Raw genomic sequence first — 56,831 nt, 5'->3', positions numbered from 1 at the left:
TGGGACAGGTGAACGGCCCGGGGTGGTGAACCCCGGGCCGTTCGTGTGCGCCGTCCTCCTGATCCTGGTCGTCAGCCCTTCACGGCGCCGGAGGTCAGTCCCGAGACGATCGAGCGGCGGAACACCAGCACGAGGATCACGATCGGCACGGTGGCCGCCACGCTCGCCGCGAAGATCTGGGCGAACGGCACCGTGAACTGCGTCCCGAACAGGGCGATGCCCACCGGGATCGTCCGGAACGAGTTCTCGCTGTTGAACGTCAGCGCCATCAGGAACTCGCTCCACGACGCCGTGAAGGTGAACACGCCCACCGTGAAGAGCCCCGGTTTCGCCATCGGCAGGATCACGGACAGCACCGTCCGCCAGGCGCCGGCGCCGTCGATCTCGGAGGCCTCCTCGATCGTCGAGGGGATGCCCTGCAGGTAGTTCCGCATGATCCAGATGGCGAACGGCAGGTTGAACGCCACGTACGGCACGATCAGGCCCGGGTACGAGTTGAGCAGCCCGAGGTTCCGCTCGAGCAGGTACAGCGGCGTCAGCACCGCGATCGCCGGGAACACCGACAGCATCAGCAGCGAGGTCATGATGGCCGTGCGGCCCCGGATGTACCGTCCGGCGAGCGCGTACCCCGCCAGGAAGGCCAGCGCGAGGACGATCACCGTCGTCGACACCGACACGATGACGCTGTTCACCATGTACTGGCCGAGCGCGTTGTCGCGGAAGGCCACCACGAAGTTGTCGAAGGTGATCGACCGTGGGAACGCCGTGGGTGGCGACTGGCCGATCTCGGAGGACGGCTTGAGCGACGTCGACACGAGCCAGTACAGCGGCAGTGCGGTGAGCACCGCGATGACGACGCCGCTGACGTTGACGGTGTTGACCCACTTCCGCCAGCCTTTGCGGACACGGTGACGGGGCATCAGTCGTCCCCTCCCTTCGCCTGGTTCCGGAACGCCCGGAGGAACAGCAGACACCCGGCCGCGACGATGACCGCGGTCGAGGTCGCGATCGCCGCGCCCGGTCCGATGTTGATGTCCTGGAAGAGCACCTTGTAGCCCATGATCGCGAGCGACTGGGTCGCGGTGCCGGGTCCGCCGTTCGTCAGCACGAACGGCAGGTCGAACACGCCGAACGCCTGCAGGATGCGGAACAGCACCGCGATCGTCAGGGTCGGGGTGAGCTGCGGCAGGACCACGCGCCAGAACGTCTGCCACGAGCTCGCACCGTCGAGCTCGGCGGCCTCGTAGTGGTCCTCCGAGATCTGCACGAGTCCGGCGAGCAGGATGATCGCGACGAACGGCGTCGTCTTCCAGATGTCCGCGACCATCAGCCCGGTGATCGCCGGGACGGGCTCGCCGAGGATCACCGGGGCGTCCCCGAACAACCCGAAGAACCAGGTCGCGACGCCGTACGTCGAGTCGTAGATGTACTTCCACAGCTGCGCGTTCACGATCGTGACGAGCGACCACGGGATGAGCATGAGCGCCAGCATCCAGCCCCGGGTAGCCCCGAGCCGCTCGAGCACGAGGGCGACGAGCATGCCGAGGACGAGCTCGACGCTCACCGTCACCAGCGTGTAGAGCACCGTGAACCCGAGCGCCCGGTACCAGTCGGCGCTCTGCACCAGTGCCGCGTAGTTGTCCAGCCCGAACGACTGGATCGTGAAGCCCTCGTACCCGACCTCGACGTCCGCGAAGCTCAGGACGATCGAGTAGACCACCGGGAAGATCGTGACCGCCGCGACCACCAGGAGCGCCGGGGCTGCGAAGCCCCACGCACCCCGCGCGCGGATGCGGTCGAGCCGCGACCGCCCGGTCAGGCGAGGCGGCGGATCCGCGCGCCCCGCGCCTCCAGGCCTGGTGCCCGGCCGCGTCGCGGTGCCCGCGCTCACAGCGCCTCCCCCTGCAGAGCGAGCGCGATGGCAGAGGACATCGCGCTCGTGCCGCCGTCGACGGACGCCTGTCCGCCGAGGATGCTGTTGCCGTTCTGGTAGACGCCCTGCGAGACCTTCGGGTAGTAGGCGGTCGAGGTCGGGCGGGGCACGAGCGTGATGCCCGCCGCCGTGTCGTAGGTCGGGCGCTTCTGGCGCTTCGCGTCCTCGCTGACCAGGGACTCGCTGCGCGCCGGCAGGACCCCGCCCTCGCGGGTGAGGAACTGCTGCGCGGTCTCGCTCGACATCCAGCTGGCGAACGTCAGCGCCGCCGCCGGCTGCTGCGTGTGCGGGTTGATGTAGTTCCCCCACCCGCCGATCGTCGAGTGGTGCTCGTCCATGCCGTCGAATGTCGGCCGCGGTGCGAGCCCGACCTTGCCGGCGACCCGGCTGTCCGGGCCGTTCGCGATCCCCCACGCGTACGACCAGTTGCGGAGGAACGCGGCCCGACCGCCCGAGAAGGCGTCGTTGGTGTCCTGCTCCTGGTAGGTCAGCGTTGCCCGCGGCGACGCACCCGACGTCACGAGCGAGCGCATGAACTCGAACGCACGCTTCGTCTCGGAACTCGTGGTCTCGGGCTTCGTCAGGTCGTCGTTGAGGAGCGAGCCGCCCGCGTCCGCGACGAACTCGGTGACGTTGCAGGTCAGCCCTTCGTAGACGTCGCCCTGGAACGCGAACCCGTAGCTGACGTCGCCCGTGTCGACGAGCTTCGCGGCGGTCTCGCGCACCTCCTCCCATGACCCCGGCACCTGCAGCGAGTGCTTCGCGAGCAGGTCCTTCCGGTACAGGAAGAACGACTCGTCGATGTAGAGCGGGAACATGTAGTACGTCCCGTCGACGCTCGCCGCCTGCCGGAGGCCCTCCGGGAACTGGTCGAAGAAGTCCTCGCCGACGAGCTGGTCCACGGGGGTCGCGAGCTTGTTCTTCGCGAACTGCCCGGGCCACGCGACGTCGCCGAGGTACACGTCCGGAGTGCTGCTGCCGGCCGCGATCTGGGTCGTCAGGCTGGTGCGGTTCGTGTCCGTGTCGCTCGGTGCGCTGACGATCCGGACGCGGATGTTCGGGTGCTCCTTCTGGAACTCCGCGATGAGTCGCCGCCGGAGGTCGCCGCCGTCCTTCGAGGCCACCTGCCCCGCCCACCAGCTGATCGTGACGTCACCCTCGGGAGGGTCCGTCGGCCAGTCCTCGACCCTGGTGCGTTCGGGCCGGGTGGAGCAGCCGGCGAGCAGCAGCACCCCCGCGCCTCCGAGCAGGAAGAGCCTGCGGTCGATTGCCATCCGTCCTCCTCGACGTGGCGGGTGCGCTGCGGTGCGTCCGATCCTGTACGTCCACACAACCAATGCTCCCTGGGATGTCCCGCAGTGCGGGCGCGCGGGCGCGCGTGGACGCGAGACTCGGGGTCAGCGACAGTTCTCGGCGTCCAGCGCGCGAAATCTGTCGCTGCAGCCGAGTCTCGGGGCAGCTCGACCGAGTCTCGGACGGGCGGCCTGGAGGCGCGTGGCGGGGCCGACACGCGCCTCCAGGCCGACAGGTGATCGCGCTGCGGACGCGCAGCAGAGCGTCGGTCAGGCGGGAGCGGGGGCCGTTGACTCGGCGATCCGCAGCGTGCAGGGCAGCAGGAAGTGGGGAAGGTCCTCGGAGGTGCCGTCGAGCTGCTCGATGAGGGCGTCGGCGGCCCGCATCCCGAGCTCCGGGCCGGGGGCGACCATCGTCGAGAGGCGCGGGTAGTGCTGGTCGGCGTTCGCCTCGGACGACGCGATGCTGAGCACCGAGACGTCCTCCGGGACACGGCGCCCGGCCGAGTACAAGCCCACCAGGACCCCGGCGGCCGAGTCGTCCTTCATGACGAGCACCGCGGTCACGTCCGGCGAGGCCTCGAGCAGGTCGCTCGCCGCCTTCCGCCCGCCGTCGCTCCCCGGCCCCGCGTAGACGACCTGCCCGGTGAGCTGCCGCTCGTCGAGCACGCGCGCGAAGGTCGACTCGGCGCGGAGGTGCGGCGCGTAGCCGGCCATCGGGGTGCCCTCGAGGTCCTCGAGGACGAGCCCGAACCGCCGGTGTCCGAGTCCCTGGAGGTGGTCGATGCTGTCCTCGATGGTGGTCTCGAAGTCGATGTCGACGTAGGGCAGCCCGCTGCTGTCACGTGTGCGCCCGATCAGGGTGAACGGGACGTCGAGGTCGGTGAGGATGGCGACGCGGGGGTCGTCCATGCGCACCTCCATCAGGATGACGCCGTCGACGAGCCCGCCGGAGACGAGGTCGTCGAGGTCGTCACCCGCGGGGTCGACGGGCCAGAGCACCAGGTGGTACCCGCGCTCCGAAGCGCGCTCGGCGGCGCTCATGAAGAACTGCGACGTCGTCGGGCTGAAGCGGTTGCCGGTGGTCGGGAAGAGCAGCGCGATGATCCGGGTCCGCCGACTGGCGAGCGCTCGGGCGACGACGTTGCCGCGGAACTTGAGCTCGCGCATCGCGGCGGTGACCCGTGCAGTGGTCGCCGGTGTGACGTACTTCGTGCCGTTGACCACGAAGGAGACCGTGGCGATGGACACGCCAGCGCGATCCGCGACCTGCTGCATCGTGGCCATGACGTCTCCTCAACCGATGGGGCCTCCATCATGGCCCCTCGGCGTCGGCTGCCACGGCCACAGCATAGCTTCCAGCGTGATCAAAAAAGCGCTTTACAGGTGAAGCGCTTTTCTGTTAGCTTCTCGCCCCAGGAGCACAGCGACGATGACGTCAGCGGCCTCGTCGATGCGTGCCTGCCCCAGCATCCGTCAAGAGAAGAGCTCTGCAATGAAGCACAAGTTCACTTCCCCGTCGCGCCGGATCCGCGCACTCGTCGGCGCCGTCGCCGTCGTCGCCACGATCCCGTTGGTCCTCACCGGGTGCTCCGGTTCCGGTTCCGCCTCCACCGGCTCGAAGACCCTCACGATCGAGGACTACTACGCGGCCAACTACAACCCGATCTACAAGCAGTGCGCGACGGACGTCGGCGCGAAGCTGACCATCAACCACGTCGCCGGCGCCGGCCTCATCGCGAAGGTGCTGCAGCAGGCATCGTCGAAGACGCTCCCCGACGTGCTCATGCTCGACAACCCGGACGTCCAGCAGATCGCCTCGTCCGGCGCACTCTCCGACCTGTCGTCCTACGGCCTGAGCGCCTCCGGCGACGTGCCCGGCGTCAAGGCGGCGAACACCTACAAGGGCAAGCTCTACGGGCTCCAGCCAGCCACCAACTCGATCGCCCTGTACTACAACAAGAAGCTGCTCTCGGCCGCGGGCGTCCAGCCGCCCAAGACCTGGGACGAGTTGCAGGCCGCCGCGAAGAAGCTCACCAGCGGGTCGACCTACGGGTTCGCGATGAGCAACATCAACACCTACGAGGGCACCTGGCAGTTCCTGCCCATGTTCTGGTCGAACGGCGGCGACGAGAAGGACATCGCCACCCCGGAGGCGACCCAGGCCCTGCAGTTCGTCGAGTCCCTGCAGAACGACGGCTCGATGTCGAAGAGCTCGATCAACTGGGCCCAGGCTGACGTCAACAACCAGTTCCTCGCCGGCAAGGCCGCGATGATGATCAACGGCCCGTGGCAGCTGCCAGCGCTCAACGCCAAGAAGAGCCTCGAGTTCGACAGCGTTCCGATCCCGACCCGCACCGGGTCCGAGACCGTCGCCCCGCTCGGTGGCGAGGCCTTCACCGTCCCGCAGACCGGCGACAAGGCGAAGATGCAGCTCGCCGGCAAGTTCGTCGGATGCCTCAACAGCGTCAAGATGCAGAAGGTCATCGCCGGCGTCACCGGTAACGTCCCGACCAACATCGAGGCCGGCGCCGCGTGGGCGAAGGACCACCCCCAGGTCGCGTCCTTCGTGACCACAGTGCAGACCGCTCGCGCGCGCACGGGTGAGCTCGGCCCCGACTGGCCCAAGGCCGCCACGAAGATCTACACCGCCGTCCAGCTCGCCCTCACCGGCAAGGCCAGCCCCGAAGCCGCGCTCAAGCAGGCGCAGTCGCAAGAGCAGTAGCAGTCCGGGAGCCGGCCGCCCGGCCGGCTCCCTCCGGCGTGGAGGAAAGGACCCCCGGCGTGAGCGCCTCGACACAGACACGACCACGGGCGACGTTGCCCGCGGTGACCCCCCGACCCGGGCAGCGACGTGCCCGGTTCCGATCCGGCCTGACACGATGGCTCTTCGTGGTGCCGGCAGCGGTCTTCGTGGCCGTCTTCTTCGGCTACCCCGTCGTGAAGAACATCATCATGTCCTTCCAGGACTACACGACCGCGACGTTCTTCACGGGCGAGGCCCCCTGGGTGGGCCTCGGCAACTACATCCAGGTGTTCCAGAGCGCGGTGTTCACGACGAGCCTCGTGAACACGGCACTGTTCACCGCCGGCTCGATCGTCCTGCAGTTCGTGATCGGGCTGAGCCTCGCGCTGTTCTTCCGGCGGCACTTCCCGCTGTCGGGCTTCCTGCGCGGACTGCTGCTCCTGCCGTGGCTGCTGCCCCTCATCGCCTCGAGCGCGGTGTGGAAGTGGCTGCTCGACCAGGACAGCGGCGCACTGAACCAGCTGCTCGGCCTGGTCGGGATCGCCCCCGTGCCGTGGCTCGTCAGCCCGAGCCTGGCGCTCATCGCGGTCATCGGCGTGAACGTCTGGCTCGGCATCCCCTTCAACACGACGATCCTCTACAGCGGGCTGCAGTCGGTGCCGCCGGAACTCTACGAAGCCGGGGCGCTCGACGGTGCCACGGGCTTCAAGGCGTTCTGGTACATCACGTGGCCGAGCATCCGGTCGGTGGTCAGCGTCGTGGTCGTGCTCGGGGTGGTCTACACGCTGAAGGTCGTGGACATCATCCTCGGCCTCACCGGTGGCGGACCCGCGAACTCCACCCAGACCCTCGCGACGAACGCCTACCACCAGTCGTTCATCAACTTCCAGTTCGGCATCGGTGCCGCGGTGAGTAACGTCCTCATCGTCGTCTCGTTCGTCTTCGCGATGGTCTACATCGCCATCTCCCGGAAGGCGGTCGACGAATGAGCGTCGGACTCGCGAACCAGACCGTGACCGCCACTCGAGCGATCACGACCAAGCGGACGTCACAGCCGCGGCGTCCTCGCGGGGTGAAGGGCATCCCGTTCACGATCCTCGGCATCGTCTTCCTGGCGATCATGGTGTTCCCCGTCTACTGGATGGTGAACACGAGCCTGCAAGCCACGTCCGGAGCGGCCACGGCGACGTGGTTCCCCTGGAACCCGACCTTCGCCGGCTACCAGGCGGCGTTCGCGCAGCAGGGACAGAACTTCGTCTCCAGCATGATCATCGGACTCGGCACGGTCGTGCTGACGCTCGTCGTCGCCACGCCGGCTGCCTACGGCCTGGCCCGCTTCCGGATGCGCGGCACACGGGTGTTCCTGCTCGTGCTGCTCATCACCCAGATGATCCCGGCGATCGTTATCGCGAACGCGCTCTACACGCTGTTCAACAACGTCGGGCTGCTGAACAGCTACGTCGGCCTGATCCTGGCGGACAGCGCCGTCCAGGTCCCCTTCGCGATCCTGCTCATGCGGGCGTTCATGGAGTCGATCCCGCCGAGCCTGGTGGAAGCCGCACTCGTCGACGGCGCCAGCGACTTCCGCGCCTTCGTGTCGATCGTCGTCCCGATCAGCCGGAACGCCATCGTCACCGCGGCGCTGTTCACGTTCCTCGGTGCCTGGGGCGACTTCCTCATCGCGCTGACCCTGACGTCGACGACCGCCGTCCGACCGATCACGCTCGGCATCTACAACTACATCGGCTCGAACGTCACCGACTGGGGACCCGTCATGGCCACCTCGGTCCTGGCATCCCTGCCTGCGGCCGTCCTGCTGGTCTTCGCCCAGAAGTACATCTCCGCCGGCGCGCTCGGCGGCGCGGTCAAGTGACCGCCGTCCCCGAGCCGCACGGGCCGCCGAGGCGCCCCGCGCGGGTACGCCATCCACGAACCACCCTCGTCAGGGAAGAAGAACGAACGACATGACCGACACCACCTCCACCACCCCGCTCCGCATCACCGTCTGGGGCGAGAACGTCCACGAGCAGGTCGAGCAGCACGTGGCGGACCGCTACCCCGACGGCATGCACGGTGCCATCGCCGACGGCATCCGCGAGAACCTCCCGGACGCCGTCGTCCGCACCGCGACGATGCAGGAACCCGAGCACGGCCTCACCGACGAGGTCCTCAGCCAGACCGACGTGCTCACCTGGTGGGGCCACGCGGCACACCAGGACGTCGACGACGCGGTCGTCGACCGGGTGCACAAGCACGTCCTCTCGGGGATGGGGCTCCTGGTGCTGCACTCGGGCCACTGGTCGAAGATCTTCGGGAAGCTGATGGGCACCACCTGCACCCTCCGCTGGCGCAGCGAGCACGACCAGGAGCTCGTCTGGACCGTGAACCCGCAGCACCCCATCACGCGCGGCGTCCCGAACCCGATCGTCATCCCCGAGCAGGAGATGTACGGCGAGTACTTCGACGTCCCCACCCCCGACGAGCTCGTCTTCATCTCGGGCTTCACCGGCGGCGAGGTCTTCCGGAGCGGCATGACGTACCGCCGCGGCCTCGGGAAGATCTTCTACTTCTCCCCGGGCGACCAGGACTTCCCCGTGTACCACCACAAGGACGTCCGGCGTGTGATCGCGAACGCCACCGAGTGGGCGCGACCGGAGCGCGAGCGGGAGATCCCGACGCTCCGCCGCTACGACCTCGGCGAGTACTTCGACGGGCAGCACTACCGCGGCCCGTTCGACGACGCCCCGGTCGAGGACGCGGAGGTGTCCGCTTGAGCGCGCTGCGCGTCCTCCAGGTCGGCGCGGGCGGGATGGGCCGCGCCTGGCTCAGCACGGTTGCCGCCGATCCGGACGTCGAACTGGTCGGCATCGTCGACCTGGACCTCGATGCTGCCCGGGCCGGAGCCGCCGTCGCGGGCGATCCCGGGATCCCGGTCGGCACCGACCTGACGATCCTCGCCGCCGAGACGGGCGCCGAGGCCGTGCTCGACATCACCGTGCCCGTCGCGCACCACCCGGTCACGCTCCAGGCCCTCCGTGCCGGGCTCCCGGTCCTCGGCGAGAAGCCGGCAGCGCAGACGGTCGCCGAGGCGCTCGCCCTGGCCGCCGCAGCCGAGGCCACCGGCAAGCTGTTCATGGTGTCGCAGTCCCGCCGGTACAACGACCAGCTCGTCGCGTTCCGGCAGCACGTCCGCTCCCTCGGTGCCGTGGGCGGCCTCAGCACGCGCTTCGCGAAGGCCCCGCACTTCGGTGGCTTCCGCGAGGAGATGGACGACGTCCTGCTGCTCGACATGGCGATCCACGCGTTCGACTCCGCGCGGTACGTGCTCGAGCGGGACCCGGTCTCGGTGTACTGCGAGTCGTGGAACCCGTCGTGGTCCTGGTACCGCGGCGACGCCGCCGCGGCCGCGGTCTTCGCGTTCGAGGACGACGTCCGGTACGTCTACGACGGCTCGTGGTGCGCCCCGGGCGCGGAGACGTCCTGGAACGGCGACTGGCGCGCCTCCGGAGCGGCGGGCACCGCGCTCTGGGACGGCGACCACGACCCGTGGAGCGACCTGGACGGCACCCCCGGCAGCCCGGAGACGGCTCCGAGCGTCGGCAACGAGATCGCCGGTTCGCTCGCGTCGTTCGTCCGCGCGGTCCGGTCCGGTGAGACCCCGGACGGCGAGGTGCACGGCAACGTGATGAGCCTCACGATGGTCGACGCCGCGATCGCGTCCGCCCGGTCGGGTCACCGGATCGTCATCGACGAGGTGCTCGAACAGGCACACGCGGCGGCACTCGAGGCCGAGCGGGACGACGCGATCCGCGAGCGGCTCGCGTCGTGGGAATCGGTCCGTGGTGCGCTCGCGACCGGTTCGCCGGATGCGGCCGCCCTCGGCTGACGCGACCAGGTGACGGACTGGAGGCGCGGTGCCAGCTGGCACCGCGCCTCCAGTCCGTTCCGGTCGGTCCACCGCACGTGGTGCGATCGCATCCCGTCGCGCGTCAGCGCGGGATGACCGCGAAGAGGAACTTCTTCCGCACCATGTACCAGGCGAGGAGGATCAGCAGGCTGTGGGTCGCGAAGCCGATCCAGGGGTTGCCCCAGTCGAGGCCGGGGATCGACGCGATCGCGAGCGCGAAGAACACCTGCCAGACGAACACGTAGAGACTGGCCTGCCCGATCGGGATCCAGAGCCAGCCGATCACCGTCGCGATCGGTTTCCAGAACACCGTCAGGATCGCGTACGACACGATCGCGAAGAACGCGATGTCGACCAGGCGGCCCCACTGCAGGTCGACGCGCTGGTACGCCGTGTTGTACAGCTGGTCGTACATCGACGCGGGGAACGGCGCCGGCACGAACCCGAACTGGTTGCCGGCCCACACGTACACGAGGAACAGCGCGTACCCGCCGATCCCGATGCCGATCAGCACCTTGCCGAGCCGCCCGGTGAGCGCGCCGATGATCTGCCGCCGGTAGTACCCGAGCACGAGCCCGTGCGTGAACACGACCTGCCAGGTGAGCAGCGGGAAGACCGACTCGAACTGCGAGTTCAGCGGCCGGAAGTCGGGGTTGACCGCCTGGAAGACGTACAGCGCCCAGCTGACGACGAGGAGCGCCCACCAGAAGCCGCGGCGGATCACCCACATGAACACCGGGATGAACAGGCTCAGCACCACGAAGAGGCCCATGATGTTGAACGGCCACGGTCCCATCTCGAGCAGCAGGAACTGCCGGATGGCGTACCAGGGCGGCGGGTAGGCCAGCAGCTGCATCGCGTTCGGGTAGAGGTCGTAGACACGACCCTCGGCACCGACGCCGCCGGTGCCGGTACCCCGGTCGGTGAAGGTCGTGATCGCGTCGGTGTTCAGGAACGGGACGAAGCTCAGCGCGAAGACGACGAGGATCACCCCGAGCGTGACGAGGTACTGCTTGCGCGCCCGCTTCCACGCCCCGACCGCAGCCGCCCACTCGCCGAACTTCTTGATGGCGAACGGGTACGTCATGCCGAGGACCATGCCGGACAGGAACACGAACATCTCGGCGCCGGTGATCGCCCCGACGGCGTGCAGCGTGATGTACGAGTACGGGCCGCCGATCTCGATGTGGGTGATCACCACCGCGAGGATGATGAAGCCGCGGAACAGGTCGAGCCGGAGGTCACGGCCGGGTTTGCCGTCGTCCGGGTACCGCCAGCTCGGCAGCAGTCGGCCGAACACCCCGCTCAGCAGGAACACGATCGCCAGGCCCACCGCGCACCAGACGATCCACGCCATCTGGTCGCCGCCGGTGTCGTACTGCTGGTCGGTCGCCGCGGCACCGGCCTGGGGCGTCACCCGGTCGGTCACCGGACCGAACACGAAGTGCCCCGCCTGCTCGAGGTCGGTGCGCAACGAGCCGGCGATGCCCGGCACCGCCGTGTCGCGCCAGTCGGCGACCCGTCCACCTGCTTCGGGTTCGCGCCGGTTCGTCTCGAGGAACGTGACACCCCGGATGAGCGGTCGGTCCTGCACGGCGCCGAGGACCTGCCGCCACCAGCCCTGCTTGACGGACAGTTCGGCGTCGCCCCGCAGCGAGTGGACGTACAGCGCGCCGGTGTCGAGGAGCATCGGGCGGTCGTCCGCGGCGGCGAACCGGTCGTAGAAGTTCCCCGGCTGCGGCTGCTCGTAGCCCCACCGTTCGTCGAAGCGTGCGTCGACCTCGCCGGCGTCGGGGACGTCGTTCCGGGTGAGCGGCACGTCGCGGCCCGCTGCCTCGGTCGCCTTGCCCTTGCCGAACGAGTACATCGACAGCCCGACCCAGTCGACCGCCGAGTCGCCCGGCCAGTACGGCTCGTAGGGGTCGTCCGCCGCGGTCAGCGCTCCGTCACCGTTCGTGTCGAGCTTCGCCACGTCGGTCGCGGACAGGTCCTGCAGGCGCCCCGCGGACTCACCGAACGGGTACCCGGCGCCGTACGAGGGCGACCAGACCATCAGGGCGCCGGAGCTGCCGCCGTGCACCGCCGTGGCGAGGGCTCGGAACGCCTTGACGTACTGCGTCGGCTGCTGACCCCACCGCACCCACGTGCCGTTCATCTGCGGGGCGAACCGCACGAGCACCTGGGTGTCGTACTGCTCGTGGACCTCCTCGAAGAGGGCGTTCGCGGACCGGGCGTCCGCGGAGTCGAGGGAGCGGAGGGACCGGGCCGGGTCGAGGCTCACGACCAGGACCGCCCCCTGGGCCGCCGCTGCCCGCGTCGCGCGGAGGAGTTCCTTCCGCGCACTGCCGGTGAGGGGGTAGTCGACGTCGACGCCGTACATCGACGGGGTGGCGCCGAGCCGGCCGGCGTACCCGTCGGGGGCGTCGTCACCCCAGTCGAGGTCCGGACCGAACCACGTCGTCCCCGAGGCCGGGGCCACGGCGGCTGCGGTCGACGCCTGCACGGCCGACGCGGGGAGCGCACCGCCGAGCAGGAGCGTGCCGATCACCACGAGGAAGGCGACCACGCGGGCCACCAGGGACCTCATCGAGTGCACGCCAGCGTCCAGATGTTGTGCCCACCCGCGTGCTGGTGCTCGAGCCGGTCCAGGGCGGCGATGGCGAGCGCCAACCCCCGCCCGGACTCCTCGTCGACGTCGGCCATGGTGACCGCGGCGAGGTCGACGTCGGCCGGCAGACCATTGTCGGTGAGGACCGCGACGAGCTCACGATCGGTGGCGTCGAGCTGCACGGTGTAGCGCCGACCCGCCTGCTGGTCGGTGCGACGGGTGTGCTCGACGATGTTCGCCGCGATCTCGGCGACCGCGGTCTCGAGGCCGAACCGGAGCCGCACGTCGTCGATCCCGAGGGTGTCCCACCACTGGCCGAAGCGGTCCTGCACGGTGTCGAGGGACGCAACGACCGCGGGGACGTCGAACTGGGTGCGGGCGCTGCTCACAGGGGTCCTCCGGCGGTGCTGGACTCGTGTTCGGACTGGACGGTTCCGGGCCCCCGGTAGCGGACGGCACGGATCACGATGCTGAAGATGCAGAGGTCGAAGACGACCCACGCGGTGTTGACGAGCGGGGCGATGCCGGAGGCCTGGCCGGTCAGGTAGCGGATCCCGATGAGCACGAGTGCGGCGACCAGTGCCCCCATCGCGATGAGCTGCGGCTTGACGAGGTCCCACCGTGGCTTCTGCTCGGACTCGTCACGGACTTTCGGGGTGACCCGGAAGCCGAGCGGCTTGCCCCGGAACACGTTCGCGAACGCGCTGGTGACCGACTCGATCCACACCGGGAAGAGCGCGAGCGAGTACTGCTGCCCGCGCCATGTCGGTCTGCCGGCGGCCACCACCCAGAACAGCAGCTGGTTGAGCACCAGGAACGGGATGAGCCGGGCGAAGAAGTCGACGCTGTACGCCTGGACGGGGACGACGCCGAACGACAGGCAGAGCACCGGGGCCGCGATGTAGACGATCGCGGCGAACCCGGACAGGTAGCTCCACATCGTCGAGAAGTACATGAGGCGCTGCCCCCACGACAGGCCCTTCTGCACGAGCGGGTTCTCGCGGAAGAACACCTGCATGGTGCCCTGCGCCCAGCGGAGCCGCTGCACGAGCATGGTCGGCAGGTCCTCGGGCGCGAGGCCCGTCGCGAGGATCTCGTCGTGGTAGGCGGACTTCCAGCCGAGTCCGTGCAGGCGCATCGCGGTCGCCATGTCCTCGGTGACCGAGATCGTCGCCAACGGCATGATCGGCTGGGCCTCGTCGTCACGGTTCACGTCGAGCGCGCGGGCCAGCACGGCGATGGACTCGATCGCGGCGACCGGCGAGGCGTCACGTTTCCCGAGCACGTCGAGCGCGGCGTCGTCGAGCCCGGCGAAGGTGTTGGCGTCGGTCGACATCGCCGCGAGTTCCTGCAGGTCGTTCCGGACGGCTTCGAGGTCGGACGCGGCGAACCGGAAGGCGATGGCGTCGATCCCGCGTTGGAAGTCGTACGTGACGTCACCGAGTGGTTCGCCCCGCTGCACCTGGTCGCGTGCGCGGTCGATGACGGCCTCGGCCTCGTCGAGCGCGCCGAGCACCCGCGGGTCGGTCTCGGTCTCGCGCGACCGAGCGAGGAGCTTCCGCGAGGTCTTCAGGGTCCGGGCGACGGAGGCCTCGACCTCGCGCACGTAGCGGGTCACGCCGAGCTGCATCAGCGCCTCGCGCCGGAGGATGGCGTTCGAGCCGCAGAAGAACGCGGCGTTCCAGCCGTCCTTCGACTGCTGGATGGGGCCGTAGAAGAGCGGGGCCTGGCTGCCGAGCGGGTCCGCCTCGGGCACGTTCTCGAACCACTGCGGCGTCTGCACGAGGGCCATCCGGGGGTCCTTGAAGTACCCGAGGGTGCGGTCGAGGATCGACGGATCCGGCACCTGGTCGGCGTCGAGGATGAGCAGGAACTCACCCTGCGTCGAGAGGAGGGCGTTGTTGAGGTTGCCGGCCTTGGCGTGCCGGGGACGGTCGACCCAGTCGGCGCCGCGGGTGATCACGCCGATGCCGAGCGACTCGGCCGCCGCCCGCATCTCCGGGCGGTTGCCGTCGTCGAGGATCCAGGTGCTGTGCGGGTGCGTGATCGCCTTCGCCGCGCGTGCGGTCCGGACGACGAGTTCGACGGGCTCGTTGTAGGTCGTGATGAAGACGTCGACGGTGACGTCGGACGAGGGCTTCGTCGGTGGCTCACCGCGTTCGCGGAGCCTCCACGCCCCGAACGCGAACAGCAGTGAGTCGATGACGCTGTACGTCTCGGCGAGGATGAGCGGCACCGCGATCCACCACGAGTGCCAGTTCACCGAGGCGGCCCAGCGCCAGACGATGTAGTTCACGCCGGCGACGGAGGCGAGCAGGGCGACGGTCCGCACGGCGACGAGACGGCGGCGTGCGGTGCCGGTGGTCAGCCGCCGGTGGTCCTGCCGACTGAGGTCGAGCGCGGTCACCGACGAGCCCCCTCGCCGGCAGTGCCGTCCGCGGCGTCGCCGAAGGTCCTGCCTCGCAAGCGTGCCTCCCTGATCCGCGCGGTCCCCCGGACACGGCGCGCCCGAGGTGGTGGTTCCGGTCCGTGCCGGTTCCAGGTGCCGGCGTTCGGATCGTCCGCTCCGGTCGTCGGGTGCGACCTGGGCGTAGGGACCTGTCTACCGGAGGAACCGGGCTCCTGTCAGCCGCCCGCCCCGATCTGGGGACGAGCGGGATCCGTCCACAGCGTGGCGCGGACGAGTCCCCACCGTCAGTCGAACGTCGCCGCGAACCCGAGGTCGTCGGCGAGTCGTGCGACGACCTGGTCGAAGTACGCCGCGCCGTCCGACACGGAGCCGACGAAGTGCCCGAACAGCTCGAACGAGACCGTCCCGAACACCGTCGTCCACGCCATCAGGGTGCGGACGAGGACCTCTTCCGGCAGGTCGAAGCCGAACTCCCGCAGGGACCGGACGCCGTCGGCGACCGACGGGCCGACCGCCCCGGGAGCCGCCGTCGGCGCGGTGGGTGATCCGTGCCTCCCGGACGAACCGGACGAACCGGACGAACCGACCGGGTCGGACGAACCGGTCGGACCGGCCGGACCGGCCGCGTCCGCACGAGCCGCTGTCGCGTCGGCGACCACGCGCACGAGCGTCAGCGTCGTGCGCGAGGCGGGCTCGACCGTCTCGCGCGGCGCGACGTACCCGGGAACGGGCGAGCCGAACAGCAGCGCGAAGTCCCCCGGGTGGTCGACCGACCACGTCCGGATCGCCCGGCAGACCGCGACCCAGCGCCTGCCGGCGTCCGGACCGGCTGCGGCGTCGGCCGCCTGCACGCGAGCGCCGAGCTCGTCGTAGTCGGCGATGAGCAGTGCGGTGAGCAGGTCGTCGCGACTCGGGAAGTAGCGGTACACGGCGGAGGAGACCAGGCCGACGTCGCGGGCGACCGCGCGGAGGCTCAGCTGGGACGGCCCCTCGGCGGTGAGCCGGGCGCGAGCCGCGGCGAGGATCCCGGCGCGGACCGTCTCTCGGGCGAGCTCGCGTGCGGTCGGTGGCATCCCCCAACCATGCCATGAGAGAGCACCGCACACAAATGAGAGCAGTGCTCTTGCAATCGATGGTCGATCGGTGCATGCTGCTCTCAGAGAGCGGTGCTCTCCAAAGCGGTCGACACTCCAGCACCACCGAGGAAAGCAGGAACCCATGTCCCGTCACCACGTCGTCATCGGCGCCGGCCCGGTGGGCCGCCACGTCGCCGCCCTCCTCGCCGAGCGCGGCGAACGCGTCACGGTCGCCACCCGCTCGGGTCGCGACACCGGCCTGGAGGCAGTGGGGCACGTCGCCCTCGACGCCTCCGACGTCGACGCGCTCACCCGGGCGACCGAGGGCGCCGCGGTCCTCTACAACTGCGCGAACCCGGGGAGCTACACGCAGTGGGACCAGGTCTGGCCGCCACTCGCCTCGTCCCTGCTCACCGCCGCCGAGCGCACCGGGGCGGTCTACGCGATCACCGGCAACCTCTACCCGTACGGCCCCGTCGACGGCCCGATGCACCCCGGACTCCCGGACGCCGCGACCGACCACAAGGGCGTCCTCCGTGCACGCCTCTGGGCCGATGCCCTCGCCGCGCACGAAGCCGGCCGGGTCAGCACGGTCGAGGTCCGCGCCGCGGACTACGTCGGCCCCGGCATCGGCGAGAACGGGCACATCACGCGCGTCCTCCCCGCCGCGCTGCAGGGGAAGGCCGTGTCGATGGTCGGCCGGACCGACCTGCCACACAGCTTCACGGACGTGCTCGACGTCGCACGGATGCTCGTCGCGTCCGCGGCGGACGAGCGTGCCCACGGGCGCACCTGGATGGTGCCGAGCAACGCGGCACGGTCGCAGCGGCAGGCGCTCACCGAGATGCTGGCCGCAGCGGGGAAGCCGCCCGTGACGGTGCGTCGGCTTCCGGCGGGGCTGTTCCGCACCGTCGGGTTCGTGGTGCCGATGATGCGCGAGATCGCCGAGATGAGCTACCAGTGGACGGCCCCGTACGTGATCGACGACCACGAGAGCCGCGCGTTCTTCGGCATGGAGCCGACGCCGTGGGACGAGGTCTGCCGCCGGACGGTGGCCGGGCTCGCCGTGTGACGGACGGGAGGCACGGTGCGAGCCCGCACCGTGCCTCCAGTCCGTGCGTGGGTCCTGTCAGACCACCAGCAGCGACGAGTACTGCGCCGACGAGAGCCGCTGCGCAGCCCCGCCAGCGGCGGGCACCCGCCAGAGTCCCGCGGACGGGCCACCGGCGATGTCCGCGAACACGTCACCGGCCCGGTCGGACGCACCGACGTTCGCACCGCGGTCGCCCGCGGTGAGCCCCGTCACGTGCTTCGTCACCGTCGTGCCGCCGGCGGAGCGGACGACCAGATCGACGATGCTCTTGTCGACCCCACAGCCCGGCGGACGGTACTCGGCGGGACTGGTGCACCACTCCTTGGACTGCAGGAGCGAGAACGTCTCCCCGTTGGTCGCGCCGTACTCGAACGCGAGCCGCGGCTCGGCCGAGACCGGGACGGTCGTGCCGGCACGCAGGACCCACCAGATGAAGGCTCCGGAAGCGCCCGGCGACTGCCAGCTGTAGTAGAGGTCGCCGTGGGCGTCGGCGATGACGGCGCGGACGTAGCCGATCACGCCGCTCGTCCCCGGCGTCACGACCCGGGTGGTCACGACTCCCGACGGCGAGGCGGTCTTCACCGAGGCGCCGCCCGGGTTGCTGGCCCACGTCGAGACCGTGCCGTCACGACCGACGGCCCAGTACGAGTCAGTGGCCCCGCTCGCCGGGGTCCCGAAGGACAGCCAGGGTTGCGCGACGCTCCCCTTGACCGGCAGTCGGTCGACGTTCCCGGTCACCGAGTCGATCCAGTACAGGTTGCCGGCGACGTCCGAGCGGAGGTCGGCGGTGAGGTGCAGGCCCGTCGCGAGGGTGCGAGCTGCGCCGCCACCCGCCGGGTACAGCAGGATCGAGGTCCGGTCGGCCGACGGGACGAAGACGTCACCGATGTCGTCGGCAGTGAACCCGGTGCCGGCTGCCGCGACGGTCTTCGCCGTGCCGGTGCCCGAGGTCGGGAACCGCACGACGGACCCGGAGGTGTCGAGCGCGTAGAGCGACTGCGCGACGGTCGTCGAGCGCGGGGCGGCGTAGCGGACGTGGACGGCTGGGCCCCAGCCCTTCGCACCCGACGCACGGACGGTCAGCGAGTACCGGGTGCCGGCGACGAGGTCACCGAACCGGTCGGAGCGGGCGACCGCGGGCAGGCGGTCGACGCCGTGGTCCGGCTGCCGGGAGGACGGCGAGATCTCGACCTTCCACCCCGTCACGGCTGCCCCGGCCCGGGGTGCGTTCCAGGTGAGGGTCGCGCCGTCTCCGGCTCCGCTGACCTGCACGGCGGTCGGGGCTCCCGGGAGCCTCGACGGGGGTGCGGCCACTGCTGGCGTCACTCCCCCGATGACGAGCGCCGCCGCCGCAGCGACGGTGAGTACGGCTTTGTACACGGTCGATCCCCTGTCGTCTCCGCGGATCCCTGCGCCACGGCTTCGGGTATCACATCACCGTGCGGGGAGGGTGCGGGGCGTCCGGGATCGATCGTGCGGTCCCGAGGAGTCCGACGTGCGCCATCCCGCAACGCCCGTGCGGGGTGCTGCGGGACGCGCAGGTCGGCTCAGTGGCGGGGCTTGCGCTCCGACCGGTCGTCGCGGTCCTCACGCGGGGCGCGCGGCCCGCGGTCGTCGCGCGGCGCACGGGGCCCACGGTCGTCACGGTCGAAGCGACGAGCACCGCCACCGCCACCACGGCGGTCCGGCTTGATCTCGATGAGCTTCCCGCTGATCCGGGTGTCCGTCAGGCGGTCGAGCACGCCGCGGTCCATGTCGGTCGGCAGCTCGACGATGGAGAAGTCCGGCTGGATGCGGATCGCGCCGAAGTCGTCGCGGCGGAGACCGCCCTCGTTCGCGAGCGCACCGACGATCTGACGCGGTTCGACCCGGTGGCGACGGCCGACCTCGATGCGGTAGGCGGTCATCGGCTGCGAGCGGCGCGGGCCGCGGTCCTCACGGCCGCCGCGGTCGTCGTCGCGGTCGCGGCGATCGCTGCCCCGGCCGTCACGGTCGACGCGGTTGCGCAGCTCGTCCGCCTTCGGGTCGAGCAGGAGCGGGTCCTCACCCTGGGCCACGACGGCCAGCGCAGCGGCGACGTCGTCGGCGGGGACGTCGTGGTGGTCGACGTAGTGCGCGATGATGTCGCGGAACGCCGAGATCCGGTCCTGCTGCTCGAGCGCCGCGGTGATGGCGTCGTCGAAGCGGGTGAGGCGGGTCTCGTTGACGTCCTCGATCGTCGGGAGCTGCATCTGCGTGAGCGGCTGCTTGGTGTGGCGCTCGATCGCCGAGAGCAGGCGGCGCTCACGCGGGGTGACGAAGCTGATCGAGTCGCCCTTGCGGCCGGCGCGACCGGTGCGACCGATGCGGTGCACGTAGGACTCGATGTCGACGGGGATGTCGAAGTTCACGACGTGCGTGATGCGGTCGACGTCGAGGCCGCGGGCGGCGACGTCGGTCGCGACGAGGATGTCGAGCTTGCCGGACTTCAGCTGGTTCACCGTGCGCTCGCGCTGGGCCTGTGCGACGTCACCGCTGATGGCTGCGGCGGCGTAGCCACGGGCACGGAGCTTCTCGGCGAGGGTCTCGGTCTCGCTCTTCGTGCGGACGAAGACGATCATGCCCTCGAAGTCCTCGACCTCGAGGATGCGGGTCAGGGCGTCGACCTTCTGCGGGTACGACACCATGAGGTAGCGCTGCGTGATGTTGGCCGCGGTCTTCGTCTTCGTCTTGACGGTGATCTCGGCGGGGTCGGACAGGTACTGCTGCGAGATGCGACGGATCTGCGCCGGCATCGTGGCCGAGAACAGCGCGACCTGCTTCTCGTCCGGGGTCTCCGCGAGGATCGTCTCGACGTCCTCGGCGAAGCCCATCTTGAGCATCTCGTCGGCCTCGTCGAGGACGAGGTACTTCAGCTCGGACAGGTCGAGGGTGCCCTTGGCGATGTGGTCCATGATGCGACCAGGGGTACCGACGACGACGTCGACACCGCGGCGCAGGGCGGACAGCTGCACGCCGTACGCCTGGCCGCCGTAGACGGGCAGCACGTGCACGTGCTTCATGTGCGACGCGAACTGCTCGAACGCCTCGCAGACCTGCAGGGCGAGCTCGCGGGTCGGGGACAGCACGAGCGCCTGCGGCACCTTGCTGCCCGCTTCCATGCGGGACAGGATCGGCAGCGCGAACGCCGCGGTCTTGCCGGTTCCGGTCTGCGCGAGGCCGACGACGTCGCGGCCGGCGAGAAGGGTGGGGATGGTGGCTTCCTGGATGGCGGAAGGGGTCTCGTAGCCTATGTCCTTGACGGCCTTGAGCACAGCATCGCTCAGGCCGAGGTCGGCGAAGGTCACCACTGGCCCGTCGTCGAGGGTCTCAGTGGTGGTGGCGGTGTCCGTGCTCATGCTCAAACGGTATCTCGATTCCGCCGTCAGCAGTGACGGACGTCAGGAACGGGGCGGGCCCGAACGGCGCCTCCAGGCCTGCCGGTGGGCACCTGTCGACCGTCGCCCGCGTGCTCAGGCCGGGTCGCTCGGCGCGGTCGCGCCGATGCCGAGCACGGCGTCGGCACGGTCGTTGAGGCGCGCGAGGAGCCCCGCGAGCGTGTGCAGCTCCCCGGTGGCGAACGCGTGCGTGAGGTCGTCGAAGACCTCGGCTCCGGCGACGTCGAGCGTGTCGAGCAGCTTCCGTCCGGCGGGGGCGATCGAGACGAGGCTGGCCCGTCCGTCGGCGGGATCGGGCGTCGTGCCGAGGTAGCCCGAGTCGACGAGCGATGCGACCCGGCGGCTGATCACCGGGCGGGACAGACCGGTCGCGTCCGAGATCGCCATCGAGCGGACGGCGCCGAAGTGGTCGACGGCCCGCAGGATCACGCGCGCCGTGGGGTCGAGCCCGCCGCGCGACTCGATGAGCGAGGAGCGGAGGGTCTGCCGCACCCACAGCCGGTCGAGCTGGGCGCGGAGGAGCCGTTCGGCGTCGTCCCGGTCGTCGGTCACGCTGCCAGCGTAGTGGGCACATTTAGTTGCTTGCTGGAAGCAATCGATGTAGCGTTGCGCGGTCTGCAAAGTTTCACAGCACGAAAAAGGAGTTCGATGACCGCCACCGCACCCGTCACGGTGCAGCACGGCCGGCACGCGACCGAGGCCACCACAGCCTCCGGCGCCCCCGGCCAGCAGCCGCTCATGACCCACCGCCAGATCCTCCTCGTGATCTACGGCCTGATGGCGGGCATGTTCTTGTCGTCCCTCGGCCAGACGGTGTTCGGCACGGCGATCCGGACGATCGGTGACGACCTGCACGGCCTCGACCAGCAGGCGTGGGTCACCACGGCCTACCTCATCACGTCGACCATCGCGACGCCGATCTACGGCAAGCTCTCCGACATCTTCGGTCGGCGCCCCCTCTACATCTTCGGCATCGTCGTCTTCATCCTCGGCGCCGTCCTGTCGTCGATGTCCACCTCGATGCTCATGCTCGCCGGCTTCCGCGCCGTCCAGGGCATCGGTGCGGGTGCGCTGATGTCGCTGCCGCTGGCGATCATGGGCGACATCCTCGCCCCGCGCGAGCGCGCCAAGTACCAGGGGTACTTCCTCGCCGTGTTCGGCATTTCCTCCGTGATCGGCCCGCTCATCGGCGGTCTGCTCGCCGGTACCTCCGAGATCCTGTGGATCACCGGGTGGCGCTGGGTGCTCCTCATCAACGTGCCGATCGGCATCGCCGCACTCATCATGGTGATCGTGTTCCTGCACCTGCCGAAGGTGCACGACAAGGCCGACAAGCCCAAGGTCGACTGGTGGGGCGCCACGGCGGTCATCGTCACCCTCGTCCCGCTCCTGCTCGTCGCCGAGCAGGGCCGCACCTGGGGCTGGGGCTCCCCCGCCGCCATCGCCTGCTACGTCGTCGGCGTCGTCGGGCTGGTCGGCCTGCTGCTCATCGAATCGAAGATGGGCGACGCGGCGATCATCCCGCTGAAGCTCTTCCGCTCGGGCACCTTCTCGATGGCGACCGTCATCGGCTTCCTCGTCGGCTTCGCGATGTTCGGCGCCATGCTGACCATCCCGCTCTACCTGCAGATCGTCGTCGGTCTCTCCCCGACCGAGTCCGGCTTCGCGACCCTGCCCCTCGTCGGTGGCCTCATGATCGCCTCGATCACGTCCGGTCAGATCGTCGCCCGCGTCGGGCGCTACCGGATCTTCCCGGTGATCGGCACCGGCCTGGTGTCCGTCGGCTACGTCGTCCTGACGTTCATGACGATCGACAAGCCGCTCTGGTTCCTGATGATCGGCATGTTCCTCATCGGCCTCGGGCTCGGGTCGGTCATGCAGTCGCTGACCCTCGCGTCGCAGGGCTCCGTCGAAGCGCGTGACATGGGCGTCGCGACGTCGTCCGCCACGTTCTTCCGCCAGATCGGTGGAACGCTCGGCACCGCCGTCCTGCTGTCGATCCTGTTCTCGGTGATGCCGGCGAACATCCTCAGCGCCACCGCGAACGAGAAGGACCTCGGCCCGGCGCTCGACGCCGCGCTCAACCCGACCGTCGCCAGCGCGAAGGCCAACCAGGGCGCCATGGACAAGATCTGGACGCCCGTCGTCACCCCGCTGACGAAGACCGTGCAGGCGCAGCTCGACGACGCCTCGGCGACGGCGAAGCAGGCCGCCGACGCCGCCGTCACCCAGCAGGTCACCGCGGCCGTGCAGCAGCAGGTCGCCGCCGGTGCCCTCCCCGCCGCCTCGGCGCAGGCCGCCATCGACCAGCAGGTCCGGGCCACGACGCCCGCGGCCGAGCAGTCCGCCCTCGAGCAGGTCGCGGACAAGGCGCACGCCAGCGTGCAGGACGGCACCGTGTCGGTCGACTGGTCCAACGCGTCGCAGCGGGAGTACTGGGTCGACGAGCTCACCCCCGACCTCGCGAAGAAGATCGACGACGGCAGCACGCAGAACGACAGCGCCACCAGCACGAACGACACCTCGTTCCTGACCGGTGCCGACAGCCGCCTCACCCGACCGTTCATGGCGGGCTTCAACGCCTCGTCCGTGACGATCTACTGGGTCGGACTCGGCGTCATCCTGCTCGCCTTCGTCCTCACCTGGTTCTTCCGGGTGCCGCCGCTGCGCCAGCGTTCCGCCCTGCAGGAGCGTGCCGACGCCGCCGGGTCGTCGTCGGACGAGCCGGACGCCGAGGCCGAACTCGAAGCGTCCGCCGGCATGGCTGCCGCCGAGGCGGGCTCCTTCACCGGTCCGATGACCGGATCCACGCCGACCCAGCGTCGGTGACCGACCGGGGCGTCCGTCCGTGCCCCCTTTCCGGGCGGGCGCCCCATCCACCACCAGCACCACCCGCACCACCTGCACCCAGGGAGACCACGTGATCACCACACCGGCAGCGGCCACGGCAACGGAGCCGTGCACGCTGCGCGAGCGCAAGAAGCAGCAGACGAGGCAGGCCCTGCACGACGCCGCCCTCACCCTCGTCTCGGCGAACGGCCTCGACGGGGTCACCGTCGAGCAGATCTGCGCCGACGCGGACGTGTCGCCGCGCACCTTCTTCAACTACTTCACGTCGAAGGCGCACGCGGCGCTCGGGCTCGACACCGTCGAGGTCCCGCCCGCCGCAGCCGAGTGGTTCGCAGCGGCCGATGGACGTCTGGTCGACGACCTCTGCGGGCTCGTCGCGCGGACCGTGCCGCTGTCGCAGGACCGCCGCCGGATGAAGGAGCTGCTCGTGCTCCGCCCCGAGATGACCCCGATGGTCATGCAGTGGATGGCCGAGTCGCGGCAGTCGATGCTGGCCGTCGTCGCATCGCGGACGGACGAGCAGACCGCCCGGACAGCGGTCGCGCTCGTCATGTCGGCGCTGTCCGAGGTGGCGCACCGGGAGACCGTGCGGAGCACCGAGGAGCTCGCCGCCCGCCTGCGTGGCGTGGTCGGCGAGATGGGGGCGCTGGCCGGCGCCTGAGGCTGGGCTGCGGTGGCCGGTGGCCGGTCGCCGTCGCGCGGTGTCGAGCCGGAACGACGAAGCCGATGTCGTACGACATCGGCTTCGTCGTTCGTTGCACGCGCGGGTGGTTGCAGACGCGCGGGAGCGACACCACCGCAGTCGTACGACATCGACGACGTCGCACCGAGTCGGCAGCACCCACGCCACGCGTCCGCCACACCTGGCCTGGAGGCGCGCCCCACCTCCGCCAGACCGGCGCAGCTCGACAGGCGGCGACCCCACCGCCCGCGGTGCGCCGAACCACAGGGTCGCGTTCGGCATCCCGCACGACTCCGTCGCGCGGCGTCCCCGCCACGGCCGAACGCCCCTAGGCTCGGCGCACCAGCCCGCGTGGCTGGCCGACCCGCGTCGCGGTGTGCAACGGCGCACACCGCGACGCGTCCACCGGGACCGCCCGCAGCGGCAGCCCGGGTTCCCACGGGGACGGGGTCAGGAGCGCGCGGGGAACGGGTCGACGAGCACCAGCTCGAGGTAGGCCCGGACCAGCTCGGGGACGTCGACCTCGTCAGAGTGGTAGAGCCACTGCACCTGGGCGCCGTCCTCGAGGGCGATGAGGCTGCGCGCCGCGACCGAGGGATCGACGCCGTGCCGCAGCGCGCCCCGGGCCTCCTCGTGTCGGAAGAACGCGAAGAGCGACTCGTACACCGTCCGGTACTGGTCGAGGAAGAGTTCGTGCGCAGGGTGCTCGGGGTCGACCGCGTCAGACGACAGCCCGGCGAACAGGGCGATGTACCCGGGGACCTCGGCGTTCTCCTCGGCGAGTTCGACGACCCGCGACGGGAGGCCCTCGTAGCCCTCGGCGTCGACGAGCCCGTGCCGTGCAGCCCGCTCCCGCCACGATTCGATGACCGCGTGCAGCAGCTCCTCCTTCGACCGGAAGTAGTGCACGAGCAGCGGGTGCGTGATGCCGGCCTCGGTCGCGATGTCGCGGAGGGAGACGGAACCGTACCCGCGCTGCCCGAACAGGCGTCCGGCGACCTCGATGATCTGATCGCGACGGGCCCGGCCCTTCGCACTCAGGGTCCGCTCGACGGCCTCGCTCATGGGACTCCTCGTCATGATCGTCGTGATTATTGACCACTCGGTAAAAACTGGTGTTACGCTCACCCCGCCCGCACTGCAGCGGGCGGAACCCGAGTCTATGGAGTCAACGATGACGACCCCCGCCCCCGACACCTCCCCCGCTCCTCGCCGCACCGCCGTCCCGATGACGACGGTCTCCCCGACCGTCGACAGCGCTCCCCGGGGGTACATCCCCTCACTCGGCGTCGCGACCTTCGCGGTGTTCCTGGCGCTCCTCACCCCGGCACTCGTCGGCCTGCAGCTGAAGCTCGTCGACCTCGTCGGCGTGCAGGCCGCTCCCGGTGCGCTCGGCCTCGTCGCCGCGGTCGGCGCGCTGTTCGCCCTCTTCGCGAACCCGCTCGCCGGGCGCCTGTCCGACCGCACGCTGTCCCGCTTCGGCCGCCGGCGCCCGTGGATCGTCGGCGGCGCCGTGGTCGGCACCCTCGCACTCGTCCTCATCGGGGTCGCGAACAGCGTCGCCCTCGTGCTCGTCGGGTGGTGCCTGGCACAGGCTGCGTTCAACGCCGCCCTCGCTGCGGTGACCGCGACCATGCCCGACCAGGTCCCGGAGCGCCAGCGCGGACGCGCCTCCAGCATCATGGGCATCGGCACCCCGCTCGCGATCCTGGTCGGGTCGGCCTCGGTGGCGCTGCTGCCGAGCGACGTGCTCCGGTTCGCGGTGCCCGGCATCATCGCGCTCCTCGGCTGCCTGCTCTTCGCGGCAGTGCTGCAGGACCGCCGAGCCCGTCCGGACGAGCGGCCGCCGTTCGACCTGCGCGGCTTCTTCGGCTCGTTCGTCTTCAACCCCCGCAAGAACCCGGACTTCGCCTGGAACTGGCTCAGCCGCTTCCTGATGTTCTTCGGTTACACCGGCATCGGGTCCTACCTGGCGTTCTTCGTGCTCGAGCGGTTCGCGGTCCCCGATGACCAGGTCGCCGGGGTCATCCTGCTCGCGAACGTGTGCAGCGTGATCGGCATGGTCGCGGCGAGCATCGTCGGCGGTGCCCTGAGTGACCGGATCGGGATGCGCCGACCGTTCGTCGCCGCGGCGGGCCTCATCATGGTCGCCGGCCTCGTCGTGCTGGCGTTCGCCCCGTCGCTCGGCGTGCTCTACGCCGCCGAGGCCCTCATCGGCATCGGCTTCGGCTCGTACCTCGCCGTCGACCTCGCCCTCGCGACCTCGGTCCTGCCGAACGAGGCAGACCGGGCGAAGGACCTCGGTGTCCTCAACATCGCGAACGCGCTGCCGCAGTCGATCGCCCCCGCGGTCGCCCCGGCCGTGATCGCCGCCGGTGCCGCGCTGCCGTTCGGCGGCTACAGCACCTGGTTCCTCCTCGGAGCGCTCGTCGCAGCAGTGGGTGCGCTCCTCGTCTACCGCGTGAAGGGCGTCCGATGACCAGCACCACCCCGAGCACCAGCTCCAGCTCCAGCACCACCCCGAGCACCGACGAGCCGTACCGCGACCCGGCCGTCCCGCTCGAGGACCGCGTCACGGACCTCCTCGACCGCATGACCATCGAGGAGAAGGCGGGGCTCATGTTCCAGCACATGATCGTCGTCGGTGAGGACGGCGAGCTCGCCGGTCCAGTCCCGGGCACCACCATCCCCGGCACCGTCGAAGCCGTCGACGACCTGCACATGACCCACTTCAACCTGCTCGGCCCGGCTCCTGAACCGGCGCAGCTCGCGGCCTGGCACAACCGGCTGCAGGAACGGGCGGCCGCGACCCGGCTCGGCATCCCGGTCACCCTGTCCACCGACCCCCGGCACCACTTCACCGAGAACCTCGGCACAGCGGCCGCTGCCGGAGCCTTCTCGCAGTGGCCGGAGACACTCGGACTCGCCGCACTGCGGGACGCCCAACTCGTCGAGCGGTTCGCCGACATCGCTCGCCAGGAGTACCTCGCCGTCGGACTCCGTGCTGCCCTCCACCCGCAGATCGACCTGTCCACGGAGTACCGCTGGTCGCGCATCAGCGGCACCTTCGGTGAGGACGCCGACCTGACCGGTGAACTCGTCGCCGCCTACATCCGTGGCTTCCAGGGTGCGGAGCTCGGCCCGGAGTCGGTGTCCACGATGACGAAGCACTTCCCCGGCGGCGGGCCGCAGAAGGACGGTGAGGACCCGCACTTCCCCTACGGCAGGGAGCAGGTCTACCCGGCCGGCCGGTTCGAGTACCACCTCGCGCCGTTCCGGAAGGCCCTCGCCGCCGGCGCGTCACAGATCATGCCCTACTACGGGATGCCGATCGACACCGAGCTCGAGGAGGTCGCCTTCGCCTTCAACCGCCAGGTGATCACCGGCCTCCTGCGTGAGGAGCTCGGCTTCGACGGCATCGTCTGCACCGACTGGGGCCTCATCACGGACGGCCTGCTCTTCGGCGAGCCGGCGGTCGCCCGCGCCTGGGGCGTGGAGCACCTCGACGAGCTCTCCCGCGTGCAGCGCATCATCGAGGCTGGCTGCGACCAGTTCGGCGGCGAGTCCCGTCCCGAGCTCGTGATCGAGCTCGTCCGGACCGGTCGCGTCACCGAGGAACGGATCGACGTGTCCGTCCGCCGGCTGCTCCGCGAGAAGTTCCGGCTCGGCCTGTTCGAGGACCCGTACGTCGACGTGGACCGGGCGCCCGAGGTCGTGGGCCGCGCCGACTTCGTCGCGGCGGGTGAGGCAGCCCAGCGTGCGGCACTGACGCTGCTCCGCAACGAAGGCGCCGTGCTCCCCCTGTCCGCGGATGCGCGGGTCTGGGTCGAGGGGCTGGACACGTCCGGGAGCAGCGGAGCCGACGTCGTGGACGACCTGTCCGACGCGGACGTGGCCGTCATCCGCCTCCGCGCCCCGTACGACGAGCGACCGGGTCGGTTCGAGAGCATGTTCCACGCCGGCTCGATCGACTTCCCCGAGGCGACGATCGCGCACGTCCGCGACGTCGCGGCGCAGGTCCCGACGGTCGTGGTCGTCTACCTCGACCGCCCCGTGGTGCTCAGCCCACTCGCCGAGGTCGCGTCAGCCCTGGTCGTCGAGTTCGGCGCGAGCGACGCGGCCGTCACCGACGTGCTCGTCGGTGCTGCGGAGCCGCAGGGCGCGCTGCCCTTCGACCTGCCGCGTTCCACGGCGGCCGTGGTTGCCAGCCCGAGCGACGCACCGTTCTCGACCGCGGACCCGCTGCACCGGTTCGGGGACGGGCTGCGGTACTGAACGCACCCGGCTGACGGACTGGAGGCACGGTGGCGGCTGGCACCGTGCCTCCAGTCCGTCCGGGGTCACGTCAGACGTGGGCCAGCGGGTCCAGCTGTTCCGGGGTCGCGTCCGCTGCCGCCGTGGAGCGGCTGAGCGCTTCGTGTCGCTCGTCCTCCGCGAGGAGTGCCCGACCGGCTTCGGTCGCGATCGTGTAGGCGTCCGGGCCGACGAGCAGCCGGAGCGGAGGCTCGTCCATCGCGACGACCTCGAGCACGAGGCCCGCGACCAGGTCCGGGTCGCTCGCGCCGATCGCCGCCCCGCCGTGCATCTGCGCCGAGACGCCCACCGTGGGCTCGTACTCCGGACGGATCGACGCGACCCGCATCGAGGAGCCGGCCCAGTCGGTGCGCATGCCGCCCGGCTCGAGCACGGTGACCCGGACACCGAGCGGGGCGACCTCGGCGGCGAGCACCGAGGAGAACCCACCGACCGCCCACTTCGCGGTCTGGTACGCGCCGAGGCCGGGAGTGGCGAGGCGCCCGCCCACCGACGACACCTGCACGACGTGACCGGCACCCTGCTCCCGCATCACCGGGAGCACCGCCTGCGTGAGCGTGACGACGCCGAACAGGTTCGTCTCGACCTGGGCACGGAAGTCGTCGGGGTCGACGTCCTCGATGCTGGCGAGGTTGGCGTACCCGGCGTTGTTGACGAGGACGTCGAGTCGGCCGAAGCGGTCGACCGCAGTGCGGACCGCTGCCCGTGCCGCGTCGGCGTCGGTGACGTCGAGGGCGACCGGGACGAGTGCGGCGCCGTCGGGCACCACGAGGTCGTCGAGGGCGCGGATGTCGCGGACACCGGCGACGACCTGGTGGCCGGCGGCGAGGGCGGCGGTGACGATCGAGCGGCCGAGGCCACGGGAGGCGCCGGTGACGAGGAAGACGGACATGAGCAGTTCCTTACTGAACGGTTGGTTGACAGTCTCATGCAACACCCGGACCTATCACTTGTCAACCATCCGGTTGATAGTCTGTGGCGATGCCCATGCCCCGTGACGCCGACGCCACCCGCGCCCGACTCCTCACCGCCGCGCGCGACGAGTTCGCCGCGGTCGGGATCGCCGGCGCCCGGGTGGATCGGATCGCCGCCGCCGCCGCGAGCAACAAGGCGCAGATCTACCACTACTTCGGCAGCAAGGACGGACTGTTCGACGCGGTCTTCGACGCCATGGTGGCGGAGACGCTCGACGAGGTGACGATCGACCCCGACGACCTGGCCGAGTACGCCGGACGCCTGCACGACTCGTACGCCCGCCGGCCGTGGGTGCAGCGGCTGGCGACCTGGTACCGGCTGGAGCGCGGCGACACCGAGCAGCCGATCGACGCCGTGGTCCGGAGCAACGCGGGGAAGCTCCGGGCGATCGAGGAGGCCCAGGCGGCGGGCCGGGTGCCGACCACCTTCACCCCGGCAGAGCTCCTCGGCATCGTGATCCACACTGCGGCGCTGTGGAACGGGGCGACACCGGAGTACGCGCGCCTCACCGACGACGTCGGGGCCGCTCGGCGCCGGGCCGTCGTGGTGGCCGCCGTCGCGGCCGTCGTCCGCGCCTGACCGCCCAGGGCGTACCAGGTCGATCCGCGCGTACCAGGTCGATCCGCGCGTACCAGGTCGATCCGCGCGTACCAGGTCGATCCGCGCGTACCAGGTCGATCCGCGCGTACCAGGTCGATCCGCGCGTACCAGGCAAGAAGTTCTGACCCAGTACGCGCGATTCCGCCTTCGATTGCGCGCGCGATGGGAGGGAACGTCCGAAGGGGCCGACGGACGGACTGGAGGCGCGGTGCCAGCTGGCACCGCGCCTCCAGTCCGTCAGGGGGTGACGCTGGTCAGACGACCGACCAGCCACCGTCGCTCGGCAGCACCGCCCCGTTCACGTTGGCCGAGTCGTCACTTAGGAGCCAGGTGATGGCGGCGGCGAGCTGCCCCGGCTGGGCGACCGGCGGGATCGCGACCTGCATGATCGGCCCGACGCGCCCCGCGGCGTACTCGCTCCGCATCGGCGCCTCGATGTTCGTCGCGACGGCACCCGGCGCGACCGCGTTCGCGCGGATGCCCTGCGGCCCGTGGAAGAACGCGACGCTCTTGGTGAACCCGGCGATCGCGTGCTTCGACGCCGTGTACGCGGCACCCGCGGCGGAGGCACGGAGCGCGGCTTCGGAGGCCACGTTCACGATGGCTCCGCGGCCGGCGGCGATCATGTGCGGCAGGACGGCACGGGTGAGCCGCATCGGGCCGGTGACGTTCACGCTGAAGACGCGGTCCCAGGTGGCGTCGTCGACCTCGCTCGGCGGCAGGAACGCGTCCATGATGCCGGCGACGTTCGCGAGCCCGTCGATCCGCTCCCCCGCGGCGGCGATCAGCGCGTCGATCGTCTCGGTCGCGGCGACGTCGCCGACGACGGTCTCGAGCGCGAGGCCGTCGAGTTCCTCGCGCAGGGCGTCGAGGCGTTCGGCGACGACGTCGGTCGCGATCACCCGCGCGCCCTCGTTCGCCAGACGTGTCGCCGTGGCGCGTCCGATCCCGGAACCCGCTCCGGTGACGATGATGGTCCTGCCGGTGAACCGTCCGGCGGTGGTGTCGGTCATGTGGTCTCCTCTTCGAGAGGCGCTCGCTGCGCCGACATCGTTATAACACTCAGTGCCGAAAGGACCCCATGAGTTCCACGAGCGACCGGCCGACCGGACGACCCCGGACGATCGACCCGGACGAGGTGTCCCTGGTCGCGCTCCGCCTGTTCGACGAGCAGGGCTTCGACGAGGTGTCGATGGACGACGTCGCCGCGGCCGCCGGGATCAGCCGTCGCTCGCTGTTCCGGTTGTTCCCGAGCAAGGCCGCCCTCGTCTGGGGCGGGCTCGAGGAGTTCGCCGCACGCTTCACCGAGGCGCTCCGCTCCCGGCCCGCCGACGAGCCGTCCGGGGTGGCCCTCCGCGCCGCCTACCGCGTCGGCGCGTCCTTCCCGGACGAGACCGTCGAGGTGACCCGGCACCGCCTCCGGGTCATCCGGGCGAATCCGTCACTGCAGCGCGGCGGGGACGCGACGATCACGTCCCTGACGGACGCGATCGTGCGCTTCGTCGCCGAGCGGGACGGCGGCTCGGTCGACGACCTCGCCGTGGTGGTGCGGGCGAACAGTCTCGCCGCGGCGACCAGCACGGCGCTCAGCTGGTGGGCGACGCACGGCGAGGGTCGCCCGGCGGACGTCGTCGACCGGGCGATCGACCTGCTCGGCTGACGGAGCATCCGACCGACCCTGGTGGACACCCCGGTGCGGTGCGGCGGTATCGTCCCGGCATGAACGTGCACGGGCCCTCGCCCTACTTCCAGTTCGACGGCACCGCGCGGCAGGCGCTCGAGCGCTGGCAGCAGGTGTTCGGCGGCGAGGTCCGCGTCTCGACCTTCGCCGAGTTCTCGCGGACGGACGGCCCCGCCGACGCGGTCGCGCACGGACAGCTCGCCGGCCCGCTGGAGCTCTTCGCCGCCGACGCGGCGACGGGTGAGGCCCCGTTCCAGGCGACCGGCGTGCTGTTCTCGTTGCTCGGCGCCGCGGAACCCGACGTGCTGCGGGGGTGGTTCGCCGACCTCGCCACGGACGGCACCGTGGTGGATCCGCTGCAGGAGCGGCCGTGGGGCGACTGGGACGGGATCGTCCGCGACGCCTTCGGGGTGACCTGGCTGATCGGGTTCGAGCGGTCCGCGCTGCGCTGAGACCGGGGCGCTACCGCGCGTCCACGGCGAACAGCGGTGCCCAGTAGGCGTCGGGTCCGTCCGCGACCACGGCCTCGCGGTCGAAGCGGTACCCGTATTGCTCGACGAAGTCCGCCGCGGCGGCCTGCTCGTCCTCGGCGTCGTCGTGCGCGGCGTCGAACAGGTACACGCCGTGCCCCATCGCGACCCCCGCGTCACTGATCACCGACAGGTCCCAGCGGCCGGCCTCGGCACGCTCGATCCGGACGACGGCGGCCTGGGAATCGGTGAAGTCAGCCATGCCGCGAGCATACGGACGACACGGCGGGGACGTTCAGCCTAGGGTGGCTCCATGACTGCGACGGTGCGGCAGGTGCAGGTGACGTTCGACTGTGCGGACCCGGAGCGGGTGGCCCGGTTCTGGTGCGAGGTGCTCGGGTACGTGGTGCCCGCACCGCCACCCGGCTTCGACTCGTGGGACGCGTTCGACCAGTCGCTCCCGCCCGAGGCGCAGGGCTCCGCGTTCGCCTGCCAGGATCCGAACGGCGCCGGCCCACGCCTGTTCTTCCAGCGCGTCCCGGAGGGCAAGGTCGTGAAGAACCGCGTCCACCTCGACGTCCGAGTCGGCACCGGCCTGGTCGGCGAGGAGCGACTCGCCGCGCTCGACGCCGAGAGCGACCGGCTCGTCGCGCTCGGGGCAACGCAGTTCCGTCGGATGCCCGCCGACGGGATCAACGAGTCCTGCATCGTCATGCAGGACGTCGAGGGCAACGAGTTCTGCCTCGACTGATGCGGCCACTCCCACGGACCATGCGGACGGCACGGCTCGTGCTGGACGGCTGGCGGACGGGCGACGACGCCGCCGAGGGAACCGACGCGCACTGGTACGCCGAACTCGTCGCCGAACGGAGCGCAGCCGCCGCCCGGCGCGGTGAGCCGCCGACCCCGCGCACCTCGGGACGCCCCACCCCGGACGGCGCTGCACAGTCGGTCCGCACCCTCGCCGCGACCATCGGCACGCCGCTCCCGCTCCATCCGGTCCGGCACACGGCCACCGGCGCAGCGCTCGGGTACTGCGGGCTCGTCGTGGGCCGGTCCACCGCGGCGGAACCCGAGCTCGCCTACGAGTTCCTCGAGGCGGCACACGGTCAGGGGTACGCCACCGAAGCCGCCACCGCGGTCGTCGCGGCGGCACGCGCCGTCGGCTACCGGCGGCTCTGGGCCACGATCCGCGCGTGGAACGCTGCGTCGTTCGGTGTCGCCGGCCACCTCGGGTTCGTCCGCGACGCCGCTGCCACGGCAGCGCACCCCGAGCCCGACGACGGCCGCGGCGAGCAGGTCTGGAACCGTCTCGACCTCTGAGCGGGCAGTGACGGCGCGTCGTGGACGCGCGCACTTCTGGGCCTGGAGGCGCGGTGCGGCCTGGCACCGTGCCTCCAGGCCCTAGTCTGTGAGCCGCCCGTCTGTACGAGCAGACAGGCGACGAGTGGAGGAACGGTCATGTCAGTCGGGTTGCTCGCCGTGGTGGACGACATCCTCGCCGCCGCCCTGAAGGCCAGCGCGAAGACCGCGGGCGTCGTCATCGACGACGCCGCCGTGACGCCGCAGTACGTGCAGGGCCTCGCACCGGCACGCGAACTGCCGGTCGTCGGCCGCATCGCCCTGGGCAGCCTCTTCAACAAGTTCGTCATCATCCTGCCGCTGGCGCTCCTGCTCTCCGCGTTCGCGCCGTGGGTGCTGCCGTGGTTGCTCGTGCTCGGCGGCACCTACCTGTGCTTCGAGGGCGCCGAGAAGGTCACCGAGTGGTTCGGCGTCCACCACGACGAGGGCGGCTCCGACGTCGTCGCCGAGCCGAAGCTGGTGTTCGGCGCCATCCGCACGGACCTCATCCTCAGCACCGAGATCATGCTCATCGCGCTGGACAGCCTCGACCCGGACCTCGGCCTCTGGCAGACCGTCGGTGCCCTCGCCGTGATCGCCCTCGCGATGACCCTGCTCGTCTACGGTGCCGTCGCACTCCTCGTGAAGGTCGACGACATCGGCCTGCAGATGATGAAGAACCCCGTCCGGCGCACCCGTCGGGCCGGCGCTCGGATCGTCCGCGCCATGCCCGCGGTCTTCCGGGTGATCAGCGTCGTCGGCACCGTGGCGATGCTCTGGGTCGGCGGACACCTCGTCATCGCGAACCTCGCGGAGACGTTCTGGCACGGGCCGGAGGACCTGCTGCACGCGATCGAGCATGCGGTCGAGGCCGCCGGGCCGGTCGTGACGTGGATCGTCGACACCGCTGTTTCCGCGGTGTTCGGGCTCGTGCTCGGCATGGTCGTCGTCGGGATCGTGCTCGGCATCGGTCGGCTGCGGGGGCGCGCCGCGCACTGAACGCGCCGGATGCCGCCCGGTCCGTCGCGAGCAGTGAGCGCGCCGAGAGCGACGCCCGCCGCGGTGCTCCGTGCGCCGGGTCAGCCCGCGGCGACGACAGGGCGACGAGCGGGACGCCGTGCGGGGCGGTGCCAGACCAGCGCGCGCTGCTCCGGGTCCCGGGCAAGCCGGAGCACCCGCAGGACGACGATGTCGTGGTCGCCCGCACGGTGCGTGGCCTCGACGCGGCACTCGAGCCAGGTGTGCGACCCGGCGATGAACACACCACCGCCGTCGGTGTCGGTGTGCTCGATGCCGTCGAGCCGTCGCCCTCGATCGCGGGACGCCAGCTGCCGGGTGTGCGGCGCGTGCGCGTCCGAGAGCACCGACAGGCCGAGCACGGGCACGTCGCGGAGGTCGGGCCACGTCGTGGACGAGTGCTGCACGGCCACGGACACGAGCGGCGGGTCGTACGAGACGCCGACGGTGAAGGACGTGGCGACCATCACCACCGGTGCCCCGTCGACCCGGGCGGCGATCGCGGCGACGACCGAGGGGACCTCGGCAGCTGCCTCGCGGATGTCGAGCGGGTCGTCGGTGAAGGCGTCGTGCACGGTGGACTCCTCGGTCAGGGGCGGGTGAGCAGGGCACGGGCACGGCGCTCGTCGTCGCGCATCGCGGCGACGAGGGCGTCCGGGCCGCGGAAGGTGCGCTGGCGACGGAGCCGCCGGCCGACGGTGAGTTCGACCGGGATGCCGTACAGGTCGCCGGCGAAGTCCAGCACGTGGACCTCGACGGTGCGGGGGCGGTCCGGGAAGGTGCTGTTGCTGCCGATCGACACGAGGGCCTGTCGTGGCACGGGCCAGGCCGGCGCGCTGAGGGAGCCGACGTAGACGCCGTCCGCGGGGACGTCGCCGCGGACGTCGGGCAGCAGGTTCGCGGTCGGGAAGCCGAGGCCATGGCCCACTCCGGCGCCGTGGACGACCTCGCCGGTGAGCACCGCCACCGTGCTCGGACGGCCCGGCAGGAGCGCCGCTGCCGCCACGGCACCCACCGCGACCACGGCGAGGACTCCCAGCGCGACGGCGTCGGTCGCGACCGCGAGCAGCGCCGCCGTCACCGTGCTGCCGAGCACCGCGCCGAGCTGCTTGACCGTGTTGAACGTGCTCGAGGCTGCCCCGATCGTCCCCGGCCCGGCGCCGAGCACGGCGGCGAGCGAGAACGGCGACCAGACGAACGCGTTCGCGATCCCGAACCCGGTGAACGCGGTCGCGACGGCCCAGAGGGGTGCGGCCGTCCCGACGAGCAGGGCGGTCAGCGCGACCGACACGACGAGCAGCGCACCGCCCACGGCCGCAGTGGCCCGGGGACCGCCGGTGTTCGTCAGGCGCCCGACGAACGGAGCGGCCGCGAGGCAGGCGATCCCCATCGGGACGAGCACGAGCGCTGCCTCCCCCGCGCCGAGCCCACGGCTGCCCTGCAGGTCGAGCATCAGCGGGATCGGTGCCGAACCGACGCAGAACGACGCCGCTGCCGCTCCCCACGACCCGGTCACGAAGCCGCGGTCACGGAACAACCCGAGCGGGACGAGCGCCCGATCGCCCGATCCGCGCTGCACGACGAGCACCGCGGCGACCACGAGTGCGCCGAGCAGCACCAGACCGATCCGCGGGAGGGGCTGCGCGAGGACGCCGTCGTCGGTGCCCTGCACGCCGACCACGACGGCGAGCACACCGACGGTCACCCCGAGGACCGCCGGCAGCGGCAGCGGGACCCGGATCCGTCGGGACAGCGGGACGAACCGGAGCACGGCGACCGCGGTGAGCACCCCGACGGGGACGTTCACGAGGAACACCGACGGCCAGCCCCACGCCTCGACGAGGACCCCGCCGACGATCGGACCGGCCACCGTGGCGGCGCCACCGCCGGCGCTCCAGACGGCGAGCGCGACGGCGAGCCGGGGCGGGTCGAACAGCGACCGGATGATCGTCAGGCACTGCGGCGTCAGTAGTGCGGCGCCGACGCCCTGCACGGCCCGCCAGGCGATGAGCGCGCCGATGCCGGGGGCGAACGCGCAACCGACGGACGCGAGCGTGAACACGGCGAGCCCGACCAGGTACAGCCGGCGGTGCCCGAACCGGTCGCCGAGCCGCCCGGCGACGAGGAGCGGCACGGCGTACGCGAACAGGTAGGCGCTGTTCACCCACACCGCGGTCGAGGGGTCCGCGTCGAGATCACCGGCGACGGCGGGCAGTGCCACGGAGACGATCGTGCTGTCGAGCAGCAGCATGAAGAAGCCGAGGCAGAGCCCGCCGAGCGCGAGCCACCGACGGGCCGGGGTCACCTCACACCGCCAGGTTCTCGCGGAGCGTCGCCCCGGGGTACCGCGGGGCGAGGGCGCCGCGACCGCGGAGCTCCGGGACGAGCAGTTCGCTGAGGTCGGCGAACCCGCTCGGCATCCCGAGCGGGCTGGAGAGCATGTAGCCGCCGCGGCCCCCGGTGCACGCGAAGTTCTCCTCGAGCGCATCGGCCACGTGCGCGGCGTCGCCGACGAGCATGTGGTCGAGGCCGGTCGCCGCACGCCAGCCGTGCTCGAAGAAGTCGTCGCGGTCCATCGTGTGGTCCTCGCCGAACTCCTGGACGAGGGTCCCGACGAGGCCCGCCGGGCTCGCGTGGGCGGCGACGATCGCGTCGCGGAGCTCGCCGAGCCGGAAGCGCTCGGGCAGGGTCGAGAAGTCGTACCCGGCGTTGTGCGAGATGAAGGTGCCGACGGCCTCGCGGTTCCAGAACGACAGCAGCGAGTCCCGCCGTGCGGCTGCCTCGGCGTCGGTCGCGCCGACGATCACCTGGGTGGCCCAGAGGATGCCGACCGCTGCCGGGTCCCGCCCGGCGTCGGTGAGTGCGGCGTCGAGGGCGTCACGGTGGCGCTGCTGCCCGGCGGTGCTCGCGCCGAACCCGAACACCAGGTCCGCGAACGAGGCGCTCGCGGCGATGCCCCGCGGGGAGTTGCCCGCCTGCACCACCACCGGGTGCACCTGCGGGCTCGGCACGCTCGCGAGCGGTCCGCGCACCGTGAAGAACCGGCCGTCGTGGTCGATCGGGTGCACCTTCGTCGGGTCGGCGAACCGGCCCGTCTCGCGATCGCGGACGATGGCGTCCGGGGCGACGGAGTCCCAGAGCGCACGGCACACGCCGATGAACTCCTCCATCCGCTCGTACCGCAGGTCGTGGTCGATCAGGTGGTCGGAGCCGTAGTTCGCGGCGTCCGCTCCACGCGACGAGGCGACGACGTTGAAGGCCATCCGACCGCCGGTGACGTGGTCGAGCGAGTTGAGCAGCCGGGCGACGGAGAACGGGTGCGTGAACGTCGACGAGTACGTCAGGCCGAAGCCGATGTGCTCGGTGACGGTCGACATCGCGGCGATCACCGGCGACATGTCCTGCCGCGGCCACTGGATGCCCCACTCCACGGCGGGGTCGATGGTGCCGCGCCAGGTGCTCGGGACGCCCGAGCCGTCGCCGAAGAACAGCATGTCGACGCCGGCGCGCTCGGCGGTGCGGGCGAGCTCCATGTACATCCGGACGTCGGGGAAGTCCTGCCCGACCCAGCTGCCGGGCGCGGCCCAGCGGCCCTCGGTGTGGGTGAAGGAGAGGTCGTAGGCGAGGTGCATGCCGCTCATCGGGCACCCACCGTCGCCGGAGCCCGCCAGAGCGCGACGGCCTGGTCGGCGTCGGTGACGACGCCGATGTTGAGGCCGATCATGGTGAGGGCAGCCTCGTGCACGTCGACGTCGTACGCGGCGGTCGCGTCCCGCGGGACGACGACGGGCCAACCGAGCTGCATCGCGTCCTGGGCGGTGGCGAAGACGCAGCACTCGCTCGTGAGTCCCACGACGCTGAGCCAGCCGATCCCGGCGGACGTGAGCCGCGCCTCCAGGTCCGTGTCGAGGAACCCGCTGTAGCCGCGCTTGACGACGCGGAGCTCACCGGGCGCCGGCGCCGTCCGGAACCACTCGGCGCCCTCGGTGCCGAGCACGCACGGTTCGTCGGCGGCCATCGGGCCGTCCGGGTCGCCGCCGCGCAACCAGGCGCTCGAGCGCCACGGCGCAGCCGGGTCGCTGCCGAGCTCGACCCAGACGACGGGGACGCCGGCGGTGCGTGCCTCGTCGACGAGGGTGGCGATCCGGGTGACCGCTTCGTCGACGGCGGCCGAGGCCCGGTCGTCGAGGCCGTACGGCGCGATGCGCGCGGGTTCGCCGAAGTCGCGCTGGACGTCCACCACGACGAGTGCCGGTGACCCGACGTCCCGCAGCCGGACGAGCCGCGGGTCGAGACCGGCGTCGTCGGCGCCGACACGCGCGCCGACCGGGCCGGCCGCGCTGACCGGGCCCGTCGCGCCGCTCATCGGAGCACCGCCGCGTCGTGCTGCCGCAGCGCGGGCAGGACCGTCTCGCCGAACAGCACCATGTCCTGGTCGTACTCGGGGAAGATCAGCATCAGGCCGTCGAGTTCGCCGCGGTCGACGATGTACTCGATGTGCTCGGTGACGGTGTCCGCGGCACCGGCGACGTAGGCGGTCTGGAACGCCGCCTCGCCGACCGCGTCGTCCGCCCACGCCCGCGCCTGCTCGGCCGGGACGCCCCAGGACGCGCGCATCGAGGCGAGGGCCTCGCGGTCGACGCCGACGCCCCACTCGCGGACCTTCCGCTGGGCCGCCGCGTCGGTCTCGTCCTGCACGACGGTGAGCATCGAGTAGGTCCGGCACTCGCGGCCCTCGGCCGCGGCCCGGTCGTGCACGTCGCGGGACAGGTCGCGCATCTCGTCGAGACTGTCCGCGGCCAGGAACGCCCCGTCGGCGTACTTCGCCTGGAACGCCCGGGCCGCCTCGGACTTGCCGGCGCTGATGATCGTCGGTCGGGTGACCGGGTGCGGGCGGGACTCGCACGCGTCGAGGTCGAAGTACGGCGTGTGCATGGTGACGCTGTCCTCGCTCCACAGCCGGGTCACGGCCTCGGTCCAGAGCTCCGTCATCCGGTACCGGTCCGCGTGGCTGAGGGCGGCGTCCCAGATGCCGAACTGCTCGAACTCGGCGGCGTAGGCACCGTTGACGATGTTCATCCCGGCTCGCCCGCCGGAGACGTCCTGCAGTGTCGTGTACATCTTCGCGGCGACCGCCGGGTTGTGGACGTTGGCGTGCATCGTCGCCCAGATCTTCACCCGCTCGGTGGCCTCGGCGATGCCGGCCATCATCGTCATCGACTCGAGGGACCGACCCCAGTGGTCGGTGCTGCCGCCGAAGCCGCGCCACTTCGCCATCGACATCACGAAGTCCAGACCGATCTCCTCGGCGTGGACCGCGGCGCGGCGGTTCCAGGCGTAGGTCGCCTCGGGGTGGGGGGCCGTCGTCGACAGCATCCAGCCGCCGTTCCCGATCGGCAGGAAGATGCCGTACTCCTTCGCGGGCATGGTGGCCTCGCCTCTCGTCGTCGTGGTTCGGTCGTCGGTCGGGGCTCCGGTCACGGCGCGGGCCAGACGAGCTTCCCGTCCTTGTGGATCGCGTCGACGTACTCGTTCGTGAACCACTTCGACGCGTCGTCGGCGGTCACCGAGTCCGTGACGATGTCGAACTGGTGCAGCATGTCGACGAGCTTCGTGACGTTGTCCGGGTCGATCCCGCCGAGCGGCTGGTCCGGCGTGGGGTTGTCCGCGATGACCTTCGTCTCGGTGGTCCAGATCTTCGCGTTCTGGGCGGTGTCGTAGGTCGCGCCGGACAGCTTCGCGGCGTACCCGACGCACTGCTTCGTCTTCGCCTCGCTCGAGGAGCAGAAGTCGTACGCGTGCAGGGCGGCGCGGAGCACGTCCTCGACCGCGGTCGGGTGGGCCTTCGCGAACGCGGGGTTCACGGCCATCGCGCCGATCGACGAGGGGATGTCGTAGTCGACGGGCTGCCAGACGGTCACGTCGTCTCCGGCGGCCTTCAGGAGGTTCGGTTCGTTCGACACGAAGCCGGTCAGTGCTTCGAGGCCGTTCTGCTTGCGGGGCAGGACCGAGGGGTCGTAGCCCTCCTTGACGAGCTTGAGCGAGTCCCAGTCGACGCCGGCCTTCACCATCATCGCCTCGACCGAGGCCGGCACGTATCCCTTGTGCCCGACGACCTGGCCGTCGAGCTGCTTGAGGTCGGTGATGTCCTTGTTCGTCATGAGGATGTCGAGACCCGCGTTCGAGTAGGACGAGATCCCGGTGATGTCGATGCCGTTCGCGCGGGCCTGGATGAGGTCCTGCTCGGCGACGGCGGAGACGGTGGCCTGGCCGCTGGCGAGCAGCTTCGTGTTCTGCGCGGTGTCGCCGGAGCCGGGCTTCAGCTGCACGTCGAGGCAGAGGTCCTTGAAGTACCCGAGCTGGTCGGCGGCGATGTACTCGAGGATCGAGGCGGACGACTGGTACTGGTAGCCGGACAGGTAGGTGATCTTCCCGGCGTCCTTGTTCTCCTTGCAGCGTTCGGATGAGATGGCGCTGCCGCCGGACGAGCTGGCGCTCGAGCCGGTGCTGCATCCGGTGAGCGCGACGGCCACGACGGCGGTGGCGAGGGCCGCGATCGCGGCCTTGGTGCGGTGCTGCATGGTCACTCCTGTGGGAAGGGATGGGTGGAGCAGGGCGGGTGCGGGGAGGGTGCGGGTGGCGGGCCTGGAGGCGCGGCGGAGGACGCGCGGGCAGGCTCGCGCCGTCGGGTGGTGCGGTCGGGGGCGCCGTGCCGACGGGGACGGCGGGTGGGACGGTTCAGTCGTTCGCGGTCCGGTGCCAGTGCAGGACGCGGCGCTCGACGAGGGTGATGAGGCCGAGGAGCACGACGCCCATCACGGCGAGGATGGCGATGGCGGCGTAGACCACGGCGAGCTGGTTCATCGTCGACGCGGTGCTGATCACGGTGCCGAGGCCGCCCGTCGACCCGGAGGCGGAGAGTTCGGCGACGACCGCGCCGATGATCGACAGCGGGAACACGATCCGGAGCGCGGCGAACACGAACGGCAGCGCGTTCGGGATGCGCAGGTGCACGAGCATCTCGAGGCGGGACGCGTCGATCGTCCGGTACACCTGCAGCACCGGCTGGGGCACGGACCGGAGCCCGGCCGCGGTGTTGATGAGGATCGGGAAGAAGCAGATGAGCGCCGTGATGACGAGCTTCGGCAGCGGTCCGAACCCGAACGCCACCACGAGGGCCGGAGCGATCGCGACGAGCGGGGTCACGTTGAGGACGATCGCGATCGGCATCACCGCCCGGCGGACGATCGGCAGCTCGCTCGTCAGCACCGCCAGCACGAACGCGGCGAGGAACCCGATGCCGAGGCCGACGAGGGACTCGACGAGGGTGATCCCGGCGTTCTGCAGGTAGTAGGGCAGCTGCGTCGCGAGGGTCTCCCCCACCGCGGACAGCGGCGGGAGCAGGTACGGCATCGTGGTCGCCCCGACCTGCCAGAGCACGGCGAGGACGGCGAGCATGACGACGAGGGGCAGCCAGACGGCGGGGCGGATCCAGCCCGGCACCGATCGTCGGGCGGCGCGGCGGTCGGCCTCGGCGGTGATCGACGCCGCGGTGGCGGTGGACCCGGTGGTGGTGGCGCTCATGGTGTCGTCTCCCTCAGGCCGCGTCCGTCGTCCGCCACGCGCTGTGCAGGCGCGTCCGGACGAGGTCCTCGTACTCGTGGAAGCGCCGTTCCTCGAACAGGCGCTGGTTGCGGGGTCGGGGCAGGTCGATGTCGATGACGTCGACGATCCGGCCGGGCCGCGGAGCCATCACGATGACGGTGTCCGACATCCGGACGGCTTCGGAGACCGAGTGCGTGACGAAGAGGACCGTGGTGCGCAGTTCGTCCCAGAGGTCGAGCAGCTGGTCCTGCAGGCTCTCGCGGGTGAACTCGTCGAGCGCCGAGAAGGGCTCGTCCATGAGCAGCACGTCGGGTCGCAGGCCGAACGCCCGGACGATCGCCGCGCGCTGCTGCATCCCGCCCGAGAGCTGCGCGGGCAGCTTGTCCATCGCGTCGCCGAGCCCCGCCATCCGGAGCAGCTCCCGCATGTCCGGGCCGGTGCCGGTGCCGCGCTCCTCGAGGTCGTCGATCACCGCACGACGTCGGCCGGCGCCCGGGTTCACCCGTCGGGCGAGCGAGACGTTCTGCAGCACGGTGAGCCAGGGCAGCAGCGCCGGGGTCTGCGGCACCAGGCCGATGAGCTTCGCCGCGCAGGCCTCCGCGGGGCTGACGCCGTGCACGCGGACGTCGCCGCGGTCAGCGGGTTCGAGGCCGGCGACGAGCCGGAGCAGCGTCGACTTGCCGCAGCCGCTCGGGCCGATGAGCGACACGAACCGTCCCGGCTCGATGGTCAGCTCGACGTCGTCGAGCGCGACCATGGCACCGGGGCCGCTGCCGTACACCTTGCGCACCGCGTCCAACCGGACCGCTGATGTGGTCATCCGTTCCTCCATAGCGTCGCCGAGCGCGGATGCTCGGTCTCGTATGGCGGAGAGCGTGCGTCGCGAGCTCGGGTTCGTCTGCGACGCGGAGGTCCGCTGCTGGTGTCGAGGCTAGGGGGCGCGTGTTACGGCGTCCGACCACATGTGTTGCGAACGTGTGAACGTGTGCGCGACGGCCGCCCGGCGACCGGCACAGCGGGTGCGCCCGCGAGTCAGCGCGGCGACGGGCGGGCGGCGTCCCCGTCCCACACGAGCACCTCGACGCCGAGGTCGGCGGCGGCCACCGCGACCCACCCGGCGAGCGCGCGAGCCGCTGGTTCCGCCACGACGAGGACGGGCCGGGGCTCGCCGGGGATGCTCTGCCGGAGCCACAGCAGCTTGAACAGGTCGGCCATCACCTTGTTGCGCCACGCGGGCTTGTACGCGCCCTGGTTCGCGACGAGCTGCACGACGACGCGGTCCTCGGCGTCGATGCCCTCGACCTCGACCCGGGCGCGGTCGAGCACGACCGTCCGGGGACGGAGGACGAGTCCGAGCGCCGTACCGGTGTGCTCGAGCATGCGGCGTTCGACGGAGTCGGGCGCGAAGCGGCCCCACTCGGGACGCGCGACGGGGACCTCGGTCATCCCGGAAGTGTAAGCGGTCAGATCTCGACGTCGCTGCCCATGGTCACGGTCCGCTGCGCCGGCAGTCCGAACCGTGCCGCGGGGTCGGCGGCGTTGTGCGCCAGCCCCACGAACAGCTTCTTCCGCCACGAGACCATGCCGCGGTTGCCCGGCATCGGTCGGAGCGCCCCGCGTGAGATGAAGTACGACGCGCGCTCCATCTCGTCCGGGTCGATGTCGAGCACCTCGGCGAGGCAGGCCGCGTGCAGGGCCCGCGGGAGGTCCTGGTCGTCGGAGAAGCCGAACTTCACCGTGATGTGGTCGATGCCGTCGTCCTCGTAGCCGAGGTCGTCACGGTGGAAGGCCTTCGCGTGCGGGACGTGCGGGACGTTCGCGGTGAGGACGGACACGATGATCACGGTCCGGTGCAGCACGTGGTTGTGCTCGACGTTGGCCCGGAGCGCCAGCGGGGTGGTCTCCTTGTTCGGGTGCGGGAAGATCGCGACCCCGGGCACCCTGGGGATGTGGTGTTCGTTGACGTGCTCGATGAACTCGGCGAGGGATCCCTCGCGTTCCTTCCGCTCGTCCTGCACGATGGCGCGACCCCGGCGCCAGGTCGTCATCACCGTGATCACCGCCAGCGCGATGAGCAGCGGGACCCACCCGCCGTGCAGGATCTTCGACAGGTTGCCGGCGAGGAACGTCAGCTCGAGGCCGCCGAAGACGACGGCCGCGACGACGAGCTTCCAGGTCTTCCACTGCCAGAGCGGTCGCACGACCAGCAGCAGCAGGAGCGTGTCGACGACCAGCGCGCCGGTGACCGACACCCCGTACGCGGTGGCGAGGTTCGCCGACGACCGGAACGCCAGCATGATCGCGAGCACGCCGATGAACAGCAGCAGGTTCACCGCCGGCAGGTAGATCTGCCCGCTCTCGCGGCGGGAGGTCTGCCGGATCGTCAGCGGCGGCAGCAGCCCGAGCTGGACGGCCTGCCGGGTGAGCGAGAACGCCCCCGAGATGACGGCCTGGCTCGCGATGACGGTCGCCATCGTCGCGAGCACGACCACGGGGATCTGCAGCGCGTTCGGGAAGAGCAGGAAGAACGGGTCCTTCGCCGCCGCCGGGTCCCGCAGCACGAGGGAGGCCTGCCCGAGGTAGTTGAGCACGAGCGCCGGGAACACCACGAAGAACCAGGCGCGGAGGATCGCCGGCCGGCCGAAGTGCCCCATGTCCGCGTAGAGCGCCTCGGCACCCGTGATGACGAGCACGACGGCGCCCATCGCGACGAACGTGATGTACGGGTGGGCGAAGGTGAACGCGATCGCCCAGGTCGGTGACAGCCCCTGCAGGACGCCCGGGTGCGCGATGATGTGCGGGACACCGGCTGCCGCGATGACCACGAACCACAGCAGCATGACGGGCCCGAACAGGTTGCCGACCTTGCCGGTGCCGAAGCGCTGCGCGAGGAACAGCACGACGAGGATCACCGCGGCGATCGGCACGATCAGGTGCTCGACGGACGGCGCGGCGGTCTCGAGCCCCTCGACCGCCGACAGCACCGACACCGCGGGCGTGATCACCGAGTCGCCGTAGAAGAGCGAGACGCCGACGATCCCGATCACCAGGAAGATCGTCGCACCGCCGCGACGCTTCGCGTAGAGCCGGCGGGCCAGCGCGGCGAGCGCCATCACCCCGCCCTCGCCGTCGTTGTCCGCGCGCATCAGGACGAGGACGTACTTGATCGACACGATGATGGTGATGCTCCAGAACATCATCGAGATGACGCCGTAGACGTCCTCCTGGTTGGCCTTCACCAGACCGTCGTCGATCGTGAACACGGTGCGGAGGGCGTAGAGGGGGCTCGTGCCGATGTCGCCGAACACCACGCCGAGTGCGGCGAGCGCGAGCACGGCTAGGCCCTTTCCCGGGCCGTGCCCGCCGTCGTCGGCGGCGTCCGTCGTCGGGGTCTCTGAGCGGGTCTCGGTCACGCTCGTCACTTCCGTCTCCGGCCGTCGGGGCGACGGCCGTCGCTCATCCTCGCACCGCGGGCGCGGTGCCGCTCGCAGGTGGCGCACAACGAGCGCGTGGCGGCTGGGCGGGTGCGCTCGCGGTGGGCCGTGTGGACTGCGGGCCTGGAGGCGCGTGGCGGCCCCGCCCCGCGCCTCCAGGCCGCCGCCACTCGCGCGATCAGGCGTGCTGGCGGGCGAGCTCGTCGGCGACGAACGCGGCGAGCGCGTCCGCGCCGGGGTGGTCGTCGGCGGTGACCGTGACGACGGTGTCGCCGTCGAACAGCAGCATCTGGCCGTACGCACCGTGCAGTCGCCAGAGTCGGCCGGGTCCGCCCCAGCCTGCCATCGCGTACCGGTCGTACCCGGCGTCCGCGCCCTGCCGGACCACCCAGTCCGTGTGCATCGCGTCGCACCACCGCGACGCGACCACGCGCTGCCCGCCGAACGCGCCGCCGTCGCGGACGAGCCGTCCGATGCGGGCGAGCTCCTCGGTGCGGAGTGCCAGTCCCTCGCCGCCGGCGACGTGTCCGTTCGGGCAGCGCTGCCAGTCGACGTCCCCGATCCCGAGGGGCGCGAACAGCCGACGTGCGACGAAGGACCCGACGTCGCCGACGCGGGTCTCGAGGACGCGCATCGCGGTGTAGGTGCTGACGTTCGCGTACTGGAAGACGCGCCCGCGCGACGGCCGTCCGAGGAACTCGACCGCCAGGTCGGGCCAGTCGGTGAGCTCGGTGGCCGACCACGGCATGTCGATGCCGCTCGTCATCGTGAGGAGGTGCCGGAGGGTGACGTGTTCGACGCCCTGGCCGGTTCGGACGCCGGGGAAGGCCGCGGCGATCGGTTCGTCGACGTCGACCAGTCCGTCGTCGGCGGCGATCGCCACGGCCAGGACGCTGACACCCTTGGCGACGGAGTGGACCTCGCGGCGGACGTCCGGGGTCCAGTGGTGCTCGGCGACGTCGTCACCGTGCAGGACGTGGATGCCGTGGGCGCGGAACCCGGTGTCGGCGACGTGGCGCACGATGGCGTCACGGATGGTCGTCGCGCTGCTCACGACCCCATCTTCTCGCGGGTGTCAGTCCACGGGGGAACGTGACGACGGTCGAGCGTCTCACCGGACGTCGACGAGGTGATGGCCGCGATCGAGGCCCAGGTGCGCGTGCTGCTGCGCTGACGGCCAGCCGGTGCGGGCTACCGTCCTGAGCGTGTCCGACCCCTCAGCCCCTCGTCCCGACCCCACGCGCGTCGGCGACCAGCCTGCGCTCCGCACGGCGTCCGGGGCGAACTGGCTCGTGTGGGGCGCCGTCACCGCGGTCGTGGTGGCCGCGGTGATGGTCCTCATGGCGAACCGGCAGCCCGCGGTGGGGTGGCCCGCGCTCGGGCTCGTCGTCGCCGTCTACCTCGTGATGGTCGCGGTGCGGTTCGCCGTCCGGTCGCGCCGGGCGCGGCTGGTCACCCTGGCGGTGCTCGACCTCGGCATCGTGGTGGTGGGTCTCGTCGCCGTGCTCGTGGTGCTGTTCACGGCCTGAGCCGCGATCTGCGTCGACCGGCCGCGGCCTCGGCGGTCAGTCGTTCCGCGACACCCAGTCGATGAGCACGTGACCCGGTGCGCCGGTGTTCCCGATCTGGAACGTGTAGCGGTGCGCCGTCGTGGGCACGTTCGTCGTGATGGTCCCGAGCAGCCGGCCGTCGACGAAGTAGCTGACGGACTTCCCCGGCTTCCAGTCGATCGTGTACGTGTGCCACCCGCGCCAGGTGACCTCGCTGTCGATCCCCTGCGCCGAGCCCTCGTGCCCGGGGATCATCGAGTGGTGGTAGACGACCGGGTGCGACTCGAAGTTGCCCTCGGGGAAGTTGATCTCCCCTTCCGAGCGGACGTTCGACGTCGGCCAGAGCATGATCGCGGCGCCGTTGCCCACGCCGCCGACCACCCGGGCGCGGATGCTGTACGTGCCACCGACGTGCGCCCACGCACTGTCCGGCGGCCCGAAGACGCCGGCCGCGCCGTGTTCGCCGTCCATCGCGACGTCCATCACGCCGTCGTGGGCGCTGATCAGCTCGTCGGAGAAGTACTTCCCGCTGGTGCCCTCCGCGTACGGCTGCCAGGCGTTCGCGTAGGTGCTCCGGAACTGCCCGCCCGCGGCCGCCGGGGTGTCGAAGTCCTCGAAGAACGTGGCGTTCCGGTCCGGCCCGGGATCGACGCTCGGCGTCGCGGTCGGCCGCGGGACGCCGGCTGCGGCGAAGTCCCTGCCGGAGCTCGGGGCGCTCGTGATGGTCAGGACGACCCCGGCGGTCGCTGCGGTGACGAGCACGACCCCGAGCGCGCGACGGAGTACTCGAGCCGGAGTCCATCGGTGACTGCGGTCGGTTCGGTCGTGGTGCTGCTGCATGACGTGCGCTCCTGTGCTTCTGCAACGAGCGTCGCCGAAGCCGACCACGAGCGCACCGGTGCGGCAGCCCGAAAGCGGCCAACCGCAACACGCTGCGGGCAACCGTCACCGGGCGCGGGAACCCGCAGACGCGCAACGGAGCAGGTCACGGACCCGTCTCAGCGGACCGCGACGTCGTCGATGGCGATCGACACGATGAGCGGCTCCGGCAGGGCGTGCCCCTCGCCGTCCCGGACGAAGATCTTGCGGTCCGTCGCCAGGAGCAGCCCGTCGAACCAGCGCTGCCCGGTCATGTACTCCACGCTCGGCGAGGCGCCCGCGATGTCCACCTCGTAGTCCCGTCGCCGGAGCACGCCGTCCGCATCCGCGTAGAGCGTCTGCGTCGGCGTGTGCGTCGCGATCGTGTCCGGGTACGTGACGCGTAGCCGGTCCCATGTCTCCCCGCTGGGCTCGGTCCAGGGGCCGGCCTCCTCGACCTGCACGCCGGGCAGGGTGAACGAGAAGGGTTCGGTGTTGTAGGTCCACATCGCGTACCCCGTGAAGTAGGCCAGCTGCAGCCGGTTCCAGGGGGTCTCCAGCACGTGGCCCGCGAAGGACGCCCGCGGGTCGGCGAGCTCCTCGACGACCTCGTCACCGTGCGGTGTCGACCGGACGACCGCGACGTGGTCCCCGGTGAACTCGGTGCGGAGGTCGTCGGCACCGAAGTGCTCGAGCGAGGCGCGCTGCCGGTGGAGGTCCACCGTGAAGCGGCCCTCCTCGGCGATGCCGGGAACCTGCTTGAGGCCCCAGAACGCACCACCGAAGTGCCGGGTGGCGGAGATGGTGGACGCCTCCGCCCAGCGGCTGCCGCCGTGGGCGTCGAGGATCCGGTCGAGGAGGGTCGTGGTGGTGGTCATGGTTGCTCCGGTGCTCAGGCGGCGGTCGCCGCGGTCAGGAACTGCTCGACGAGCGCTGCTGCTTCGCCGGGGTACTGGAAGATCGACGCGTGCGCGGCGTCGGGGAACACGTGCAGGCGCGCGTCCGGGATGAGACCCGCGAGCGTGTGGCTGCCAGGGGTGCGGATCATCAGGTCGTCGTCCCCCTGCAGCACCAGCGTCGGCTGCCGGATCGCGGTCAGCCGCTCGAGCTTCGTGGTGTCCGGCACACCCCAGGCGAGCACCGCGTCGTACTGCGCGTCGCGCACCGCCGGGGTCGTGGGCGTGTCACGGTCCTCGGTCCGCGTGCCGAGCCGCTGCAGGAACTCCACGCCGAGCGCCCTGCTGGTGTCGGTGTGCGCGAAGAAGATGTACAGCAGGTTCTCCGCGGTCGGGACGTCGTGCCGCGACTCGCGCTCGATGTCCTCCCGCCAGCCGTGCATGGTCGGGGCCCCGGCGGGACCGGTCCCGGCGAGCACCAGTGCCCGGACGGCCCAGGGCCGCAGCAGCGCCAGGTCCTGGGCCACGAAGCCGCCGAGCGAGAAGCCGAAGACGTCGAACCGGCGGATGCCGAGCGCATCCGTGCAGGCGAACAGGTCGGTGGCCATCTGCGCGACGGTCGACGGCACGGTCCCCGTCGAGGCGCCCACCCCGGCGTTGTCGACCAGGATGACCTCGCGGTGCGCGGCGAGCGGGTCGATCAGCGCGGGGTCCCAGCTGTCCAGGTTGCCGCGGAAGTGCATGAGGAAGACGAGCGGGACGCCGTCGGTGCTGCTGCCGAAGCGGCGGTAGGCGTAGCTGACCCCGTTCGCCGCGGTGACGGTGCGGGTCGGGGCGGTGGCCGTCGTGGCCGCCGTGGTCGGTGCCGTGGTGCTCATGGGTGCCTCCCTGGTGCTCGGCCGTGGTCGGCAGCGAGCGGTGTCCCGTCGGGCCGGGTGGCCGGCGGTGGTGTCGACGGTAGGAGCGACGGTCTCGGGCAGCGTGCTCCCGTCAGGGACATGGTCCCGGCGGGGACGCCCTCGGCGGTCAGTCGGTCCTGCCGGAGCGCGTCGCCCGCACCGCCGCCTCCTCGATGTCGAGGATCGTGAGGACGGCGCGCACGGCGGTCTCGGGGAACCGGCCCTCCCCGCGGGCGCGGAGGACGGCTCGTCGCTCCTCGGCGATCGCCAGCATCCGCAGCGCGGCGTAGGCGGCCGCGCGCTCGGAACGCACCCCGTCGTCGCCGACGAGCGTCTCCCCGAGGAGCGCCGAGTCCACCCGGACCCGTTCCACGACCCGGTCGTCGTACGCGTCGTCGTCGAGCCCGTCGACGAACTGCAGGCTCTCGGCGCGGGCCTCGGCGAGGAGGAGCTGCGTCTCCATGCGCTCCTGGTCGAGGTCCGGCGCGGGCAGGGCCACGCGGCGGATCACCCACGGCAGCGCCAGCCCGATGAGCAGCGTCGCGAGCACCACGACGAACGCGAGGAACTGCAGGAACGCGCGGTGCGGGGTCTGTTCGGGCAGCAGGAACACCGCGGCCAGGGTGACGACGCCGCGGACGCCGGCGATCGTGATGGGCAGGTTGATCCGCCACTGCCAGCTGCGGCGGCGCATCCGCGCGGGTCCCCAGCGGTAGACGGCGGTGACGGCGAAGCTCCAGGCGAGCCGCGCCCCGACCAGCACCACGACGACCACGGCGATCACGACGAGCGCACGGCCGACCCCGATCCCGGAGGAGAGCGCGCCGCGCAGGATCGCCGGCAGGCTCAGTCCGATGAGCAGGAAGACCGCGTTCTCGAGCAGGAACTGGATCGTCCGCCAGTTGAGCGACTCGGCCAGACGCGCCTCGGCGGACTGGAGGACGGGCGCCCGGAACCCGAGGAACAGGCCGGCGACGACCACCGCGAGTGGCCCGGACGCACCGATGGCGTGCGCGAGGAGGAACGCGACGTAGGGCGTCACGAGGGACAGGCTCGTGTCCAGCACGGCGACCGGCAGACGTCGACGCACCGCTCCCATCACGAAGGCGACGAGGAGCCCGACACCGGCGCCGCCGACGACCGCGAGCACGAACTCGCCGACCGCGCGCCCCGGGTCGAAGGTCGCGACGATCGCGACCACCGCCGTGTTCAGGGCGACGAGCGCGGTCGCGTCGTTGAGGAGGCTCTCCCCGTCGAGGATCGACGCGAGCAGCCGCGGGAGCGGAGCCCGCCGGGTGACCGCGGCGACCGCGACCGCGTCGGTCGGTGCGACGACGGCCCCGAACGCGAGCGCTGCCGCGAGGGTGAGCGTCGGGACGACCGCCCAGGTCGCGAGCCCGACGACGACCGTCGTGAACGCGACGAGCCCGACGGACAGGAGCAGGAGCGGCTCGCGTCGGGCCCGGACGTCGGCGAGGGAGGTCTGCAGGGCCGCCGCGAACAGCAGGGGCGGGAGGAGGACCGACAGCACGAAGTCCGGCTCGACGTCCACCCGGGGCACCCCGGGCACGTACGAGACGGCGACGCCGATCAGGACGAGCGCGAGCGGGGCCGACCACCCGACCCGGCGGGCCGCGGCGCTCACGGCGACGGTCACGACGAGGAAGGCGACGAGCCAGGCGAGCGTCTCGTCCACGCTCATCGGGTCCACCGTCCGGGGCTGTGGGTGTCCATGCGGTGACGGTAGGGCGGCGGTGTCCGCGCGCGCGTGTCCCTCCTCGGGGCAGGCAGCGCCGTCCGTTCCCGCCAGCGGTCCCCGTCCACGTGGCCCGGCTGGGTGGTCCCGACGGGGACACGCCTGGCGGTCCGGACGCTCGTAGCGTCGCCACCGCCGGCGACCCCCGGCGCCCACCACGACGCAAGGAGCCCCGCATGCCCACGTTCACCACGCCCGACGGCATCGAGATGTACTACACCGAGCAGGGCGAGGGACAGCCCATCGTGTTCGCGCACGGCTGGCCGCTCAGCTCGGACGCGTGGCAGCCGGAGCTGAAGTTCTTCAGCGACAACGGCTTCCGGACGATCGCCCACGACCGACGGGGGCACGGCCGCTCCGAGAAGACCGCCGTGGGCCACACGATCGACCAGTACGCCAGGGACCTCGCCGCCCTCATCGAGCACCTCGACCTTCACGACGTGGTCGTCATGGGCCACTCGACCGGTGGCGGCGAAGTGGTCCGGTACGCGGCGCAGTACGCGGGCGGCCGAGTCGCGAAGGTGGTCACCGCCGGTGCGATCCCGCCGATCATGGTCAAGAACGACGCGAACCCGGAGGGCACCCCGATCGAGGCGTTCGACGGCATCCGCGCCGGTGTCCTCGAGGACGCTTCGCAGTTCTGGCTGGACCTGTCCGAGTCGTTCTTCGGCGCGAACCACGGTCGCGACGTCTCCTACGGGGCCAAGCTCGACTTCTGGCGCCAGGGCCAGCTGGTCAACCTCTCGGCCGCGTACGACTGCGTCAAGGCGTTCTCGGAGACTGACCAGACCGAGGACCTCCGGGCGCTCACCGTCCCGATCCTCATCGCCCACGGCGAGGACGACCAGATCGTCCCGATCGACGACGCCGCACGCAAGGCGATCGAGCTCGTCGCCGATGGCACCCTGAAGACCTACCCGGGCGCCCCGCACGGCATCCACGGCGACTACCGGAAGGTCCTCCAGCAGGACGTCCTCGCCTGGGTCCGGGGCTGACGTCCCCGCCCACGGACGGGAGGCGCGGTGCGGGCCCGCACCGCGCCTCCCGTCCGTCCGCTCGCCGGACCACCCGGCCAGCGAGCCGGAATGTTCAACCACCTATGGCGGTTACGTCACCACCTGTCCGAGGAGGCCAGCGATGAACACCACGACCACGCCGCGACCGCGGCTCCCCCTCAACACGTTCGGCATCGCGTTCGGCACCGCCGGCCTCGCCGGCACCTGGACCGCTGCGGCCTCCCTGCTGGGCGCGCCGACGGCCGTCGGCGAGACGCTCTGGGCCGCGGCGACCGTGGCGTGGGTGGTGACGATCATCCGGTACCTGCGCCGTCCCGGCGGCGCCCCAGCGATCGCGACGGACCTCCGGCACCCCGTCCTCGGGCCCTTCGCCGCCCTGGTGCCCGCCGTGGGGTCGCTCCTCGCAGCGCACCTCGCCACCTGGGCACCCGTGGCCGGCGCCGTCGGCGTCTGGATCATGCTCGTCCTCACCACGGCCTTCGGCGCCTGGTTCCTGACGGACCTCCTCACCACGCCCCGCGACCCCGGCACGCTGCACGGCGGCTACCTGCTCCCCACCGTCGCGTCGTCGCTGCTCAGTGCACAGGCACTCGCGGTCATCGGCCACGCGACGCTCGCGTTCGGGTACTTCGCGGCCGGCATCCTGTTCTGGCTGCTCATCGGCGCGGTGCTCGTCGCGCGGTTCGCGACCGGCCCGGCCGTCCCGGCGGCACTGCTGCCGACCCTCGCCATCCTGTCGGCGCCGCCGGCGGTCGCCGGCAACGCCTGGTGGACGATGACGGGAGGCGCGCCCTCCGTCGTCGACACCGCCCTCGCGGGCACGATGGTCGCCTTCCTGCTCCCCCATGCCTTCCTCGTCCGGCGGTACGTCACCAGCGGGTTCGCGATCGGGTTCTGGGCGATGACGTTCACGACCGCGGCGAGCGCCACCTTCGGCGTGCGGCTGCTCGCGACGGCGGAGCTCGGTGCCCTCGGGACCGCTCTGGCCTGGGTGGTCGTCGGCGTCGCGTCGGTGATCGTCGGCAGCATCGCGATCCGGTCCCTCGGGCTCCTGCGCCGGGCGGAGGACGCCGCGCCCCGGCGCGCCTCCGTCACCTTCCGACGGCTCGCCCTGATCGGCGTCGTCGTCGCCTCCGTCGCCGTGGCCTTCGGTGCCGGTGCCGGCAGCCCGCTGTTCGTCGTCTACCAGCGGGCGTGGGGCTTCCCGGACTGGCAGCTGACGACCGCGTTCACCGTCTACGCGGTCACCCTGCTCGGGACCCTGCTGGTCGCGGGACGGCTGTCCGACCACGTCGGTCGGCGTCCGGTGCTGCTCGGCGCACTCGTCCTCATGCTGGTCGCCGGTGCCCTGTTCCTGCGCGCCGACTCGGTCGGGTGGGTGATCGCGGCGCGCGCCGTCCAGGGCATCGCCACCGGTGCGGCGACCAGCACCTTCACGGCCGCCATCATCGAGCTCGCCAGCGACCGACACCGCCGCACGATGACGGTGCTGACGAGTGCCGCCCCGGTCGGTGGGTTGGCGCTCGGCGCCTTCGGCGGGGGCCTCGCCGCGCAGTTCGCGCCGGACCCGACGGCGGCCGTGTTCCTGACACTCGGGGTCGTCCTGCTCGTCGGGGTCGCGGCGGTCCTCGCGGCCGACGAGACCGCTGATCGCCACCGTGGTGCGCTCGCGTCGCTCCGTCCAGCGGTGTCGGTGCCGGAGCGCTCCCGTGCCTGGTTCGTGGTCCTCGCGCCGCTGACCGCCGCGGGGTGGATGTTCTCCGGGCTGTTCCTCGGACTCGGACCGCGACTCGACGACGGCGTCTTCGGACTCGACGGCGGGACCGCGAGCGCGGCGGTCGTCGCACTCCAGCCCGCAGCTGCGGCCGTCGCCGGGATGCTGTTCGCCCGGGTCGCCGACCGGCTCGGGACAGCGGTCGGCGCCGTCCTCCTGCTCGTCGGCGCCGTCGGCGCGGGGACCGCGGTGCTGACGGCGGACCTGCCGCTCCTGGTCGTGGCCGCCGTCGTCGGCGGTGCCGGGCAGGGTGCCGCGTTCGGCTCGTCCCTGCGGGTCCTCGGCCCGCTGGCGGACAACGCCACCCGCGGCGGCCTCTTCGCCGCCGTGTACCTCGTCGCCTACGCGGCGTACGGCATCCCGGTCCTGGTGGCCGGATTCTTCACCGACGTCGTCGGGCTGGCCGAGGTGGGTGCGTCGTACGCCGCGCTCGTGGCCCTCGCCGCCGCGGTCGCGCTCGCCGGTCTCGCGGCGCGCGCTCGGCACGAACGTCGTGCCGTCCAGGTCGCCTGACCAGCCCCCACCATGCACACCACCGAGAAGAGGACGACCATGACCGACACCACCGCAGGACCCCGCACGGCCGAGGGCGCCGGGACCTTCGCGATCGGCGGGGACCTCCCCGTCGCGCGCCTGGGCTTCGGCTCGATGCAGCTCCCCGGGCGCAACGCCTTCGGGCCGTCCCGTGATCCCGAGGGGGCCCGCGCGGTCCTCCGCCGGGCCGTCGAACTCGGCGTCACGCTCATCGACACCGCCGACGCGTACGGCCCCGAGGTCGCCGAACAGCTGATCGGCGAAGCGCTCGCCCCGTACCGACCCGACGTCGTGGTCGCGACGAAGGGCGGGTTCGTCCGGGGGCGCCGTGGCGAGTGGATCGTGGACGGCCGGCCGGAGCACCTGCGCGCGGCGGTCCAGGGCAGCCTCCGGCGGCTCCGGCTCGAGCGGATCGACCTCTACCAGCTGCACCGCATCGACCACCGGGTGCCGCTCGACGAGCAGGTCGGCGCCCTCGCGGCGATGCGTGCGGAGGGACTCATCCGCCACGTCGGGCTGAGCGAGGTCGGGGTGGACGAGCTCCGGGCCGCGCAGCGGATCGTCCCGATCGCGACCGTGCAGAACCGCTACAACCTGGTGGAGCGCGCGTCGGAGGACCTCGTCCGCGTGACCGCCGAGCTCGGCACCGGGTTCATCCCGTGGTTCCCGCTCGCCACCGGTGGCCTGACGCAGGCAGGCGGTGCGCTCGGCGCGATCGCCGACCGCGCCGGGGCCACGCCGTCGCAGGTCGCCCTGGCGTGGCTCCTGCAGCACTCCCCGAACGTGCTCCCGATCCCCGGGACGTCGAGTGTGCCGCACCTCGAGGAGAACGTCGCGGCCGGGACCGTGCACCTGTCCCCGGCGGACGTGGCGCTGCTCGACGGCGCGGCCTGACCCGTCCGCGCACTGCTGCCCGCTCGCACCGCGAGCGGGCAGCAGTGCGTCGCGGGCACCCCGTGACGGAACCGTGTTCCCGTCAGTGCGGCAGGGAGTCGGCGAGCGCCGCCAGCCGTTCTGACGACACCCGGTCCGCGCCGTGCCACAGCAGGAGTGTGTCGCCGTCGGGCCCCGGGACCCCGAACCGGTGGTACGAGAGCACGAGGTGGCCGACGGCGGGGTGTGCAAAGCCGACGGATCCGTTCGGCTCGGCGTCGCCCGGCCCGGCCCACAGGCGGGCGAAGGCATCGCTCCGCGCGGCGAGTTCACCGACGAGCTCGACGTAGCCGCGGTCCTCGTGGTGCTCGTCCAGTGAGCGGCGGAGCTCGGCTGCGAGTCGGGCGCCGAGCTCCGCCGTGCCTGGCGGTGCGGGCGTCGGTTCTGCGCGCGTCGGACCGACGGCCGTCGGGTCTGCGCGCGTCGGACCTGCGGCCGTCGGTTCCGCGCGCGTCGGCTCTGTCGCGCTCGGCCACGGGGGCGGCGTTCGGTCGTCCGCCGAGTCGCTCGTGGGTCCGTCTCCGGCTCGGAGGAACGCCGCGCGGGCCAGGTTGGTCCCGGGACGGAACGTCGGGTGGACGGCTCGTGCCAGGTCGTTGGCGATCCGGACGGTCAGGTGCCGGTCGTAGACCACCGCGGGCACGGTCCGCCACGGCAGGACGAGCCGGCGGAGGAGTACCCGCCGGTGGTCGGCACCGTCCGTCGCGCTCACGGTGTGACCGCGCGAGGGCGGAGACCACCGAGGACGGGGAGCACGGACGAGCCCACGACCAGCACGGTGCAGAACGCCCCGGTCGACAGCAGCACCGCGACTGGGAGCTCGGGGCGCGTCGCCGGGTGCGCACAGACGAGGACCGCCCACTCCGCCCCGACGGTGACGAGCACGGTCGCGGCGGCGACGAGGGTGCCGGTCAGACCGAGGATGAGTCCCTCGAACGCGGCGACACCCACCTGGAACCCGGGCGACGCCCCCGCTGCCCGCAGCTGCGCCCCCTCGCGCACCCGGTCTCGAGCCGCCATCGCAGCGGTGGCGGCGGCACCGATCGCGGCGAGCAGCACCGGCCCGCTGAGGATGAGGACGGTCGCACCCGCACCGCCGCCGGTGGACACCGCCGAACCGATCGCGGAAGCGGCGGTCCGTTGCCCGCCGACGAGCGCACTCGGG

52 protein-coding genes (1 of these 52 only partly in view) are annotated in these 56,831 nt (G+C 71.5%); 20 read left to right on the top strand and 32 right to left on the bottom strand.

The features are described 5' to 3' along the window. Positions 1-71: 71 nt before the first annotated feature. The 4 genes from BLT36_RS06880 to BLT36_RS06865 form a co-directional block, all read right to left on the bottom strand. Positions 72-920: a carbohydrate ABC transporter permease gene (locus tag BLT36_RS06880; RefSeq protein WP_092093246.1), complete on the bottom strand. Its 849-nt coding sequence runs from the start codon at positions 918-920 to the stop codon at positions 72-74. Beyond that, a complete protein-coding gene (locus tag BLT36_RS06875; RefSeq protein WP_175529524.1) occupies positions 920-1,891 on the bottom strand; it encodes a carbohydrate ABC transporter permease in 972 nt (323 codons plus the stop codon). Before BLT36_RS06875 ends, BLT36_RS06880 begins: the two co-directional genes overlap by 1 nt. After that, a complete protein-coding gene (locus BLT36_RS06870) occupies positions 1,888-3,207 on the bottom strand; it encodes an ABC transporter substrate-binding protein (RefSeq protein ID WP_092093243.1) in 1,320 nt (439 codons plus the stop codon). The genes BLT36_RS06875 and BLT36_RS06870 overlap by 4 nt, the downstream gene beginning before the upstream one ends. A gap of 288 nt (positions 3,208-3,495) precedes the next feature. Then, positions 3,496-4,512 (bottom strand): LacI family DNA-binding transcriptional regulator, encoded by a 1,017-nt coding sequence (locus tag BLT36_RS06865; protein ID WP_175529523.1) that lies wholly within the window; start codon positions 4,510-4,512, stop codon positions 3,496-3,498. Between the two features lie 208 nt (positions 4,513-4,720). On the opposite strand from BLT36_RS06865, the gene BLT36_RS06860 reads away from it, so the two are divergent. The 5 genes from BLT36_RS06860 to BLT36_RS06840 all read left to right on the top strand — a co-directional run bounded on the left by BLT36_RS06860 (position 4,721) and on the right by BLT36_RS06840 (position 9,857). Then, entirely contained in the window at positions 4,721-5,950 is a 1,230-nt protein-coding gene (locus tag BLT36_RS06860; RefSeq protein WP_092093240.1) for a sugar ABC transporter substrate-binding protein, read from the top strand. Positions 5,951-6,054: 104 nt separating this feature from the next. Next, a complete protein-coding gene (locus BLT36_RS06855) occupies positions 6,055-6,960 on the top strand; it encodes a carbohydrate ABC transporter permease (protein WP_254787385.1) in 906 nt (301 codons plus the stop codon). Continuing rightward, entirely contained in the window at positions 6,957-7,844 is an 888-nt protein-coding gene (locus BLT36_RS06850) for a carbohydrate ABC transporter permease (RefSeq protein WP_092093237.1), read from the top strand. Before BLT36_RS06855 ends, BLT36_RS06850 begins: the two co-directional genes overlap by 4 nt. 91 nt (positions 7,845-7,935) lie before the next feature. After that, a complete protein-coding gene (locus BLT36_RS06845; protein ID WP_092093234.1) occupies positions 7,936-8,745 on the top strand; it encodes a ThuA domain-containing protein in 810 nt (269 codons plus the stop codon). 5 nt (positions 8,746-8,750) lie between these two features. Further along, positions 8,751-9,857: a Gfo/Idh/MocA family protein gene (locus BLT36_RS06840; RefSeq protein ID WP_092094425.1), complete on the top strand. Its 1,107-nt coding sequence runs from the start codon at positions 8,751-8,753 to the stop codon at positions 9,855-9,857. A 103-nt stretch (positions 9,858-9,960) separates the two neighbouring features. Here the strand turns inward: BLT36_RS06840 and opgC are convergent, their stop codons facing one another. From opgC to BLT36_RS06820, 4 genes are all read right to left on the bottom strand, one after another. Further along, positions 9,961-12,453, bottom strand: coding sequence for an OpgC domain-containing protein (gene opgC / locus BLT36_RS06835; RefSeq protein WP_254787382.1), 2,493 nt, complete (start codon positions 12,451-12,453; stop codon positions 9,961-9,963). A gap of 8 nt (positions 12,454-12,461) precedes the next feature. Beyond that, entirely contained in the window at positions 12,462-12,875 is a 414-nt protein-coding gene (locus BLT36_RS06830; protein WP_175529522.1) for an ATP-binding protein, read from the bottom strand. Then, positions 12,872-14,854, bottom strand: a complete 1,983-nt coding sequence (locus BLT36_RS06825; RefSeq protein ID WP_217638283.1) for a glycosyltransferase — start codon at positions 14,852-14,854, stop codon at positions 12,872-12,874. Before BLT36_RS06825 ends, BLT36_RS06830 begins: the two co-directional genes overlap by 4 nt. A gap of 326 nt (positions 14,855-15,180) precedes the next feature. Next, positions 15,181-15,969: a TetR/AcrR family transcriptional regulator gene (locus tag BLT36_RS06820; protein ID WP_092093222.1), complete on the bottom strand. Its 789-nt coding sequence runs from the start codon at positions 15,967-15,969 to the stop codon at positions 15,181-15,183. A 145-nt stretch (positions 15,970-16,114) separates the two neighbouring features. Here BLT36_RS06820 and BLT36_RS06815 point away from each other — a divergent pair, with 145 nt between their 5' ends. Further along, the gene (locus tag BLT36_RS06815) at positions 16,115-17,044 is read left to right on the top strand and encodes an NAD-dependent epimerase/dehydratase family protein (RefSeq protein WP_092093220.1); all 930 of its coding nucleotides are present in this window, start codon (positions 16,115-16,117) and stop codon (positions 17,042-17,044) included. 57 nt (positions 17,045-17,101) lie between these two features. Here BLT36_RS06815 and BLT36_RS06810 read toward each other — a convergent pair whose 3' ends face one another. From BLT36_RS06810 to BLT36_RS18670, 3 genes are all read right to left on the bottom strand, one after another. After that, positions 17,102-18,445 carry a fibronectin type III domain-containing protein gene (locus BLT36_RS06810; protein WP_175529521.1) on the bottom strand — a complete coding sequence of 448 codons (1,344 nt, stop codon included), beginning with the start codon at positions 18,443-18,445 and terminating at the stop codon, positions 17,102-17,104. A 167-nt stretch (positions 18,446-18,612) separates the two neighbouring features. After that, positions 18,613-20,442: a DEAD/DEAH box helicase gene (locus BLT36_RS06805; protein ID WP_092093214.1), complete on the bottom strand. Its 1,830-nt coding sequence runs from the start codon at positions 20,440-20,442 to the stop codon at positions 18,613-18,615. Between the two features lie 114 nt (positions 20,443-20,556). Continuing rightward, positions 20,557-21,033, bottom strand: a complete 477-nt coding sequence (locus tag BLT36_RS18670) for a MarR family winged helix-turn-helix transcriptional regulator (RefSeq protein ID WP_175529520.1) — start codon at positions 21,031-21,033, stop codon at positions 20,557-20,559. Between the two features lie 96 nt (positions 21,034-21,129). On the opposite strand from BLT36_RS18670, the gene BLT36_RS06795 reads away from it, so the two are divergent. Together BLT36_RS06795 and BLT36_RS06790 are read left to right on the top strand one after the other, a co-directional pair. Beyond that, positions 21,130-23,310 (top strand): MDR family MFS transporter, encoded by a 2,181-nt coding sequence (locus BLT36_RS06795; protein ID WP_092093211.1) that lies wholly within the window; start codon positions 21,130-21,132, stop codon positions 23,308-23,310. A 91-nt stretch (positions 23,311-23,401) separates the two neighbouring features. Continuing rightward, positions 23,402-23,992: a TetR/AcrR family transcriptional regulator gene (locus BLT36_RS06790; protein ID WP_092093209.1), complete on the top strand. Its 591-nt coding sequence runs from the start codon at positions 23,402-23,404 to the stop codon at positions 23,990-23,992. 471 nt (positions 23,993-24,463) lie between these two features. Here the strand turns inward: BLT36_RS06790 and BLT36_RS06785 are convergent, their stop codons facing one another. Further along, positions 24,464-25,078: a TetR/AcrR family transcriptional regulator gene (locus BLT36_RS06785; RefSeq protein ID WP_175529519.1), complete on the bottom strand. Its 615-nt coding sequence runs from the start codon at positions 25,076-25,078 to the stop codon at positions 24,464-24,466. On the opposite strand from BLT36_RS06785, the gene BLT36_RS06780 reads away from it, so the two are divergent. Beyond that, positions 25,077-26,492 (top strand): MFS transporter, encoded by a 1,416-nt coding sequence (locus BLT36_RS06780; RefSeq protein ID WP_092093204.1) that lies wholly within the window; start codon positions 25,077-25,079, stop codon positions 26,490-26,492. The genes BLT36_RS06785 and BLT36_RS06780 overlap by 2 nt on opposite strands. Further along, on the top strand, positions 26,489-28,288 hold the full coding sequence (locus tag BLT36_RS06775) for a glycoside hydrolase family 3 protein (RefSeq protein WP_092093201.1): 1,800 nt from the start codon (positions 26,489-26,491) through the stop codon (positions 28,286-28,288). The genes BLT36_RS06780 and BLT36_RS06775 overlap by 4 nt, the downstream gene beginning before the upstream one ends. Positions 28,289-28,358: 70 nt before the next feature. Here BLT36_RS06775 and BLT36_RS06770 read toward each other — a convergent pair whose 3' ends face one another. Further along, on the bottom strand, positions 28,359-29,219 hold the full coding sequence (locus BLT36_RS06770) for an SDR family NAD(P)-dependent oxidoreductase (protein ID WP_092093198.1): 861 nt from the start codon (positions 29,217-29,219) through the stop codon (positions 28,359-28,361). Between the two features lie 89 nt (positions 29,220-29,308). On the opposite strand from BLT36_RS06770, the gene BLT36_RS06765 reads away from it, so the two are divergent. Further along, a complete protein-coding gene (locus BLT36_RS06765; RefSeq protein WP_254787381.1) occupies positions 29,309-29,881 on the top strand; it encodes a TetR/AcrR family transcriptional regulator in 573 nt (190 codons plus the stop codon). Between the two features lie 275 nt (positions 29,882-30,156). On the opposite strand, the gene BLT36_RS06760 is transcribed toward BLT36_RS06765, so the two are convergent. Continuing rightward, entirely contained in the window at positions 30,157-30,915 is a 759-nt protein-coding gene (locus BLT36_RS06760) for an SDR family NAD(P)-dependent oxidoreductase (RefSeq protein WP_092093195.1), read from the bottom strand. 68 nt (positions 30,916-30,983) lie between these two features. Between BLT36_RS06760 and BLT36_RS06755 the strand changes: the two genes are divergently transcribed. After that, complete coding sequence (locus BLT36_RS06755; RefSeq protein ID WP_092093192.1) at positions 30,984-31,562, top strand: TetR family transcriptional regulator; 579 nt, start codon at positions 30,984-30,986, stop codon at positions 31,560-31,562. A 59-nt stretch (positions 31,563-31,621) separates the two neighbouring features. Further along, positions 31,622-32,035 (top strand): VOC family protein, encoded by a 414-nt coding sequence (locus BLT36_RS06750; RefSeq protein WP_092093190.1) that lies wholly within the window; start codon positions 31,622-31,624, stop codon positions 32,033-32,035. Positions 32,036-32,045: 10 nt separating this feature from the next. Here BLT36_RS06750 and BLT36_RS06745 read toward each other — a convergent pair whose 3' ends face one another. Next, on the bottom strand, positions 32,046-32,315 hold the full coding sequence (locus BLT36_RS06745; protein ID WP_092093187.1) for a hypothetical protein: 270 nt from the start codon (positions 32,313-32,315) through the stop codon (positions 32,046-32,048). A gap of 51 nt (positions 32,316-32,366) precedes the next feature. Between BLT36_RS06745 and BLT36_RS06740 the strand changes: the two genes are divergently transcribed. The 3 genes from BLT36_RS06740 to BLT36_RS06730 all read left to right on the top strand — a co-directional run bounded on the left by BLT36_RS06740 (position 32,367) and on the right by BLT36_RS06730 (position 34,393). Continuing rightward, a complete protein-coding gene (locus BLT36_RS06740) occupies positions 32,367-32,804 on the top strand; it encodes a VOC family protein (RefSeq protein ID WP_092093184.1) in 438 nt (145 codons plus the stop codon). Between the two features lie 20 nt (positions 32,805-32,824). Then, on the top strand, positions 32,825-33,376 hold the full coding sequence (locus BLT36_RS06735; protein WP_092093182.1) for a GNAT family N-acetyltransferase: 552 nt from the start codon (positions 32,825-32,827) through the stop codon (positions 33,374-33,376). A 138-nt stretch (positions 33,377-33,514) separates the two neighbouring features. Then, positions 33,515-34,393 carry a DUF808 domain-containing protein gene (locus BLT36_RS06730; protein WP_092093179.1) on the top strand — a complete coding sequence of 293 codons (879 nt, stop codon included), beginning with the start codon at positions 33,515-33,517 and terminating at the stop codon, positions 34,391-34,393. An 80-nt stretch (positions 34,394-34,473) separates the two neighbouring features. On the opposite strand, the gene BLT36_RS06725 is transcribed toward BLT36_RS06730, so the two are convergent. The 11 genes from BLT36_RS06725 to BLT36_RS06675 form a co-directional block, all read right to left on the bottom strand. Continuing rightward, positions 34,474-34,986: a flavin reductase family protein gene (locus BLT36_RS06725; RefSeq protein ID WP_254787380.1), complete on the bottom strand. Its 513-nt coding sequence runs from the start codon at positions 34,984-34,986 to the stop codon at positions 34,474-34,476. Between the two features lie 14 nt (positions 34,987-35,000). Continuing rightward, positions 35,001-36,716: an MDR family MFS transporter gene (locus tag BLT36_RS06720; protein ID WP_254787377.1), complete on the bottom strand. Its 1,716-nt coding sequence runs from the start codon at positions 36,714-36,716 to the stop codon at positions 35,001-35,003. A 1-nt stretch (position 36,717) separates the two neighbouring features. Continuing rightward, positions 36,718-38,052: an NtaA/DmoA family FMN-dependent monooxygenase gene (locus BLT36_RS06715; protein ID WP_092093177.1), complete on the bottom strand. Its 1,335-nt coding sequence runs from the start codon at positions 38,050-38,052 to the stop codon at positions 36,718-36,720. Further along, the gene (locus BLT36_RS06710) at positions 38,049-38,777 is read right to left on the bottom strand and encodes a cysteine hydrolase family protein (RefSeq protein WP_092093174.1); all 729 of its coding nucleotides are present in this window, start codon (positions 38,775-38,777) and stop codon (positions 38,049-38,051) included. Before BLT36_RS06710 ends, BLT36_RS06715 begins: the two co-directional genes overlap by 4 nt. Further along, positions 38,774-39,838 (bottom strand): LLM class flavin-dependent oxidoreductase, encoded by a 1,065-nt coding sequence (locus tag BLT36_RS06705; protein WP_092094415.1) that lies wholly within the window; start codon positions 39,836-39,838, stop codon positions 38,774-38,776. Before BLT36_RS06705 ends, BLT36_RS06710 begins: the two co-directional genes overlap by 4 nt. Before the next feature lie 50 nt (positions 39,839-39,888). Further along, on the bottom strand, positions 39,889-40,992 hold the full coding sequence (locus tag BLT36_RS06700) for an ABC transporter substrate-binding protein (RefSeq protein WP_092093172.1): 1,104 nt from the start codon (positions 40,990-40,992) through the stop codon (positions 39,889-39,891). A gap of 157 nt (positions 40,993-41,149) precedes the next feature. Next, a complete protein-coding gene (locus BLT36_RS06695) occupies positions 41,150-41,995 on the bottom strand; it encodes an ABC transporter permease (RefSeq protein WP_092093169.1) in 846 nt (281 codons plus the stop codon). A 13-nt stretch (positions 41,996-42,008) separates the two neighbouring features. Beyond that, positions 42,009-42,836 (bottom strand): ABC transporter ATP-binding protein, encoded by an 828-nt coding sequence (locus tag BLT36_RS06690; RefSeq protein WP_092094413.1) that lies wholly within the window; start codon positions 42,834-42,836, stop codon positions 42,009-42,011. A gap of 212 nt (positions 42,837-43,048) precedes the next feature. Beyond that, entirely contained in the window at positions 43,049-43,462 is a 414-nt protein-coding gene (locus tag BLT36_RS06685) for a hypothetical protein (RefSeq protein WP_092093167.1), read from the bottom strand. Between the two features lie 17 nt (positions 43,463-43,479). Beyond that, on the bottom strand, positions 43,480-45,429 hold the full coding sequence (locus BLT36_RS06680; protein WP_217638268.1) for a potassium transporter Kup: 1,950 nt from the start codon (positions 45,427-45,429) through the stop codon (positions 43,480-43,482). A 199-nt stretch (positions 45,430-45,628) separates the two neighbouring features. After that, entirely contained in the window at positions 45,629-46,504 is an 876-nt protein-coding gene (locus BLT36_RS06675; protein ID WP_092093164.1) for a serine hydrolase domain-containing protein, read from the bottom strand. Positions 46,505-46,655: 151 nt separating this feature from the next. On the opposite strand from BLT36_RS06675, the gene BLT36_RS06670 reads away from it, so the two are divergent. Beyond that, positions 46,656-46,979: a hypothetical protein gene (locus BLT36_RS06670; protein WP_092093162.1), complete on the top strand. Its 324-nt coding sequence runs from the start codon at positions 46,656-46,658 to the stop codon at positions 46,977-46,979. 36 nt (positions 46,980-47,015) lie between these two features. On the opposite strand, the gene BLT36_RS06665 is transcribed toward BLT36_RS06670, so the two are convergent. The 4 genes from BLT36_RS06665 to BLT36_RS06650 all read right to left on the bottom strand — a co-directional run bounded on the left by BLT36_RS06665 (position 47,016) and on the right by BLT36_RS06650 (position 51,355). Next, positions 47,016-47,840 (bottom strand): glycoside hydrolase family 16 protein, encoded by an 825-nt coding sequence (locus BLT36_RS06665; protein ID WP_092093159.1) that lies wholly within the window; start codon positions 47,838-47,840, stop codon positions 47,016-47,018. A gap of 158 nt (positions 47,841-47,998) precedes the next feature. Beyond that, the gene (locus BLT36_RS06660) at positions 47,999-48,736 is read right to left on the bottom strand and encodes a hypothetical protein (RefSeq protein ID WP_092093156.1); all 738 of its coding nucleotides are present in this window, start codon (positions 48,734-48,736) and stop codon (positions 47,999-48,001) included. Positions 48,737-48,750: 14 nt separating this feature from the next. After that, entirely contained in the window at positions 48,751-49,632 is an 882-nt protein-coding gene (locus BLT36_RS06655) for an alpha/beta fold hydrolase (RefSeq protein ID WP_092093155.1), read from the bottom strand. A gap of 148 nt (positions 49,633-49,780) precedes the next feature. Next, a complete protein-coding gene (locus BLT36_RS06650) occupies positions 49,781-51,355 on the bottom strand; it encodes a cation:proton antiporter (protein ID WP_092094409.1) in 1,575 nt (524 codons plus the stop codon). A 230-nt stretch (positions 51,356-51,585) separates the two neighbouring features. Between BLT36_RS06650 and BLT36_RS06645 the strand changes: the two genes are divergently transcribed. From BLT36_RS06645 to BLT36_RS06635, 3 genes are all read left to right on the top strand, one after another. Further along, a complete protein-coding gene (locus BLT36_RS06645; protein WP_092093152.1) occupies positions 51,586-52,404 on the top strand; it encodes an alpha/beta fold hydrolase in 819 nt (272 codons plus the stop codon). A gap of 142 nt (positions 52,405-52,546) precedes the next feature. Further along, positions 52,547-54,712 (top strand): MFS transporter, encoded by a 2,166-nt coding sequence (locus BLT36_RS18890; protein ID WP_217638267.1) that lies wholly within the window; start codon positions 52,547-52,549, stop codon positions 54,710-54,712. A gap of 39 nt (positions 54,713-54,751) precedes the next feature. Next, positions 54,752-55,627, top strand: coding sequence for an aldo/keto reductase (locus BLT36_RS06635; protein ID WP_092094405.1), 876 nt, complete (start codon positions 54,752-54,754; stop codon positions 55,625-55,627). Positions 55,628-55,709: 82 nt separating this feature from the next. On the opposite strand, the gene BLT36_RS06630 is transcribed toward BLT36_RS06635, so the two are convergent. Continuing rightward, positions 55,710-56,378: an MmyB family transcriptional regulator gene (locus BLT36_RS06630; protein ID WP_092093150.1), complete on the bottom strand. Its 669-nt coding sequence runs from the start codon at positions 56,376-56,378 to the stop codon at positions 55,710-55,712. After that, a protein-coding gene (locus tag BLT36_RS06625) for a hypothetical protein (protein WP_092093147.1) crosses the window boundary here: on the bottom strand, positions 56,375-56,831 show its 3' end. 872 nt of this gene lie beyond the right edge of the window; only the last 457 of its 1,329 coding nucleotides appear in the window; its start codon lies off the right edge, out of view; it ends in the stop codon at positions 56,375-56,377. Before BLT36_RS06625 ends, BLT36_RS06630 begins: the two co-directional genes overlap by 4 nt.

This window comes from Curtobacterium sp. UNCCL20 (assembly GCF_900101675.1).
Lineage (GTDB): Bacteria > Actinomycetota > Actinomycetes > Actinomycetales > Microbacteriaceae > Curtobacterium.
This window is presented reverse-complemented; position numbering and strand designations above follow the sequence as displayed.

Coding starts and splice junctions, on each gene's coding strand:
- BLT36_RS06770 (WP_092093198.1), bottom strand. CDS start 29,219: ATGTCCGTCTTCCTCGTCACCGGCGCCTCCCGTGGCCTCGGCCGCTCG.
- BLT36_RS06805 (WP_092093214.1), bottom strand. CDS start 20,442: ATGAGCACGGACACCGCCACCACCACTGAGACCCTCGACGACGGGCCA.
- BLT36_RS06695 (WP_092093169.1), bottom strand. CDS start 41,995: ATGAGCGCCACCACCACCGGGTCCACCGCCACCGCGGCGTCGATCACC.
- BLT36_RS06880 (WP_092093246.1), bottom strand. CDS start 920: ATGCCCCGTCACCGTGTCCGCAAAGGCTGGCGGAAGTGGGTCAACACC.
- BLT36_RS06860 (WP_092093240.1), top strand. CDS start 4,721: ATGAAGCACAAGTTCACTTCCCCGTCGCGCCGGATCCGCGCACTCGTC.
- BLT36_RS06795 (WP_092093211.1), top strand. CDS start 21,130: ATGACCGCCACCGCACCCGTCACGGTGCAGCACGGCCGGCACGCGACC.
- BLT36_RS06765 (WP_254787381.1), top strand. CDS start 29,309: ATGCCCATGCCCCGTGACGCCGACGCCACCCGCGCCCGACTCCTCACC.
- BLT36_RS06700 (WP_092093172.1), bottom strand. CDS start 40,992: ATGCAGCACCGCACCAAGGCCGCGATCGCGGCCCTCGCCACCGCCGTC.
- BLT36_RS06865 (WP_175529523.1), bottom strand. CDS start 4,512: ATGGCCACGATGCAGCAGGTCGCGGATCGCGCTGGCGTGTCCATCGCC.
- BLT36_RS06685 (WP_092093167.1), bottom strand. CDS start 43,462: ATGACCGAGGTCCCCGTCGCGCGTCCCGAGTGGGGCCGCTTCGCGCCC.
- BLT36_RS06745 (WP_092093187.1), bottom strand. CDS start 32,315: ATGGCTGACTTCACCGATTCCCAGGCCGCCGTCGTCCGGATCGAGCGT.
- BLT36_RS06755 (WP_092093192.1), top strand. CDS start 30,984: ATGAGTTCCACGAGCGACCGGCCGACCGGACGACCCCGGACGATCGAC.
- BLT36_RS06635 (WP_092094405.1), top strand. CDS start 54,752: ATGACCGACACCACCGCAGGACCCCGCACGGCCGAGGGCGCCGGGACC.
- BLT36_RS06705 (WP_092094415.1), bottom strand. CDS start 39,838: ATGCCCGCGAAGGAGTACGGCATCTTCCTGCCGATCGGGAACGGCGGC.
- BLT36_RS06665 (WP_092093159.1), bottom strand. CDS start 47,840: ATGCAGCAGCACCACGACCGAACCGACCGCAGTCACCGATGGACTCCG.
- BLT36_RS06845 (WP_092093234.1), top strand. CDS start 7,936: ATGACCGACACCACCTCCACCACCCCGCTCCGCATCACCGTCTGGGGC.
- BLT36_RS06760 (WP_092093195.1), bottom strand. CDS start 30,915: ATGACCGACACCACCGCCGGACGGTTCACCGGCAGGACCATCATCGTC.
- BLT36_RS18890 (WP_217638267.1), top strand. CDS start 52,547: ATGAACACCACGACCACGCCGCGACCGCGGCTCCCCCTCAACACGTTC.
- BLT36_RS06715 (WP_092093177.1), bottom strand. CDS start 38,052: ATGAGCGGCATGCACCTCGCCTACGACCTCTCCTTCACCCACACCGAG.
- BLT36_RS06780 (WP_092093204.1), top strand. CDS start 25,077: ATGGGACTCCTCGTCATGATCGTCGTGATTATTGACCACTCGGTAAAA.
- BLT36_RS06690 (WP_092094413.1), bottom strand. CDS start 42,836: ATGACCACATCAGCGGTCCGGTTGGACGCGGTGCGCAAGGTGTACGGC.
- BLT36_RS06815 (WP_092093220.1), top strand. CDS start 16,115: ATGTCCCGTCACCACGTCGTCATCGGCGCCGGCCCGGTGGGCCGCCAC.
- BLT36_RS06870 (WP_092093243.1), bottom strand. CDS start 3,207: ATGGCAATCGACCGCAGGCTCTTCCTGCTCGGAGGCGCGGGGGTGCTG.
- BLT36_RS06660 (WP_092093156.1), bottom strand. CDS start 48,736: ATGACCACCACCACGACCCTCCTCGACCGGATCCTCGACGCCCACGGC.
- BLT36_RS06750 (WP_092093190.1), top strand. CDS start 31,622: ATGAACGTGCACGGGCCCTCGCCCTACTTCCAGTTCGACGGCACCGCG.
- BLT36_RS06740 (WP_092093184.1), top strand. CDS start 32,367: ATGACTGCGACGGTGCGGCAGGTGCAGGTGACGTTCGACTGTGCGGAC.
- BLT36_RS06655 (WP_092093155.1), bottom strand. CDS start 49,632: ATGAGCACCACGGCACCGACCACGGCGGCCACGACGGCCACCGCCCCG.
- BLT36_RS06710 (WP_092093174.1), bottom strand. CDS start 38,777: ATGAGCGGCGCGACGGGCCCGGTCAGCGCGGCCGGCCCGGTCGGCGCG.
- BLT36_RS06645 (WP_092093152.1), top strand. CDS start 51,586: ATGCCCACGTTCACCACGCCCGACGGCATCGAGATGTACTACACCGAG.
- BLT36_RS06775 (WP_092093201.1), top strand. CDS start 26,489: ATGACCAGCACCACCCCGAGCACCAGCTCCAGCTCCAGCACCACCCCG.
- BLT36_RS06650 (WP_092094409.1), bottom strand. CDS start 51,355: ATGAGCGTGGACGAGACGCTCGCCTGGCTCGTCGCCTTCCTCGTCGTG.
- BLT36_RS06850 (WP_092093237.1), top strand. CDS start 6,957: ATGAGCGTCGGACTCGCGAACCAGACCGTGACCGCCACTCGAGCGATC.
- BLT36_RS06735 (WP_092093182.1), top strand. CDS start 32,825: ATGCGGACGGCACGGCTCGTGCTGGACGGCTGGCGGACGGGCGACGAC.
- BLT36_RS06785 (WP_175529519.1), bottom strand. CDS start 25,078: ATGAGCGAGGCCGTCGAGCGGACCCTGAGTGCGAAGGGCCGGGCCCGT.
- BLT36_RS06820 (WP_092093222.1), bottom strand. CDS start 15,969: ATGCCACCGACCGCACGCGAGCTCGCCCGAGAGACGGTCCGCGCCGGG.
- BLT36_RS06730 (WP_092093179.1), top strand. CDS start 33,515: ATGTCAGTCGGGTTGCTCGCCGTGGTGGACGACATCCTCGCCGCCGCC.